The 57,671-nt window shown below is 28.0% G+C and carries 45 protein-coding genes (1 of these 45 running past the window's edge); 28 read left to right on the top strand and 17 right to left on the bottom strand.

All coding sequences use genetic code 11. The annotated features are described in order from the left end of the window. From NNC19_RS02640 to NNC19_RS02625, 4 genes are all read left to right on the top strand, one after another. A protein-coding gene (locus NNC19_RS02640) for a MarR family winged helix-turn-helix transcriptional regulator (protein WP_310937053.1) crosses the window boundary here: on the top strand, positions 1 to 438 show its 3' portion. 30 nt of this gene lie to the left of the window's left edge; 438 of the gene's 468 nt are visible here — the last part of the coding sequence; the start codon falls outside the window, past its left edge; the stop codon is at positions 436 to 438. After that, positions 428 to 1,876 carry an MFS transporter gene (locus tag NNC19_RS02635; RefSeq protein WP_310937052.1) on the top strand — a complete coding sequence of 483 codons (1,449 nt, stop codon included), beginning with the start codon at positions 428 to 430 and terminating at the stop codon, positions 1,874 to 1,876. The genes NNC19_RS02640 and NNC19_RS02635 overlap by 11 nt, the downstream gene beginning before the upstream one ends. 184 nt (positions 1,877 to 2,060) lie before the next feature. Then, positions 2,061 to 5,582: a pyruvate:ferredoxin (flavodoxin) oxidoreductase gene (gene nifJ, locus NNC19_RS02630; protein WP_310937051.1), complete on the top strand. Its 3,522-nt coding sequence runs from the start codon at positions 2,061 to 2,063 to the stop codon at positions 5,580 to 5,582. A gap of 138 nt (positions 5,583 to 5,720) precedes the next feature. Next, positions 5,721 to 6,170 (top strand): hypothetical protein, encoded by a 450-nt coding sequence (locus NNC19_RS02625; RefSeq protein WP_310937050.1) that lies wholly within the window; start codon positions 5,721 to 5,723, stop codon positions 6,168 to 6,170. 11 nt (positions 6,171 to 6,181) lie between these two features. Here NNC19_RS02625 and NNC19_RS02620 read toward each other — a convergent pair whose 3' ends face one another. Both NNC19_RS02620 and NNC19_RS02615 read right to left on the bottom strand, forming a co-directional pair. Continuing rightward, positions 6,182 to 7,903, bottom strand: coding sequence for a S8 family peptidase (locus NNC19_RS02620; protein ID WP_310937049.1), 1,722 nt, complete (start codon positions 7,901 to 7,903; stop codon positions 6,182 to 6,184). A gap of 13 nt (positions 7,904 to 7,916) precedes the next feature. After that, entirely contained in the window at positions 7,917 to 9,740 is a 1,824-nt protein-coding gene (locus tag NNC19_RS02615) for a S8 family peptidase (RefSeq protein WP_310937048.1), read from the bottom strand. A 187-nt stretch (positions 9,741 to 9,927) separates the two neighbouring features. Between NNC19_RS02615 and NNC19_RS02610 the strand changes: the two genes are divergently transcribed. Next, on the top strand, positions 9,928 to 11,040 hold the full coding sequence (locus NNC19_RS02610) for a GH25 family lysozyme (RefSeq protein WP_310937047.1): 1,113 nt from the start codon (positions 9,928 to 9,930) through the stop codon (positions 11,038 to 11,040). Positions 11,041 to 11,351: 311 nt separating this feature from the next. Further along, positions 11,352 to 12,020, top strand: a complete 669-nt coding sequence (locus NNC19_RS02605; protein WP_310937046.1) for a hypothetical protein — start codon at positions 11,352 to 11,354, stop codon at positions 12,018 to 12,020. Between the two features lie 55 nt (positions 12,021 to 12,075). Here the strand turns inward: NNC19_RS02605 and NNC19_RS02600 are convergent, their stop codons facing one another. Beyond that, positions 12,076 to 13,683, bottom strand: a complete 1,608-nt coding sequence (locus tag NNC19_RS02600) for a DEAD/DEAH box helicase (protein ID WP_310937045.1) — start codon at positions 13,681 to 13,683, stop codon at positions 12,076 to 12,078. A 134-nt stretch (positions 13,684 to 13,817) separates the two neighbouring features. Further along, positions 13,818 to 15,731, bottom strand: a complete 1,914-nt coding sequence (locus tag NNC19_RS02595; RefSeq protein WP_310937043.1) for an NAD(+) synthase — start codon at positions 15,729 to 15,731, stop codon at positions 13,818 to 13,820. 289 nt (positions 15,732 to 16,020) lie between these two features. On the opposite strand from NNC19_RS02595, the gene NNC19_RS02590 reads away from it, so the two are divergent. The 4 genes from NNC19_RS02590 to NNC19_RS02575 all read left to right on the top strand — a co-directional run bounded on the left by NNC19_RS02590 (position 16,021) and on the right by NNC19_RS02575 (position 18,642). Beyond that, positions 16,021 to 16,455 carry an NfeD family protein gene (locus tag NNC19_RS02590; RefSeq protein ID WP_310937218.1) on the top strand — a complete coding sequence of 145 codons (435 nt, stop codon included), beginning with the start codon at positions 16,021 to 16,023 and terminating at the stop codon, positions 16,453 to 16,455. Continuing rightward, the gene (locus NNC19_RS02585; RefSeq protein WP_310937042.1) at positions 16,448 to 17,395 is read left to right on the top strand and encodes an SPFH domain-containing protein; all 948 of its coding nucleotides are present in this window, start codon (positions 16,448 to 16,450) and stop codon (positions 17,393 to 17,395) included. Before NNC19_RS02590 ends, NNC19_RS02585 begins: the two co-directional genes overlap by 8 nt. 72 nt (positions 17,396 to 17,467) lie before the next feature. Continuing rightward, on the top strand, positions 17,468 to 17,800 hold the full coding sequence (locus NNC19_RS02580) for a hypothetical protein (RefSeq protein WP_310937041.1): 333 nt from the start codon (positions 17,468 to 17,470) through the stop codon (positions 17,798 to 17,800). 104 nt (positions 17,801 to 17,904) lie between these two features. Then, the gene (locus NNC19_RS02575) at positions 17,905 to 18,642 is read left to right on the top strand and encodes a heparan-alpha-glucosaminide N-acetyltransferase (RefSeq protein ID WP_310937040.1); all 738 of its coding nucleotides are present in this window, start codon (positions 17,905 to 17,907) and stop codon (positions 18,640 to 18,642) included. 156 nt (positions 18,643 to 18,798) lie between these two features. On the opposite strand, the gene NNC19_RS02570 is transcribed toward NNC19_RS02575, so the two are convergent. Further along, entirely contained in the window at positions 18,799 to 19,902 is a 1,104-nt protein-coding gene (locus NNC19_RS02570; RefSeq protein ID WP_310937039.1) for a DEAD/DEAH box helicase, read from the bottom strand. A gap of 129 nt (positions 19,903 to 20,031) precedes the next feature. On the opposite strand from NNC19_RS02570, the gene NNC19_RS02565 reads away from it, so the two are divergent. From NNC19_RS02565 to NNC19_RS02540, 6 genes are all read left to right on the top strand, one after another. Beyond that, positions 20,032 to 21,072 (top strand): pyruvate kinase, encoded by a 1,041-nt coding sequence (locus NNC19_RS02565; protein WP_310937038.1) that lies wholly within the window; start codon positions 20,032 to 20,034, stop codon positions 21,070 to 21,072. Between the two features lie 102 nt (positions 21,073 to 21,174). Beyond that, positions 21,175 to 22,104: an exonuclease domain-containing protein gene (locus tag NNC19_RS02560; protein ID WP_310937037.1), complete on the top strand. Its 930-nt coding sequence runs from the start codon at positions 21,175 to 21,177 to the stop codon at positions 22,102 to 22,104. An 86-nt stretch (positions 22,105 to 22,190) separates the two neighbouring features. Beyond that, positions 22,191 to 23,405, top strand: a complete 1,215-nt coding sequence (locus NNC19_RS02555) for an NAD(P)/FAD-dependent oxidoreductase (protein ID WP_310937036.1) — start codon at positions 22,191 to 22,193, stop codon at positions 23,403 to 23,405. A gap of 70 nt (positions 23,406 to 23,475) precedes the next feature. Next, positions 23,476 to 24,135, top strand: coding sequence for a (d)CMP kinase (cmk, locus tag NNC19_RS02550; protein WP_310937035.1), 660 nt, complete (start codon positions 23,476 to 23,478; stop codon positions 24,133 to 24,135). Between the two features lie 27 nt (positions 24,136 to 24,162). After that, positions 24,163 to 26,070: a bifunctional 4-hydroxy-3-methylbut-2-enyl diphosphate reductase/30S ribosomal protein S1 gene (locus tag NNC19_RS02545; protein ID WP_310937034.1), complete on the top strand. Its 1,908-nt coding sequence runs from the start codon at positions 24,163 to 24,165 to the stop codon at positions 26,068 to 26,070. Between the two features lie 77 nt (positions 26,071 to 26,147). Next, positions 26,148 to 27,014, top strand: a complete 867-nt coding sequence (locus tag NNC19_RS02540) for a GNAT family N-acetyltransferase (RefSeq protein WP_310937033.1) — start codon at positions 26,148 to 26,150, stop codon at positions 27,012 to 27,014. A gap of 35 nt (positions 27,015 to 27,049) precedes the next feature. Here NNC19_RS02540 and NNC19_RS02535 read toward each other — a convergent pair whose 3' ends face one another. Beyond that, complete coding sequence (locus NNC19_RS02535; protein ID WP_310937032.1) at positions 27,050 to 27,427, bottom strand: hypothetical protein; 378 nt, start codon at positions 27,425 to 27,427, stop codon at positions 27,050 to 27,052. A 623-nt stretch (positions 27,428 to 28,050) separates the two neighbouring features. Here NNC19_RS02535 and miaB point away from each other — a divergent pair. From miaB to NNC19_RS02515, 4 genes are all read left to right on the top strand, one after another. Further along, positions 28,051 to 29,382 carry a tRNA (N6-isopentenyl adenosine(37)-C2)-methylthiotransferase MiaB gene (gene miaB / locus NNC19_RS02530; RefSeq protein WP_310937031.1) on the top strand — a complete coding sequence of 444 codons (1,332 nt, stop codon included), beginning with the start codon at positions 28,051 to 28,053 and terminating at the stop codon, positions 29,380 to 29,382. Positions 29,383 to 29,563: 181 nt separating this feature from the next. Further along, positions 29,564 to 30,001: an Hsp20/alpha crystallin family protein gene (locus NNC19_RS02525; RefSeq protein ID WP_310937030.1), complete on the top strand. Its 438-nt coding sequence runs from the start codon at positions 29,564 to 29,566 to the stop codon at positions 29,999 to 30,001. Positions 30,002 to 30,164: 163 nt separating this feature from the next. Further along, the gene (locus NNC19_RS02520; protein ID WP_310937029.1) at positions 30,165 to 30,902 is read left to right on the top strand and encodes a SatD family protein; all 738 of its coding nucleotides are present in this window, start codon (positions 30,165 to 30,167) and stop codon (positions 30,900 to 30,902) included. A 12-nt stretch (positions 30,903 to 30,914) separates the two neighbouring features. After that, complete coding sequence (locus tag NNC19_RS02515) at positions 30,915 to 31,805, top strand: DUF3307 domain-containing protein (protein WP_310937028.1); 891 nt, start codon at positions 30,915 to 30,917, stop codon at positions 31,803 to 31,805. Here the strand turns inward: NNC19_RS02515 and NNC19_RS02510 are convergent. Beyond that, positions 31,773 to 32,174 carry a SatD family protein gene (locus NNC19_RS02510; protein WP_310937027.1) on the bottom strand — a complete coding sequence of 134 codons (402 nt, stop codon included), beginning with the start codon at positions 32,172 to 32,174 and terminating at the stop codon, positions 31,773 to 31,775. The genes NNC19_RS02515 and NNC19_RS02510 overlap by 33 nt on opposite strands. 237 nt (positions 32,175 to 32,411) lie before the next feature. Here NNC19_RS02510 and NNC19_RS02505 point away from each other — a divergent pair, with 237 nt between their 5' ends. Further along, complete coding sequence (locus NNC19_RS02505; protein ID WP_310937026.1) at positions 32,412 to 35,675, top strand: DEAD/DEAH box helicase; 3,264 nt, start codon at positions 32,412 to 32,414, stop codon at positions 35,673 to 35,675. A 217-nt stretch (positions 35,676 to 35,892) separates the two neighbouring features. Here NNC19_RS02505 and NNC19_RS02500 read toward each other — a convergent pair whose 3' ends face one another. Then, on the bottom strand, positions 35,893 to 36,237 hold the full coding sequence (locus NNC19_RS02500; RefSeq protein WP_310937025.1) for a phenylpyruvate tautomerase MIF-related protein: 345 nt from the start codon (positions 36,235 to 36,237) through the stop codon (positions 35,893 to 35,895). A 203-nt stretch (positions 36,238 to 36,440) separates the two neighbouring features. On the opposite strand from NNC19_RS02500, the gene mutS reads away from it, so the two are divergent. The 5 genes from mutS to NNC19_RS02475 all read left to right on the top strand — a co-directional run bounded on the left by mutS (position 36,441) and on the right by NNC19_RS02475 (position 43,594). Further along, positions 36,441 to 39,071, top strand: a complete 2,631-nt coding sequence (gene mutS / locus NNC19_RS02495) for a DNA mismatch repair protein MutS (protein ID WP_310937024.1) — start codon at positions 36,441 to 36,443, stop codon at positions 39,069 to 39,071. A gap of 13 nt (positions 39,072 to 39,084) precedes the next feature. Next, positions 39,085 to 41,016, top strand: a complete 1,932-nt coding sequence (gene mutL / locus NNC19_RS02490; RefSeq protein WP_310937023.1) for a DNA mismatch repair endonuclease MutL — start codon at positions 39,085 to 39,087, stop codon at positions 41,014 to 41,016. A 15-nt stretch (positions 41,017 to 41,031) separates the two neighbouring features. After that, positions 41,032 to 41,961: a tRNA (adenosine(37)-N6)-dimethylallyltransferase MiaA gene (gene miaA / locus NNC19_RS02485; RefSeq protein ID WP_310937022.1), complete on the top strand. Its 930-nt coding sequence runs from the start codon at positions 41,032 to 41,034 to the stop codon at positions 41,959 to 41,961. A 37-nt stretch (positions 41,962 to 41,998) separates the two neighbouring features. Further along, positions 41,999 to 42,238, top strand: coding sequence for an RNA chaperone Hfq (gene hfq / locus NNC19_RS02480; RefSeq protein WP_310937021.1), 240 nt, complete (start codon positions 41,999 to 42,001; stop codon positions 42,236 to 42,238). Between the two features lie 75 nt (positions 42,239 to 42,313). After that, the gene (locus NNC19_RS02475) at positions 42,314 to 43,594 is read left to right on the top strand and encodes a methionine gamma-lyase family protein (protein ID WP_310937020.1); all 1,281 of its coding nucleotides are present in this window, start codon (positions 42,314 to 42,316) and stop codon (positions 43,592 to 43,594) included. A 49-nt stretch (positions 43,595 to 43,643) separates the two neighbouring features. On the opposite strand, the gene NNC19_RS02470 is transcribed toward NNC19_RS02475, so the two are convergent. Both NNC19_RS02470 and lexA read right to left on the bottom strand, forming a co-directional pair. Beyond that, positions 43,644 to 44,264 carry a DUF3267 domain-containing protein gene (locus tag NNC19_RS02470; protein ID WP_310937019.1) on the bottom strand — a complete coding sequence of 207 codons (621 nt, stop codon included), beginning with the start codon at positions 44,262 to 44,264 and terminating at the stop codon, positions 43,644 to 43,646. A gap of 71 nt (positions 44,265 to 44,335) precedes the next feature. Then, positions 44,336 to 44,941 (bottom strand): transcriptional repressor LexA, encoded by a 606-nt coding sequence (gene lexA / locus NNC19_RS02465; protein ID WP_310937018.1) that lies wholly within the window; start codon positions 44,939 to 44,941, stop codon positions 44,336 to 44,338. Positions 44,942 to 45,088: 147 nt separating this feature from the next. Between lexA and NNC19_RS02460 the strand changes: the two genes are divergently transcribed. Together NNC19_RS02460 and NNC19_RS02455 are read left to right on the top strand one after the other, a co-directional pair. Further along, positions 45,089 to 45,499, top strand: a complete 411-nt coding sequence (locus tag NNC19_RS02460) for a hypothetical protein (protein ID WP_310937017.1) — start codon at positions 45,089 to 45,091, stop codon at positions 45,497 to 45,499. A 69-nt stretch (positions 45,500 to 45,568) separates the two neighbouring features. Further along, positions 45,569 to 46,084: a hypothetical protein gene (locus NNC19_RS02455; RefSeq protein ID WP_310937016.1), complete on the top strand. Its 516-nt coding sequence runs from the start codon at positions 45,569 to 45,571 to the stop codon at positions 46,082 to 46,084. 25 nt (positions 46,085 to 46,109) lie between these two features. Here the strand turns inward: NNC19_RS02455 and NNC19_RS02450 are convergent, their stop codons facing one another. From NNC19_RS02450 to NNC19_RS02420, 7 genes are all read right to left on the bottom strand, one after another. Next, positions 46,110 to 47,105, bottom strand: a complete 996-nt coding sequence (locus NNC19_RS02450) for a tyrosine recombinase XerC (protein WP_310937217.1) — start codon at positions 47,103 to 47,105, stop codon at positions 46,110 to 46,112. A gap of 1,081 nt (positions 47,106 to 48,186) precedes the next feature. Further along, entirely contained in the window at positions 48,187 to 48,480 is a 294-nt protein-coding gene (locus NNC19_RS02445) for a metalloregulator ArsR/SmtB family transcription factor (RefSeq protein WP_310937015.1), read from the bottom strand. A gap of 28 nt (positions 48,481 to 48,508) precedes the next feature. After that, positions 48,509 to 50,812, bottom strand: a complete 2,304-nt coding sequence (gene gshAB / locus NNC19_RS02440) for a bifunctional glutamate--cysteine ligase GshA/glutathione synthetase GshB (RefSeq protein ID WP_310937014.1) — start codon at positions 50,810 to 50,812, stop codon at positions 48,509 to 48,511. Then, complete coding sequence (locus tag NNC19_RS02435; RefSeq protein ID WP_310937013.1) at positions 50,802 to 52,124, bottom strand: MATE family efflux transporter; 1,323 nt, start codon at positions 52,122 to 52,124, stop codon at positions 50,802 to 50,804. The genes gshAB and NNC19_RS02435 overlap by 11 nt, the downstream gene beginning before the upstream one ends. Before the next feature lie 215 nt (positions 52,125 to 52,339). Beyond that, positions 52,340 to 53,821 carry a L,D-transpeptidase family protein gene (locus NNC19_RS02430; protein ID WP_310937012.1) on the bottom strand — a complete coding sequence of 494 codons (1,482 nt, stop codon included), beginning with the start codon at positions 53,819 to 53,821 and terminating at the stop codon, positions 52,340 to 52,342. Positions 53,822 to 54,098: 277 nt separating this feature from the next. Then, the gene (locus NNC19_RS02425; protein ID WP_310937011.1) at positions 54,099 to 55,520 is read right to left on the bottom strand and encodes a L,D-transpeptidase family protein; all 1,422 of its coding nucleotides are present in this window, start codon (positions 55,518 to 55,520) and stop codon (positions 54,099 to 54,101) included. Positions 55,521 to 55,872: 352 nt separating this feature from the next. Next, the gene (locus NNC19_RS02420; RefSeq protein WP_310937010.1) at positions 55,873 to 57,264 is read right to left on the bottom strand and encodes a L,D-transpeptidase family protein; all 1,392 of its coding nucleotides are present in this window, start codon (positions 57,262 to 57,264) and stop codon (positions 55,873 to 55,875) included. Positions 57,265 to 57,671: the final 407 nt, after the last annotated feature.

Below are 57,671 nucleotides of genomic sequence, written 5' to 3'. Positions count from 1 at the left end.
CTAACAAATAACATATATAGATGTACTCAAGTATATTTAGATAAAAGATTAGAAAAACTAAATCTTACTACAGGTACTTATCCGTATTTACTTGTGTTAAACAAAAATGAAGGGATAAGTCAAAATGAAATTAGTAGAGAACTTAATGTAGATAAGGCTATGTCTGCAAGAACAGTAAAAAAGTTGATTGAATTTGGTTATATAAGAAAAGAAGAAAATGAAAATGATATAAGAGCATACAAATTATTTTTAACTGATAAAGGGAAAGCGATTATACCTGAAATAATTACTATAATTGAAGGATGGACTAATCATATAATACAAGGAAATGAAGAAGAACAAATAGAAAACGCTTTAGAATTTCTCGGAAAAATTTTAGAAAATGCTAAAGAAATGAAGAAAAATTGCTGTGAAAGGGTGAAAAATATTGAAAGATAAAGATAATGAATTATATAAAAAGAGATGGATAATTTTATTTACAGTTTTATCAGCTACTTTTATGGCTACATTAGATGGGAGCATTGTTAATGTTGCATTGCCTGATATGTCTGATAAATTAAATGTTAGTTCCTCAAGCATTCAATGGGTAGTGACAAGTTTTTTAATTACAATTGTTGCTACAATTTTAATTTTTGGAAGACTTGGTGATATAAAAGGAAAAACGAAAATATTCAAATTTGGTGTAGTACTTTTTACATTAGGGTCATTATTATGTGGATTTACAAGTTCTTTATTAATATTAGTTATAGCAAGAATTATACAAGCTATTGGAGCTGCTGCTACAATGTCTACGAATCAAGGAATTATAACACAAGTTTTCCCAGCTAATGAAAGAGGAAGAGCATTAGGTGTACTTGGAACTTTTGTAGCACTAGGCGCTATGGCTGGTCCTCCATTAGGTGGAATTATTGTGTCTGCTATTAGTTGGGAATACATATTCTTAATAAATGTGCCAATAGGAATACTTGTTTTTATATCAACTATGAAGGTTTTTCCAAAATCAAACAAGGTAGTAGATGAAAAATTTGATGGCAAAGGTGCTTTGTTATTTGGTATATCTACCATTTTATTATTTGGTGCTTTAGTTCAAGGTCAAACCGTTGGATACAATAATATATATATCATATTATCATTTGCCATAGCTTTGATATCATTTATATCATTTATTTGGGTAGAGAGTAAAATAGATTTACCATTACTTTACTTGAAAATTTTTTCAAACAGTTTATTTTCGATAAGTATAGTTTGTGCATTTATTTCATTTATAGCAATTAGTGCATCAAATATTATTTTGCCATTCTATTTTCAAGATGCATTAAAGTTTTCACCAGCTACTACTGGATTTTTTATGATAGTTTCACCCATTGTTTTATCTATAGTAGCCCCATTTAGTGGATATTTATCAGATAAGATTGGATCAGAAATACTTACATTAATTGGATTAACTTTAACTAGTTTAGGATTAATACTTATATCAACTTTGAATGAAAGTTCTCCTGTTATAATGCTAATAATATTTATTATTATTATGACTATTGGGAATGGAATGTTTCAGTCTCCTAACAACTCTTTAGTAATGTCCACTGTAACAAAAGATAAGTTAGGAATTGCTGGTAGTGTTAATGCTCTTATCAGAAATCTAGGTATGGTATTTGGTACTTCATTGGCTACATCATTATTATTTAATAGAATGAGTACTAAGGCAGGTTATAGGGTTGTTGATTATATTGCTGGTAGAGATGATATATTCATATATGGGATGAAATATGTATATATATCAGCAGCTATTCTTTGCTTTATAGGTGCTATAATTACAGGAATAAGATTATACAATAGTAAAAAAGGACAAAGTATAAAAACAGAATATGAAAGCTAGAATGGAATTGAAAATTACAAAAAAGCCTAAGGGCTTTTTTTTTAGAAATAAAAAAAATTTATCTAAAATTCTCAATTGTCAATTAAATAAAATTTCTACATAAGACTTATTAATCTTGGATAAAATATTAAAAGTATATTATTACAAATGAAATAATAAGGATAAAGAACATGAGGTGGAAATGATGAAAAAAATGAAAACAATGGATGGAAATACTGCAGCTGCATATGTTTCGTATGCTTTTACAGAAGTATCTGTAATATTTCCAATCACTCCTTCGTCTCCAATGGCTGAAGTTGTAGATAGTTGGAGTGCACAAGGAAAGAAAAATATTTTTGGTAGGCCAGTTAAAGTTGTTGAGATGCAATCAGAAGCTGGAGCTGCAGGGGCAGTACATGGGTCTCTTCAATCTGGTGCTTTAACGACAACTTATACAGCCTCTCAAGGGTTATTACTTATGATACCAAATTTATATAAAATAGCTGGAGAAGGATTGCCTGGAGTTATACATGTAGCGGCTAGAGCTTTAACTACATCATCTCTTAATATCTTTGGAGATCATCAAGATGTAATGGCTGCAAGACAAACAGGAGTTGTAATACTTGCTGAAGGTTCAGTTCAAGAGGTTATGGATCTTTCACCAGTGGCTCATTTAGCAGCGTTAAAATGTAAAATGCCATTTTTAAATTTCTTTGATGGATTTAGAACATCACATGAAATTCAAAAAATAGAAGTACTAGAATATGAAGATTTAGCATCATTATTAGATAAAAAATCTCTTGATGAATTTAGAGAAAATGCAATGACACCTAATAATCCTGTTACTAGAGGAACAGCTCAAAATTCAGATGTTTACTTTCAAATGAGAGAAGCTGCAAACAGATTCTATGAAGATATTCCAGCAGTAGTAGAGGAATACATGAGTAAGATTACAAGCTTAACTGGAAGAGAGTATCATTGTTTTGATTACTACGGTGCCCAAGATGCAGATAGAATTATAATTGCAATGGGGTCTGTAACAGATGTATGTGAAGAAACAATAGATTATCTAAATAATAAAGGCGAAAAGGTTGGTTTAGTAAAAGTAAGATTATTTAGACCATTTTCAATTGAAAAGCTGTTAAAGGTTATACCTAAATCAGTTAAAAAAATAGCAGTTTTAGATAGAACTAAAGAACCTGGAGCTCCTGGTGAACCTTTATACTTAGATGTTGTTAGAGCATTTTCAGATGAAGAGAATAGACCTATTATAGTTGGCGGAAGATTTGGACTTGGCTCAAAGGATCCAAATCCAGAAAATATAGCATCTATATATGATAATTTATCTAAAGATAAACCTAAAAACAATTTTACAATTGGAATTAAAGATGATGTAACAAACACGTCATTAGATCCAATAATTGGTATAGATGCTACTCCAGAAGGAACAACAAGTTGTAAGTTCTGGGGACTTGGTTCAGATGGTACAGTTGGTGCTAATAAGAGTGCAATAAAGATTATTGGAGATTATACTGAAATGTATGCACAAGGATACTTTTTCTATGATTCCAAAAAATCAGGTGGTGTAACAGTATCTCATTTAAGATTTGGAAAGAAACCTATAAAATCACCATATTTAATAGATAAAGCTGATTTTGTAGCCTGCCATAATCAAGCATATGTTTATAAATTTAATGTTTTAGAAGGATTAAAAAAGAATTCTAAATTCCTATTAAATACAATTTGGAATCCTGAAGAGTTAGAAGAAAAGTTACCTGCTGCGATGAAAAAATTTATTGCAGAAAATAATATTGAATTTTATATAATAAATGCAATTAAGATAGCACAAGATATTGGTCTTGGTGGAAGGATAAATATGATAATGCAATCAGCATTCTTCAAATTAGCTAACATTATACCTGTAGAAGATGCTGTTAAATATCTTAAAGATGCTGTTGTTACGTCCTATAGCAAAAAAGGTGAAAAAGTAGTATCTATGAACCATGAAGCAATTGATAAGGGAGTTCAGTCAATAATAAAAATAGATGTTCCGACTTCATGGAAAGATTCAAAGGATGATAAGTTAGATATTAAAGAAAATCTTCCTGATTTTATAAAAGAAGTTGTAATTCCTATAAACAGATTAGAAGGTTATTCCCTTCCAGTATCTACATTTGTTAAAAATGATATGGATGATGGTACATTTATGCATGGTACTTCTGCATATTTAAAAAGGGGAATTGCAGTAAATGTTCCTGAATGGATACCTGAAAATTGTATTCAATGTAATCAATGCTCATATGTGTGTCCTCATGCAACAATAAGACCTTTCTTATTAAACGATGAAGAGAAAGAGAAAGCTCCTAAAGGAACTAAATTAGTTGAAGCAAAAGCATTAAAAACTAATGAAAAACTTTATTTCTCAATAGGAGTAACTCCTTTAGATTGCACTGGATGTTCTAATTGTGCAGAAGTGTGTCCAGCACCAGAAAAAGCATTAATTATGAAGCCACAAGACTCTCAAGCAGAACAAATTGATGTATGGAATTATACTATTGAAAAGGTTACTAAAAAAGATAATCCTATGAGTAAGTTTACAGTTAAGGGAAGCCAATTTGAAACACCGCTTCTAGAATTTAGTGGAGCATGTGCAGGTTGTGGAGAAACAGCATACCCTAAGCTTATAACTCAATTATTTGGTGATAGAATGATGATAGCTAATGCAACAGGTTGTTCATCAATATGGGCAGCTTCTGCTGAAATGAGTGCATATACAAAGGATAAAAATGGTCATGGTCCAGCTTGGGCAAATTCTTTATTTGAAGATAATGCTGAATTTGGATATGGTATGCATTTAGGTAATACTTATATAAGAGAAACTTTAGCCGAAAATATTAAAGAAGCTTTAAATTCAAGTATATCTGAAAATACAAAAGAAATACTAAAAGATTGGCTGGATAATATGAATGTTGGTGAAGGTTCAAGAATTAGAGCAAACAAAGTTATTGAAGTATTAGAAAAAGAAAATTCAGATATAGCTAAAAAGATACTTAAAGATAAAGATTATCTGGTAAAGAGAAGTCAATGGATATTTGGAGGAGATGGTTGGGCTTATGATATAGGCTATGGAGGCCTTGACCATGTATTGGCAGCTGGTGAAGATGTAAATGTACTTGTTATGGATACAGAAATTTATTCAAATACAGGTGGGCAATCATCTAAATCTACACCTACAGCAGCTATCGCAAAATTTGCAGCTAGCGGTAAAAGAACAAAAAAGAAAGATTTAGGAATGATGGCTATGACATATGGTTATGTATATGTAGCACAAATTTCATTGGGAGCAGATAAAAATCAAGCATTAAAAGCCATTGCAGAAGCAGAAAGTTATAATGGTCCATCACTTATTATTGCATATTCTCCATGTATATCTCATGGAATTCATGTTGGAATGGGTAATTCTGTAGAAGAAGAAAAAAGAGCAGTGCAATGTGGTTATTGGCAATTATATAGATATAATCCTGCTTTGAAGGGTGAAAAGAATCCATTTACTTTAGATTACAATAAAGAATTAAATGGTAAGTTTAAAGAATTCCTAATGGGGGAAGTAAGGTATTCATCTTTGGCTAAAGCTTTCCCAGAGCAAGCTGAAGCTTTATTTGAAAAAACTGAAAAAGATGCACTAGAAAGATTGGCAGGATATAAACGTTTAGCTAGCGAAAAATAGATATTAGTATTATTAAGAATCTTATAAAGGGGAGTATTATCACTTCCTTTTATAAGATTTTTAATAAGTTATAAACATCTATATATTTTAATCATATAATAAATTGAAATTAATAATTTTTATACATGGTGATTTAAAGTGGCAAATAAAAATAATAAAGACACTACTGTTGTAAATAAAGATATAAATCAACTCTCTGTAGAACTTGGCTGGATAAGTAGGGAATTGGTATCATCATATTTTGCTTTTATAGGAACATTTCTTACTGTTACACTAAGAACTTCCCGTTATATTTCAAAATTAGATGAAATAAATAATACTAATTATGCTGATAGTATGGTACTAGCTTTTGGTATGGTTCCAAGTGAAATAATTAAAACTTTTCCTAGAATAATTGATGAACTATTTCTTTCATTAGCAATAAATTCAACTGAAATAAGCTTTGAAAGTTTAGTAAATGCAAATAATATAAGTGATATATCCCAAGATGAAATTGATAATATTAAAAAGGGACTAATAGGTTCATATTTGGCATATATAGCAACAAAAATTGGTTATGATATTGATGTTGCATCTTTGGTTTTCTAGGGATTTGTATATCATCTCATATTCTGAAACATTGAAAATATATTCAAAATTCCATATCCCCAATGAGCATTAGGATAAATATCCCCAGCTCGCTTATTTGTTCCACGTGCAAGGTATGTTTTTATTGTTTGTGAATACATGGAAGAATCATTTCCATCAACTATTCCCCATTGAAATAGCAAAGCAACAGCACCAGTAACTATTGCAGCTGAAACACTTGTTCCATTAATAATAGTTGTAGTGTTATTAGGCGCAACTGTAACTGCATTTACACCACCAGCTGCTACTGTTACTCCGTTAAGTGTGTTGTCACTAAAACCGACTCCTGAATAATTTACAATATTATTATTGTTTTGATTATATGCAGCAGCAGTAATTATAAAGGCTGTATTACTTGGATTAGTTAAAGTTCCATAGATATCTGATGGCATAAATCTTGTTCCGCCAACAGTTAATCCTCTTTGAGGCATCCAAGCATTAAAAATTCCACTAAGAATATATTCACCTGTTATTCTTATTCTCCATATACCAGGTTGAAGCTTATAAATTCTAATTCTAATTAATTGATCTCCACTATTTTCTTCAGGCATATAAAAATTTATTTTCATTTTTGTTTTTTCAAATAGAAAATTATATGTTTCAGTAACATTAATAGCAGGACGAATCGGACCAGTATTTTCACCAGATGGAGATATAACATCTATTGAGAGTATATTAGGTGCATCACTCCAAATTTCAATTGCCCACAAATCTTTTTGTTCAGGAGAAACATCTATCTCAATTTCTTTATTTATACCTGCTTCAGGAATAATTCCAGAAGTATGTTCCCCTTCAGAACGCTCATTGCCAGAGCCTGTAATCAAAGCAACCCCTGTTTTTGAACAAATGGAATCTATATATTGATCAATAATATCAGTTCCATCATGATTCCCTAAATTTGTTCCAAGTGGAAAGCATATAGCAAGAGGTTTATAGAACCTTAATGAATATCTATTTAGGAATTCTAATGCTGCAAATATAACTGTTACATTGAACACTGGTACTTCTATATTAAATTGAGCTTCAAAAGAGAAATCTTCAATTAACTTTATTACTATAAAATTACATTCTGGAGCAATTCCTTTTAAAGTAGGATTTTTACCTGAAGCACCAACTATACCAGCCATACTAGTACCATGACCAAGTATATCTCTAGTTGGAACTATGTCATAAGGGGACTTTCCTTCATTTGAAGCATTTATTGCTTCTTGTATTTTATCTTTAGTATATATTGAGCCTAAAGGCACATTAATATCACTATTAATATTCCCAGTAGTAATTGTCATATCCCAAATTAGTTCAATTCTTGTTTGCCCATTAGAATCTATAAATTCTTGACTTAAATAATCTATCCCAGAATCTATTATTGCAACATTAACACCTCTTCCAGTAAGACTTAATGGTAAATTAAGTTGCAAAAAATCTACCTGAGTAGCTTCTATTGGAGATATCTCTTGCAATGTATACATTTCTGCTGGCTTAACATAAACAATAGTAGGAAAAAATGGACTTGTTATATTAATTTCTATATCTTTTTTAACACTAATTATAGCATATCTTTCATTAATGATAGTTGCATAATAATCAGGGAATCTAGATAGATCTTCTAGAATATTTCCTTGATATTGTACTACATAATGATCAAAATTTATATCATAAAAAATATTTGGAGGAGTTTCATTAAGTCTGTTCATTCAATGCCTCCTTCTATTTAGGAATTCTAATAAATAAATTATTTATATTATATTCGATAAATTTAGTTTTTCTATTTGACATTTCATTTGAATTTTTTTCACTTCTATTTACTTCACCATAAGAACCACTAATAATATTAAATGTATCTAATAAATCAAAATCCCCATATCCAGTTTCTCTATTTGGAAATTTATACAAAGCATTTCTATATGCACCATAATAAAAATAACTTCTGATTTTTTTTGAATGCATTGTTCTATCATTATTTTTAACTATGCCCCATTCTAATAAAAGAGCAGAAGCTCCAGCTATAACAGCACTTGCAGCAGAACTACCGGAAAGTGTGATATTTCCTCCACCTGGCTTTGTTGTCAAAATATTAGAACCTAGTGTAGCTATATCAGGATTTATAAATCCATCTGAATTAAATCCTCTTCCTGAAGATGGGATTCTTGAATTATTTTCGCCAAAATATCCTACTGTAACAACATTCAAAGCAGTACTTGGTACTGTTAATGTGATATATGGATCAGGTTCAAGAAATATTGTCCCTTCAGGTAAAGTTATTTTTGGCGGAAGCCAAATATCAAATCTACCATTAACAACATATTCACCTGTAAGCTGAAATCTCCAAATGCCTGGTTTGATATTCTCAAAATTAACTTCAATTACTTCATGTCCAGTAAAATGCTCTGGAGTCAAGTACCTAATATTCATAACTGTATTTGTATAAACAAATAAATGTTGTTCTCTTTTATCGATTTTAGATTCATAGAGACTAGATGATTCTCCAGTTGGAGAAGTTACCATTAGAGAAACACGGCTCGGCTTTTGAATTATTATTCTAAAAGCAAGATGTTTAATTTCTCTAGGGATTCTTAATTCAACAACTTTTAAATCTCCTTGAGAAACAATGACTCCAGAAGCATGTCCTTGTGAATCGCCTTCATTCCCAACCCCCATTACCATACACAGTCCTCTTATTCCTCCTAAATTTGATATATATCTAGCTATAAGACTTAAGGTATCATGACTCAAGTCAGTTGTCCCCACATTTGAATTGATCACCATGGGTTTTTGTAATATTAGACTAATATTTTTTAAATATTCTATAGCAGCAACGATTTCAGAAGCATTATAAGTTGGCACATTAAAAATTCCATTATCAGATAAAACTTGTTTAAAATAAGTTGATTGAAAAAGTTTTACAATTACAAACTCACAGTCATGTGCAACACCTTGAAATTCACTATTATATCCTCTTGCACCTATTATTCCAGCAATTTTAGTTCCATGACCAATTTCATCTTTTGAAGGAACTATTTGATAAGGGTCTTGATTATTTTTAGCTGCTACAATAGCATTATTAATTTGTTCATTTGAATATATTTCACCCATATATACAGAAGGATTAGTACTATTTTCTATTGATTGATCCCATATATTAATAATTCTAGATGTACCATCTTCTTTTATAAACTCCTCATTAAGATAATCTATTCCAGTATCAAGGATACCAACTAAAACACCATTCCCAGTTAAGTTTAGATAGGGGCTAATTTTTATTGTATTTATGTTGTCTACATTAGAAGGAGAGGTTTCCTCTAAAACAAACATCGGCCTGTATCCTATGTAAATAATTGAAGGTACATCTATTAATACACGAGATAGATTTTTATATTCTATAGCTAAAACTCCAATACTTTCTGTAATTATATCACCACAAGCATATGAAACTTTATCTATCTGCTCTTTATAATTTCCCCTATATTCAATAACAAAGTTTGCAAACTTAGAATCATGATACATATTTCTGCATATACGTGTGTTTATCATGTTTAACTCCATTTTAAATAAGCTTTAATACTATTGTATTTATGTTTATAAATATTAATGATAACATTATTATAATAAGGATTAAGTAAAAAATAACAAATATTCAAATTATAGCACTTCATTAAACACACTTATTATCAAGGATACATATTTATATAAGTATATAATAAATCCTTGGAGGGCAAAAATGAAGGGAATAGATATATCAAATCATAATGGAAACATTGATTTTAACAAAGTAAAAGATAGTGGGGTAGAATTAGTATATATTAAAGCTACAGAAGGGACTACCTATAAAGATCCTTATAGAGATGTTCATTACAATGGAGCCACAAGTGTAGGATTGCCTGTAGGATTTTATCATTATTTAGTTGGAAGTAGTTCCCCAGAAACTCAAGCAGAAAATTTTTATAATGCTATAAAAGATAAAAATAATATTTTGAAACCAGCTTTGGATATAGAAGCAACTGGTTTTAATGTAATGGAGTATGCTTTAACATTTATAAGTAAGTTCAACACATTATCTGATTTGCCTATAGTAATATATTCATCTCCATATTATATTAATAATAATTTAGATAGCAGACTTACAAGTTATCCTTTATGGGTTGCTCATTATGGGGTTGATACACCTATGAGAAATAATGTTTGGGGGTCAAACTATGTTGGACACCAATACACAGAGAAAGGTAATGTTCCTGGAATAAGTGGAAATGTAGACTTAAATAATTTTTATGATGGAATTTTTATATCAAGTAGAGGTAATTCATCACAAGGACAAGAATATACTTTACTTGAAAAGGCTAGAAATTATATTGGTTCAAGAACTAAAGAATTACAAGAAAAGCTGATATCTAGAGGATATGATTGTGGTGGGTATGGTGCCGATGGAATTTTTGGACAAGGAACATTAAATTCATTGTTGCAATTTCAAAGAGACAATGGCCTTGTTGCCGATGGATTAGCTGGAACACAAACTTTTTCAAAACTGAATAGTGAGGAAGATAGTATAATAGCTAAATTACAAACTGAAATAAATTCTCAAGGATTTGGTAAAATTTCAGTTGATGGAATTGCTGGAAATGAAACAATAAATTATTCACCAACACTTAAACTTGGTACTAAAGGAGAAATAACAAAGGTTCTACAAATTTTATTAAATAGAAAAGGATATAGTTTAGCCATAGATGGGATATTTGGAACAGCAACACAAAATGCAGTTAAATCATTCCAGCGTAGTAAGGGCCTTTCTGAAGATGGAGTAGTTGGTAGTAATACTTGGCGTAATATATTAAAGTAATAATTAGGTATAAATAGTTATTTGTCGTAATCAAATTTATGGGAAGAATATAATTATTTTAAAGAGGAAAAAGAATATTTTTATAGATAACACAAATAACATTTATACCTTTAACAACATATTATAAAAAAGTATGAAATAGACTTTTTTATAATATTTTTTCTCTTAAAATTATAAAATTTCGTAGTATTACACATTGTAAAATTTTAATAAGACCATATAAATGTATTTTGCGATGTTTCAATTGATTTTAATAAAACATAATTATAAACTTAGGCTAACAAGTGTTTCAATAGACTAGGGGGAGAAAAATGAAAAGAAAAACAAAAAAAATAATAACTATTTTATGCTTGCTATTTTTAGCCACACCTTTAATTTCTTGTGGTAAAGAAGAGAGTAAAGCTCCAGAAGAAGTTGTAAAAGCATATATAGGTACATATTTAAAATCAAAAGATGTTGATTTTGAAAAAGCTGGAATAGATAGAGATAAGGTAGAGGAGATAGCTAATAAAAGAGATTATAACTTAATCAATATGTTTGATTTTACTAAAGAAACTAACGAAGGTGACTTTTTAAAAGCTTTGTATTCAGCATTAAGTAAAGTAGAGTATACTATAGCATCGTCAAGTATTGAGGATAATACAGCTAAAGTTGCTATAGGTATTAAAGGAATAAACTTAGATTCTATTAAAAATGATAGTTATAAATTTATGTTAGAAGAAAAGAAAAAGAAAGTCATGAAACCTGATGAAAGGGAAGCAGTTTATATAAATTCTGTAATTGATAAGCTTAATAATATAAAATTGGATGAAAGTAAAACTATAGAAATTGAACTTAATAAAGCTTCAGATAATTTATGGGAATTAACAGATGATAGTTTAACTAAATTAGAATCTGCAATTACTGAAAAAGAGGCTTATACTAGATCAACAGATGAAGTACCTGATACTTTTAAAGGAATGATTAAACAATCATCCTAGAAGTTTACATCAAAAATAAAAAACTATCCAAAATGATTGGATAGTTTTTATTTTATTACTTTCTTTTTGTAGCAACTTCAACATTAACTTTTCTTTTGTTAATTCTATTACCAGTACATAAAGAAAGAACTTTATCAGATACATCTTTATCAACTGTTACAAATGAAAAACTTTCTAATATATCAATTCTATTTACTTTCTTGCCTGTTATATTAGCTTTTTCTGTTATAAATTTTACTAATGTTTTTGGTGTTAAATCATCTCTTTTTCCTATAGAGAAGAATAATCTAACATCATTATGATTTTTAGACCTTTCTCCACCTTCAAATGATTCTCTTTTAGGGGTTTCCATAACATTACCAGTATAGTTAAAGCTCATTTCTTTATCAAATTGCATTTTCATAATTGTAGCAACCACATCAGCAGGTTTGTAGTTTTCACAAAGATTAGTAGCTAATTTAATGTATTTAGAATAATCTCCATCAGCTAAAACTTTTTCTATTTCCATTTGTTTAGTGTTAAATTTAGATTCTAATATTTCATCAACTGTTGGAACAGACATTTTTGTAATTGTTCCTTTTGTTACTCTCTTAATTTGATTAAGCATTGAAAATTCTCTTGGGGTAATGAAAGAGTAGGCAGTACCTTCTCTATTAGCTCTACCAGTTCTTCCTATTCTATGTACATAACTTTCAACATCTTGAGTTAAGTCATAGTTTATAACATGAGTTATTCCTTCAACATCAATTCCTCTTGCAGCTACATCAGTTGCAATTAGATAATTTAATGAACCTTCCTTAAATCTTTTAAGGGTTCTCATTCTATGAAGTTGTGACATATCTCCATGCATTCCTTCAACAACGAAATTTCTGGCTTGAAGCCCTTCAACTAAATCATCAACACCTTTTTTAGTTTTACAGAAAATAATTGCAGCGTTTGGGGTATCAAAATCTAAAACTCTACAAAGTGCTTCAAATTTATTTTTTTGATTAACTTCAAAATATCCTTGTTTAATTTTAGAAACTGTCATAGCAACCTTTTTGATATTAACTATTTTAGCATCTTTTTTCATATACTTCTTAGCTAATTTTTCAATTTGAGGTGGCATTGTAGCAGAAAATAATAGAGTCTGTCTTTCTTCAGGCAATTCTTTTATAACATCTTCAATATCTTCAATGAATCCCATGTTTAACATTTCATCAGCTTCATCTAATACTAAGAATTGAGCATCTTTTAAGTTAAGCGATTTTCTTCTAATAAGATCTAATACTCTTCCTGGAGTACCAACAACTACATCAACGCCTCTTTTTAACTCTCTCATTTGTTTTTGTATTGAATCTCCACCGTAAATTGGTAACACAGTTATTTTTTCATATTTTGATAATTTATTTAATTCTTCGTAAACTTGAATAGCAAGTTCTCTAGTTGGAGCTAAAACAATTGCACCAACATTTCCAGTTTTAATAAGATTATTTAATAAAGAACAACCAAAAGCAGCTGTTTTACCAGTTCCTGTTTGTGCTTGACCTATTAGATCATTTCCTTCTAATGCTATAGGAATAGCTTCTGCTTGGATTTGTGATGGATTCTCATATCCTAAATCCTCTATAGCTCTTAATAAATCTGGTTTTAAATTTAAATCTTTGAACGTAATTTTTTCCATGTAATGTTCCCTTCATTTTATATTTGCTTCATATATTGTTAAATTTTTAAAATTGCACATTTAATCTTTATATATATTTGCACTAACTTTCTAAGTATAGCTTACTTGAGACAATAATGCAAAGAATTTTAATTTTAATTCCAAGGAGATGCATCAGAAGGCATTCTTAAATCACCTCTAGGTGATAGTGAAATTGAACCAACTTTGGGTCCATCTGGAAGAGCACTTCTTTTAAATTGCTGTGTAAAGAATCTCCACATAAACTTATCAAGCCATTTTTGGATTTCTTCATCACTATAATCTTCCTTAAAAGCATTTTTAGCTAAAAAGAAAATTCTTTCTTTAGATGAACCATGTTTAATAAAATGATATAAGAAGAAATCATGCAATTCATATGGCCCTACAATATCTTCAGTTTTTTGCGATATTTTTCCTTCACTATCTTTAGGAAGAAGTTCTGGACTTACTGGAGTATCTAAAATATCTATTAATGTAGCTGCGACAGAAGGAGTAGATTCTCTATCAGCAACATATTTAACAAGATACCTAACAAGAGTCTTAGGAATAGATGGGTTAACAGAGTACATTGACATATGATCACCATTATAAGTACACCATCCTAAAGCTAGCTCTGATAAATCTCCTGTACCAATAAGAAGTCCACCTTCTTTATTAGCTAAGTCCATAAGAATTTGAGTTCTCTCTCTTGCTTGAACATTTTCATAAGTAACATCATGAATCTCTTTATTATGCCCAATATCTTCAAAATGCTGAAGAGATGCCTTAACAATATTAATTTCTCTTAAATCACAATCAAGTTCTCTACATAAATTTAATGCATTATTATAAGTTCTATCAGTTGTTCCAAACCCAGGCATAGTAATTGCAACTATATTTTTCATAGGATACTTTAATAATTCAAATGTTTTTACAATTACAAGCAATGCAAGAGTAGAATCTAGTCCCCCTGATATTCCTATAACCGCTTTTTTAAGCCCAGTATGCTCAAATCTCTTTGCAAGGGCAGATGATTGAATGTTAAAAATCTCTTTAGAACGAAGTTCTCTTTCAATTTCATTTGAAGGAACAAATGGATATTTATGAACATATCTATCAAATTCTTTTATTTCAACATTTTCATAAGAAAATTTAATTACTTTAGGTTCTGTATTTAACATTTTTGTAGAATCTCTAAAACTTAAATTTTTCATTCTTTCTGAATTAAGTTTAAAAATATCTACAATTGAATAAATCACTTCATTATCTCTTTGGAATCGTTCATTTTCTTTTAGTATCCCACCATTTTCGCTTATTAATAAATGTCCACTAAACAATAAGTCAGTAGTAGATTCATGAACTCCTGCAGAGGCATAAATGTAAGAGCATATACAACGTGCACTTTGATTTTTTATAAGATCACGTCTGTAATCCATTTTGCTAACAAGTTCATTTGAGGCAGATAAATTACCTATTATGTTTGCTCCCATAAGTGCTAAATATGAACTTGGAGGAATTGTAACCCAAAGGTCTTCACAAATTTCAACTCCAAAATTAAAATCTTTACATGAAAAAATTAGGTTTGTACCAAAATCTATATCTTTTTGAAATGGAAGATCTATGATTTTATTTGTAATACCAATTCCTTCTGTAAACCAACGTTTTTCATAAAACTCACTATAATTAGGTATGTATGATTTTGGAACTATACCAAGAATTTTGCCTTTAAATAGTATGTAAGCTGCATTATATAGTGTGTTTTTATGTAATAATGGTGCTCCAACAGCTATAAGAATATCAAGATTTTTAGTTTTTTCAAGTAATTCACTTATTCCATCCATAGATTTATTTAATAAAGTGCTTTGCAAGAATAAATCTGAACAAGTATAAGAAGTTATCGATAGTTCTGGAAAAACTATGATTTTTGATTCATTTTCTATAGCTTCTTTTATGCATTCAACAATATTTGAAAGATTAAATTCTACATCTCCTACTTTTGTTTTAGGACAAGCAGAAGCTACTTTTATAAACTCCATATTTTTCAACTCCATTATGTAATTATTTTCACTACATCACTAGTAGTATTGCATTTATTTTTATTCTATAAACATAATAAAATGAAAATATTAGAAAAGCAATGAAAAACGGAGAAAAAGAAACAGCAAACTCATTAAGAGTTAATTAATAACCTTTAACAAAGAAAAACAAACCTTGTGCAGAAAAGAGATAGCAAATACAATATATACATAGACGAAATAACTATCAGTTAATTGTCTTTAGATGTTATAATTATAATATATATATACTAGTACTAAAAGGAAAGGGGATAATAGTGTGGAGATGCTTATATTTTGGCTAGTTTTCTCCATTGGAATGGTAATTGTTGATATTTTTACAAGTACATTTTTATTTGTGTGGTTTGCTTTTGGAGGAGGAGCAGCTATAGTAGCTAATCTTTTAGGGGCTAATATTACGATTCAAATTATTGTATTTGGATTAATAGGTATTTTAGCTGTTGCAATTGGTTATCCATGGGCAAAGAAAAAATTTAAAACTTCAATCAAACATACACCTCTTATGGAAGAAACTTATGTGGGGAAACAATTTACTGCTGAAGAAGATATAGAAAAAACTACAAGATTTAAAGTTTCAGGTATTTATTGGACAGGTTCTAATGTGGGTAACATAATTAAAAAAGGACAAAAATTCGAAGTAGTTGGAATTGATGGAAACAAATTAATGATTAAGGGAATCAAGGAGGAAAATAATGAATAGTGCAGGATTATTTATTTTAGGAGTAATAGTGGTTTTATTACTAATACTTTTAACAGCATCTATAAAAATTGTAAATACAGGATATGTTTATGTAGTAGAACGTTTAGGACAGTTTCATAAGGTATTAGAACCAGGTTGGCATTTTATGATTCCATTTGTAGATTTTGTTAGAAAAAAAGTATCTACAAAGCAACAAATTTTAGATGTAGAACCTCAATCAGTTATAACAAAAGATAATGTTAAAATTTCAGTTGATAATGTTATATTCTATAAACTCTTAAATGCTAAAGATGCAGTATATAATATTGAAAATTATCAAGCAGGTATAGTTTATTCATCAACTACTAATATGAGAAATATAATAGGTAATATGACACTAGATGAAGTATTATCAGGAAGAGATAAGATAAATCAAGATCTTTTAAGTATAATTGATGAAGTAACAGATGCTTATGGTATCAAAATTCTTTCAGTAGAAATTAAAAACATAGTACCTCCAGGAGAAATACAACAAGCTATGGAAAAGCAAATGAAAGCTGAAAGAGATAAGAGAGCTGCAATACTTGTAGCAGAAGGACAAAGACAATCTCAAATAGAAAAAGCTGAAGGTGAAAAGAGAGCTAAGATATTAGAAGCAGAAGCTGCAAAAGAAGCTCAAATAAGAAGAGCAGAAGGTTTAAAAGAATCTCAACTTCTTGAAGCAGAAGGTAAAGCAAAAGCTATAGAAGCAATAGCACAAGCTGAAGCTGAAGCAATTATGAAAGTCAATAAAGCAATAATTGAATCTGGTACAGATGAAAAAGTTATAGCTTTAAAACAAGTTGAAGCATTAAAAGAAATGGCAACAAATCCAGCAAATAAGCTTATTTTACCAAATGAAACTTTATCATCATTAGGAAGTATAGCTGCTATTGGAGAAATGCTTAAAGGAAAAGAATAATTTATTTACATTGAATGTTTCACAGCTTATATAGCTGTGAAACATTCTTAAAGAGATAGGGGTGTTACTTCTATGGTTATTTTTATAATTTCCATAGTAATTACGATTTTAGGCTTTACTATTTATACAAAAAAAATGTATAAACTAGGATATATGTTTTTTTACTATAAATCTATTGATAAAAAATACAAGATTAAAAATATTAAAGATAAAGAAGAGATTGCAGAAATTACAGGAACTTACATGATAGTTATTGGATTGATTATGGGAATGGTTTATTTACTATCTATGGTTTTTGATATAAGAATTTTGATATTATTAGCTTTGATAACTTTACCAATATTTCATTATAAGTTATACAAAAGCCTTAATGAATATAGAGGTGAAAAGATAGAAGAACAATAAATTTTTCAAGAAGTACATGAACAATGTATTTCTTTTTTTGCTTTAGAATAAAAATTCCACTTTTGTTAATAATTAAAACGAGATATTTATTTTGGGGGTTGTTAATGTATAAACGTATAGATTTAATAGATGAATTTAGAGGAGCAGCCATAATTCTTATGATAACATATCATTTCTTTTATCAGGGAGTCTTATGGGGAACTTTAGATAGTAAATTATTAGATAATCAAATAATTGAAGCTGTTAGACTTAGTTCTGAGGTTTTATTTATATCAATAGCTGGAATAAGTAGTTCTTTTAGCAAAAATAATTATAAAAGAGGATTAATATGTCTATATTGTGGAATTTTAATTACCTTTACTACATATTTTTTCATTCCTGATGAGTTAATTTCTTTTGGAATATTACATTTTCTTGGTATCTCAATGATTTTATATGAACTTTTCAAAAATAAATTAAAAAAAATTAAACCTCTCAATGGAATTGTTATATCTTTAATGTTTTTTACATTAACTTATTTAATTTTTTATAAGGAAGTTTATTTAAATGATTTACTAAGTGTGTATTGGATTAATTATTTGAGAAATAACGGATATTTGAATATTATTGGTCTTACATCAAACACCTTTATTAGTTCAGATTATTTTCCTATGATACCATGGATTTTTCTATTTTTCACTGGAGTATTTGCTGGTAAAATAATAAAGAGTGTATATAAGATTAAAGAAAATCTCACTACAAAACTTAATATTTTAGCATATTTAGGTCGACATTCACTTATGATTTATATGACACATATTCCTATAATAATAGGTATTGTACTATTATTACAATATATATAATAAATGATTCAGAAAAGAAAATTGAGAATGAAGGATTGGAAGAAATTCTGCTAGAATTTTATCCATCATTCTTAATTTTTAAACTGACCATAGTTTCCTATAATATTCTTCTCCATATATATGGTAAAACGCCAAAATGTCAAGGAATTGATTGAATTAGATTTCTCTCCTAGGTATTCTCATTTCAATATGCTCTTCAATTTTTTTTACCATTTCTATATCCTTATCAGCAACAAACATGCAAGTATAACCTTTTTCATTAGCTCTACCAGTTCGTCCTATTCTATGTATATAAGCTTCAACAGATTCTGGAACATCATAATTATAAATATGTGTAACTCCAGTAATATCTAGTCCTCTGGATGCAACATCAGTAGCTATTAGATATTGAATTTTAGCATCTCTAAAACTTTTCATTATTCGTTCACGCTTATTTTGAGGGACATCACTATGAATTTTTTCTGTGTTATAGCCTCCTTGAGCAAGTGCTAGTTCTAAATTATCAGCTCTTCTTTTAGTTCTACAAAATATTACAGCCATAAAAGGGTTATCCTTATCTAGAACCTTTTTTAAAGAGTCTTGTTTCCATCTATCAGTAGTTTCTATAACTTCTTGTTTTATGCTATCTAGAGTTATTCGATCTTTCTTTACGGAAACAACAGTTGGTTCATTCATATATCTATATGCAAGTTTTTTCACTGCAGAATCCATTGTAGCAGAAAAGCAAAGAGTTTGATGTTTTTTTGAACATACTTTTTTTATTGCTTCAACTTCATTTTTAAATCCCATAAATAGCATTTGATCTGCCTCATCCAATACAAATGTTTTAAGTTTAGATAAATTAATTGTTCCTCTCTTAATATGATCTAGTAATCTTCCAGGAGTTGCAATTATAAGTTGAATATTTCCTTTAATCTTTTTAATTTGGGAACCAATATCTTTACCACCATAAGCAGCTAGAATATTAATATCCTTTGCTTCTTTTAATTTGTTAGCCTCATCATAAATTTGAATTGCAAGCTCTCTTGTAGGGGTAAGTACTAAAACTTCTGTAAAATTTGATTTTGAATTCATATTTTCAAAAAGTGGAAGTAGGAAAGCTAATGTCTTACCAGTTCCAGTGTCCGCTTCAGCTATAACATCTTTTTTATCCTTTATTATAGAAATACATTCACATTGAATAGGAGTAGGAGTTTTTATACCATTTTCCTTTAATTTATTTATTATATCTTTAGATATACCTAATTCACTAAAATTCATTATTATCTACCTTTCATGTTTTTATTTTAGGAGCTCTTATATAATACCATAATCATTAATATACTAACATAATCAAATAAAAACTTTCATAAATATAAGTTGAAAAAGAATAAATAGGAGAATAGCTCTATGGATTTAATTTGTTCTATTGGGCCAACTGTTAACACATTAGAGGATATTCATAAATACTATAAAGCTGGAATGACCATACCTAGGTTTAACTTTTCACATGTTGATTATGATAAATTTGACAGATTAATTTTAGGAATAAAGACATGCTATCCAGAAATGAAAATTCTTCAAGATCTTCAAGGTAACAAGCTAAGAGTATCAAGGATATATAGAAAAGAAACTAGGGTTTACAATGGAGATAGAGTTATATTTTGTTTAGAAAAAAATTTTTTTAATTTAGTTAAAAAAGAAAAATTAGAGAAGATTAAAATAATACCTATTTCTTATGAAGGCAGTTTATCTGATTTAAATAATGCCCATATTATTTTTATGAAAGATGCTACTATGAGTTTTAAAATAGTCGAACATAATAAAGAATATATAGGTACTATTACAGAAAGGGGCGGCATGATACGAGCAGAAAAAGGTATAAATGCACCAGGAATGATACGAGATAATCTAAAACTAACTAATAAAGATAAAAAAGATATACTTTGGGGAATAAAAAGAGGAGTAAATATTATATGTCTTTCATATGCAACCTCATCAAAAGATATTATTGAAGTTAAGGAATACATAAAAAAATGTAAAATAAATAATAATAAATCTAATCTAATTAAGGTGTGGGCAAAAATTGAATGTTTAGAGGGATTAAATAATTTTGAAGAGATTTTAAAAATTAGCGATGGAATAATTCTTGGAAGAGGCGACTTAAAATCCGAAGCACCTATTGATGATATTCCTTTGATACAAGAAAATTTATTAATTAGAATGAGAAAAAGTAAAAAACCATTTGTAATAGCAACATATATTCTAGATTCAATGAAAAAAAGTATAATTCCATCTTTAGCTGAGATTAATGATATATATAACTTTACAAAGCACAAGGTAGATGGTCTTATGTTAAGTACTGAAATAACAATGGCTAAGGATCCTATAGGTCTTATAAATTATCTAAACAATTTACTTAATAAGTATGATGAAAAAATTAAAAATTAATTTAAATCTTATGAACTGATTAAATATTATGTTAAGTAATTTTTGAAAAAATATATAATTCATGCTATCTTTATTTTATAAATTTATAAGAGGATTGATAGAATGGATTTTGTTGCAATAGATTTTGAAACTGCAAACGAAAAAAGAAATAGTGCATGTTCTTTAGGATTATGTAAGGTTGAGGATGATATTATAGTAGAAGAAAGATATTGGCTTATTAAACCTCCTGAACTGAGATTTGTTCCTCAAAACACGTGGATTCATGGGATTTATCCTGAAGATGTTGAAAATGAAAAAAATTTTAAAGAACTTTGGGAAGAAATTAAGCCTTACCTAGAAGGAAATCTTTTAATAGCTCATAATGCTTCTTTTGATATGAGTGTACTAAGAAGCCTTTTTGATTATTATGGTATTGATGTTCCATATATAAAATATGCTTGTACTGTCATACTTTCAAAAAATCATATAGATGAGGTTAAAAATCATAAGCTTAATACTTTAGCTGATTTTGTTGGTTATAAATTTAAACATCATCATGCATTAGAGGATGCTAACGCTTGTGCAAATGTTATGATTTATATTAAAAAATTACTTAATATAAATGATTTATTGTCCTTGAATTTGAAAGGGGGTATTACATTAGGTGAAATTCATTCAGATGGATATACACCTTGTTCATCACTAATAAAAAATAAATTTAAAGTAACTAAAAGTGAGGCATTAAGTTTTGCGTCTATAAATCAAGAAATAGATTATTTTACAGACAAGGTAGTTGTATTTACTGGGCCTTTAAATTCAATGAAAAGGTATGAAGCTTCATCAATTATTACCAGGTTAGGTGGAAGAGTAGGCAGTAGTGTAACTAAAAAAACTGACATATTGATTACAGGAATTAAAAATAGAGAAAAAATAGATAATATTTATAAAAGTACAAAGCTTAGAAAAACAGAATCATTGATTAAAGTAGGACAAGAAATTGATATTTTAACTGAAGACGAATTTTTATCTTTAATATCAAATGAGAACAATTAGTTAATATTATTACAGTTTAATGCCTTCATTGTACATTAACAAAAATTATAGTAAAATAGTTAAGATTAATGTAAGGAGGCTTTTACATGAGCAAAGTAATCGTTATTGGTGCTGGACCAGCAGGCATGATGGCAGCTATAACAGCAGGTAAAAATCATGAAGTTATTCTTTTAGATGGAAATGAGAGGATAGGTAAAAAATTATATATTACAGGTAAGGGTCGCTGTAATGTAACTAATGCAAAAGATATTTCAGAATTTTTTGATTTTATTCCAGGAAATCCACATTTTTTATACAGTTCTTTGTATACTTTTACTAACGAAGACACCATGAGTTTTTTTGAAAATGAAGGTATAAAGTTAAAAATAGAAAGAGGTGGAAGAGTATTTCCTGTTTCAGATAAATCATCAGATATAATACATGGATTGTCAAATGGGCTTAGTAAATCAAATGTAAAAATTTTATTAAATCATAAGGTAACTGATATAAAATTTCAAAACAATAATATTAAAGAGATAGTAGTTAATGATTCACTAAAGATTAATGGAGATTATTTCATTATAGCTACTGGTGGGGCATCTTATCCTTTAACTGGTTCTAGAGGGGATGGGCAAAGACTTTCCAAAAAACTTGGTCATAAAATTATAGATTTAAAACCATCTTTGGTTCCTATAGAAATAATAGATAATTGGGTTAAAGAACTAATGGGGTTATCACTAAAAAATGTAAATGTAACCATAAAAGCTGGTAAAAAAAATGTATATAGTGATCAAGGAGAAATGCTTTTCACCCATTTTGGAGTTTCAGGTCCATTAATTTTAAGTGGAAGTAGATTTATTAAAGGTGGCAAAGAGTATTCTTTGATAATTGACTTAAAGCCAGCATTATCTATTTCTGATTTAGACAAAAGAGTTCAAAAAGATTTTCAAAAATATATAAATAAAGATTTTAAAAATTCTCTTGATGAACTTTTGCCTAAAAAAATAATACCAGTAATAATTAGTCTTACAGAAATTCCTGAATCAAAAAAAGTAAATGAAATTACTAAGGAAGAGCGAAAAAATCTAGTCAATATAATTAAAAATTTAGAAATGAAAGTAAAAGGACTTAGAAATCTTGATGAAGCAATTGTAACTGCAGGTGGAATAGATACTAAAGAAATTGATCCTTCAACAATGAAATCTAAAATTATTAATAATTTATCTTTTGCAGGAGAAGTTATTGATGTAGATGCCTTTACTGGAGGGTATAATGTTCAAATTGCTCTTTCAACAGGATATATTGCTGGACTAAATATTTGACTTGTAGAAAATAGTAAAAAATTATATAATTTAAAATAGAGTTCTAGAATAAGAAAGGTGGAAATACACTTTGAAAATATCAGTTGCTATAGATGGCCCTGCTGGAGCAGGTAAAAGCACTATTGCTAAGTTAGTAGCCAAAAATTTTGATTTAATGTACATAAATACAGGAGCTATGTATAGAGCAGTTGCTTTAAAAGCACAAGAAAAAGGCTTAGAATCAGAAGATGTAACAGAAATTTGCAGCTTAATAGAAAATATGAAAATGAGATTTGAAAAGGATGACCTAATCTTAAATGATGAAAATATCCAAAGTAAAATAACACTGCCAGAAATCAGTTCAATAGTTTCTGCATATGCTTCAATACCTGAAGTTAGAAAAATGTTAGTTAAACTTCAAAGAGAAATGTCAAAAGAATTTGATGTAATAATGGATGGTAGAGATATTGGCACTGTAGTACTTAAAGAATCACCTTTTAAGTTCTTTTTAACAGCAACGCCTGAAGAAAGAGCTACTAGAAGATATAAAGAATTAAAGGAAAGAAATATTGAGTGTTCTTATGATACTATCTTGAAGGATATTATAGAAAGAGATTATAAGGATTCTCACAGAGAAGTAGATCCTTTGAAAAAAGCTGATGATGCAATTGAGGTTGACACAACAGGTCTCAATATAGAACAGGTTACTGATAAAATTATTGAATTTATAAATCTTAAGATTAATGATTAACTTATTGAATTTAGGGGAGTTAATAAAATGAGAATAGTAAAATTAGCTGATAATGCTGGATTTTGTTTTGGAGTACAACGTGCAGTTGAAGAAGCATTAAAAATACAAAAAGAATATAACAGAAAAATTTATACTTTAGGACCATTGATTCATAATAATGATGTGGTTAATTTTTTAGAAGAAAATAATATTTATGCTATAGGACTTGATAATTTAGATAATTTAATTAAAGAAGATGTAATAGTAATTAGATCACATGGAGTAGGGAAAGATACAATTAAAGAACTTGAAAATAGAGAACTAATTGTTATTAATGCTACATGTCCATTTGTAACTAATATCCAAAGAAAAGTACAAAAATTTTCTGAACAAGGTTATGGTATTGTTATACTTGGTGATGAAAAACACCCTGAAGTTATAGGTATTAATGGATGGTGCAACAATGACGCAATAATAACAAAAGATGGATCACTTCCTACAGATTTACCTAAAAAAATTTGTGCAGTGTCTCAAACTACTGAAAAGAAAGAAAATTGGGATAAAACTGTATCAAATCTTAATGGAAAAAGTGAAGACATATTAACTTACAATACAATTTGCTTAGCCACTGAAGAAAGACAAAGAAGTGCAGAAAAAATTTCTAAAGAAGTTGATGCTATGATAGTAGTTGGTGGTAAAAATAGTTCAAATACCACTAAACTTTATCAAATAGCAAAAGCGAATTGTTCAAATACTATTCATGTTGAAAACTCTTCTGAAATACCAGAAGAATATATAAAAAATAACAAATTTAAAAAGATTGGAATTACTGCTGGTGCATCTACACCAGACTGGATAATTAGGGAGGTAATTAATATTATGCAAGATACAACAAACAACAATGATGAACAACTACAATTAATGGATGAAATGGACAAGAGATTTAGAATAGGTGATGAAGTTGAAGGTGAAATCCTTTCAAAAACTAGAGATGAAATAATAGTTTCTTTAGTTGGATATAAGTCAGATGGTGTTATACCTTTTAGAGAATTAACTGCTATGTGTGAGCCTCAAGAAATGGCTGAAAAATTAAATATAGGTGAGAATATTAAAGCAAAGGTTATTAAACTTCAAAATAATGATGGTTATGTTGTGCTTTCGAGATTAGAATATGAGAAGAAGGAAGCTTACGATGAACTAGAAAAATTATTTAATGAGAGTACAATTTTTGATGTAAAAATTGATGAAGTTAAAGAAAAGGGATTAGTTTCTTATTTTAAAGGAGCTAGAATATTCATTCCAGCATCTCAAATTGATGTTAAATTTATAAATAATAAAGAAGAATTAAAAGGTCAAACTTTACAAGTAAAATTAATTGAATTATCTTTAGGCAGAAATTCTAAGATTATAGCTTCAAGAAGAGTTATTTTAGAAAAAGAAATAGCAGAAAAAGAAGAAAAAGCTTGGTCTAGCTTTAATGTTGGAGATATTGTAAAAGGTGAAGTTAAGAGATTTGCTAAATTTGGTGCTTTTGTAGATGTAAATGGAGTTGATGGTTTACTACATCTTTCTCAAATTTCATGGAAGCATATAAACAAAGCTGAAGATGCATTAAATGTTGGTGACATAATTGATGTTAAAATAATAGAATTAGACAAAGAATCAAAGAAATTATCTTTAAGTGTAAAACAATTAACTCAAGAACCTTGGGCTAATGCAACAGAAAAATATCCTGAAGGATCTGTAGTTTTAGGAAAAGTTGCTAGAATAAATGATTTTGGTGCTTTTGTAGAATTAGAACCAGGTTTAGATGGGTTAGTTCACATATCAAAAATAAGTCATGACAGGGTAGAACATCCTTCACAAGTTTTAACTGTAGGAGAAGAAATTAAAGCTGTTATTTTATCTGTAGATCAAGAAAATAAAAGAATTAGCCTTAGCATGAAAGACGTTTAAAATAGGAATTAAATAATAGGACTCCCATATTATAATATAGGGAGTTCTTTTTCCTATTTGAAATGAGGTAATAATGTATGATAAAAATTGAAAAGCTTAGTAATAGCAATTTTAGTGAATTTAATACTTTGATAAGTGAATCAAAAGCTAAAACAAACTACACGATGGATTTTTATAAATACTATGATAACAAAAGCTTTATCTATAAGTATATAATACGAAAAATGGTACATCTAATTAAAGTGGATAAAACATTTGTGGGATATTTTTGGGTAGATTCAATATCTGAAAAATCCACACGAATCTCAGATATGTTTATTAAGGAAGAATATATTAATCATTTTAATTCAAAGTTACCTTTGATTTTAAAAAGCACTGTGCTAACGTATGAATGTTTTGAAAATAATTATTCATTAAAGTTACTTAAAACTTTTAGAATGGATAGGATTAGATTGACTTACTTAATGAAGCTTAAAGAGTTATCTAAAAATTATATTATTAAAGATAGGAATATATCATTTAGTGTATATAATTCTAGAAATGATGCTCAAATTAGATGTTTTATACAAAATTCAATCTTTAAAGATGATAGTAGAATTCCTCTAACTATTGAAGATATACATTTTGATGAAAAACAGGATTATTACTTAAAGGATTTTTGTGTCTTTGTTAAATATGCTAATAAGACAATAGGATATGGTCAAATTATTTATACAAGAGGTATGTATTTAATCGTTAACTTCGGAATTTTAGAAGCTTATAGAGGAAAAGGGTATGGAGCTGCACTTATTTGTAATCTTATACAACTGGCAAAGAGAAAAGGTATAGAGGATATATATATACGTGTGGATTTTAATAATAAACCTGCAATAGCCCTTTATAAAAATGTTGGATTTGAAGATATAGGGAATTTTTCTACTTGGATATGGTCTAAAAACGTTTAAAAACTGGATTTACAATTGATAAATCCAGTTTTTATCTAATTTAAGCTGCTTTTAAATTTTTCTATATTTATAGGAGAAAAACCAATTATATCAGTACAATGAATTGTTATTTCCTCTATATCGACCTTTGTATTATTCCCATAAATAATAGTGACCTCTTCCATAACAATTAGGCTACCATCTCCAATTATCTCTATGTCTTTGTTAGAACTTACATATTCTTCTTTATAATCATATACAAGTTCAGCTGCATGAGGAACTTCCGTTTCAGAATATAAAGGTACTAGTTTACCTACTATCATACCTAAGCTAGTAATAATTAAAGCACCATCAAATTCAGAAGTATTTTTTGACGACTCAATTAAAGTTTGTAAACCTTCTACATTTAGATACTTAGATGAAATTTTTAACATATAAACACCTCTTTAACACATATATTATCATAATAATTTAAGTAAATACTTTTTTAAGTTGTTACCTCCTTTCTTATCAGTAATGTTATTATAACAAAGCATATGTTTTTATGGAATCCTAAAAATATTTAGTTATTATACAGCTTCCTCCGTTTTCATAATTTTTCATAAAACTATACAATTGAAATTTAATACATAAAATACACTATAAGTAATAAAATGAATTTTTTTAAACTAAATATATTTATTTATTTTAAATCAATATATTGTATTTTATTCAATAAAAATGAATTTAAATTGTGTCGAAAAATAAATTTTATAAATAGTGTAATTGTGCTTTTGTATCATATTGAAAAAAGTTGAAACTTATATTTGGTTACAATGTATTTTGGAGTCAAAAATGCTTTTTTTGCTAAATTTATACAAAATAAAATTATATAAATGTTCCTAGAGTTTTATTGCTCCCTCTGTTTTGTTTTACTAATTTGTATTGTAGGTAATTTTTAACTTGATAATACATGAAGTGAGTAAGATTATTCCTGGTCTTTATTTTATTTAATATTTTTGTTATAATTATACGGCTAATTAAATAATTAAAGGATTTATAAAACAGGAGGTTAGTTATGACTAATAATATAGAATTGAAATATTTTATTGAAACATGGGGATGTCAGATGAATGAGGAGGACTCTGAAAAGCTTTCTGGTATGCTTAAAAATATTGGATATACAAGAACTGATGATATGAATGAGTCTAGTATTATTATTTTTAATACTTGTTGTGTAAGAGAAAATGCCGAAAATAAGGTCTATGGTAATTTAGGCAGATTAAGAAAACTAAAAGAAAAAAATCCAGACCTTATAATAGGAATATGTGGATGTATGATGCAACAGAAAGGTATGGCAGATAATATATTAAAGCGTTTCCCATATGTTGACATAATATTTGGGACTCATAATTCTTATAAATTTCCAGAATATTTACATAGAGTTAAGACTGAAGGAGTTCAAGTTAAAGAGATTTTTGACAAAGAAACTCAAATAGTTGAAGGTATTCCAATAGATAGAGAAAGTTCTGTGAAAGGGTTTGTTACTATTATGTATGGATGTAACAATTTCTGTACATACTGTGTAGTCCCTTATGTAAGAGGAAGAGAAAGAAGCAGAAAACCTGAAGAAATAGAAAATGAAATTAAAGATTTAGTAGCTAGTGGTTATAAAGAAATAACTTTATTAGGGCAAAATGTTAACTCTTATGGTAAGGGATTAGAAGAAGATATTAACTTTGCTGGACTTCTTAGAAGAATCAATAATATTGAAGGCTTAGAGAGGGTAAGATTTATGACTTCTCATCCAAAGGATTTAACTGAAGAAGTTGTAATGACAGTAAAAGAATGTGACAAGCTATGTGAACAAATTCATTTACCTGTACAAAGTGGTTCTGATAGAATATTAAAAGAAATGAATAGACACTATGATAGAAATAAGTATATGAGTCTTATTAATAAGATTAAAGAAGAAATGCCTGATTGTACTATTACAACAGATATAATTGTAGGATTCCCTGGAGAAACAGATGAGGACTTTGAGGATACTTTAAGCTTAGTAAAAGAAGTTGGATATGATTCTGCATTTACTTTTATCTATTCAAGAAGAAATAATACTCCAGCAGATCAAATGGAGGATCAAGTACCAGATGATGTAAAGCATGAAAGATTTAATAGGCTTGTATCAGCTGTTAATGAGAATATTATAACTTCAAATAAATTATATGAAGGAAAAACTGTAGAAGTACTTGTAGAAGGTCCTAGCAAGAATGATGAAACAAAACTTATGGGAAGAACAAGAAATGGAAAACTTGTAAACTTTGAAGGTGATATAAGCTTGACTGGTAAGTTAGTAAACATAAAAATTAATAGAGCTCAACCTTTCTCTCTTATTGGGGAAGTAATTTAGTTTTTTGGCAGTCTTTTGACTGCCTTTTTGCTTTTATAAATAAAATATTTTTATAAATCTTCTATTTTCTCACTTAATCTTTAGTTTTCTCATCGATACGCACTTTGACTTTCTCTGACCTTAAACTTATAATAATAGTGTAAACAAAATATAAATTAAAAATTGTAAGGAGGTCTTTAATATGATTGGATTAGTACCTTTTAGAAGTAATGGAGTTAACTCAACAAAAAATTCATTTGATGATTTCTTTTCAGGATTTTTTAATGATGATTTTCTCTCTCCTTTGAACATGGAGGGGAACTTCAAAGCAGATATTAAAGAAACACCAAATGAATATATAATGGAGGCTGAACTTCCAGGAGTTAAAAAGGAAGATATCAATTTAGAATACAAAGGAAATTCCTTGATTGTATCAGGTAAACGAGACGAGGTAATTGAAGAAAATAAAAATAATTATATTAGAAAAGAAAGACATTTTGGCCAATTTGTAAGAAGTTTTTATGTAAACAATGTTGATAAAGAAAAAATCTCTGCTACTTTTGAGAACGGGGTATTGCATGTAAATTTGCCAAAATTTCAACAAGATATAGATAATTCAAATAGAATAGAAATTCAATAGTTTAAATTTCTATTTATTCAGATGTTATTATATTTCTTATTAGAAATATAATAACATCTATTTTTATATGTATATTTTTCCCATAATGTTATATAATTATAGATATGAAACTTAAAAATATAATATAATTTATTTTAATAATACTTGAAATGAGGAATATAGAGTGATTTACAGTGTAATAAATATGGATATTATAGGTTCTAGAAAAATTGAAGATAGATCCATATTACAGGATAAGTTAAAAAAATACTTTGATTATTTAAATAGTTTATATAAGGATATATTAGCTACTAGTATATCTTTCACTTTGGGTGATGAATGGCAAATAATACTAAAAAAGCCTGAAGAAAGCTATAATATTATAAATAGAATTAAAGTATTTCTATCTGAAATTGAAATAAAAACTTATGCTGGTATAGGAATTGGAACTATTAGCACCAATATTTATGAAAGCACTTCATTGATGGATGGCGAAGCTTTTATTTATGCTAGGGAAGCAATAAATATGGTGAAAAATAAAAATCAAGTAATTAAATCAAAACTAAATAAAGTATATTTAAAAGGAAGACCTTGTTATTTATTTAATGAGTTTGATGGATTAAGAGAAGTAGCTTTAACTACATCAAATGATACTTTTGTATATAATAAGTCTTTAGTGGATGTTATTAATGTGCTTATAGAAAATACTGAAATTATTTTTAATAAAATAACACCTAAACAACTTAGCATAATTAAATTATATGAGGAGTTTGGTTCTTATAATAAAATGGTAGAAGAAAATGTTGCAAAATCTAAATCAGATATATCTCAAAAACTTAACTCTGCTGAATACTTTGTACTTAAAAATAATAAAGAACTTATAAAAAAATTACTTGTTTTATATATTTTAACTATAAAATAAGGAGTATTTAAAATGATTACTTTACTTTTAATAACACTAATTTCACATCTTATAGGAGATTTTGTATTTCAAACTGATAGTATAGCTAGAGGAAGGAATTCTTGTGATTATAAAGGTTTTACAAGAATGAAAAGATCAAGTTTCTTTAATTTAATTCATGGAGGTATTCATGGAATAACACTTTATATATTGATTATTTTCTTTGATTTTATCTCTTTTACAGATTTAAAACCTTCATTTGGCTTAATACTGCCTATTACTTTAACTCATTTTCTAATAGATTTATTAAAGCCTATATTTATAAGCATACCTCATATATACTCTTTATTAATTAATAAGCTATTTAAACTTATAAACATTGGTTCATATAACATCAAATATAACAGATATAAAATTAATTTTGTTATCTTTATTATAGATCAACTTTTACACATTAGTGCTATTTTTATTATCTTTAAGATAACACTAGGTCTTACAATAGATTGCATATATAATTTTATAAACTCCCTGCCTTTTACAACTAATATTCATGATAAAATCCTAGTGATAATTCTAATTATTATTTTTTCTACCTATGCAGCAGCATATTTTTCCAAAGCCTTATTAGATAGTTTAAAAAATGATTATGAGTTCACTATAAATAATATATTAAATAATGAAAAAACATTGAAAGAAGAGGCTAGAAATGGAGGTTTTACAATAGGAATTTTAGAAAGATTATTTATTATACTTGGTATAGTAATGAATCATCCAACCATTATTCCTATTGTACTTACTGTTAAATCTATAGCAAGATATAAAAAGTTTAGTAATGACAGTTTTGTAGAATATTATATTATTGGCACCTTTTTTAGTTTTGTTATTGCAATTTTATGTGGAGCTGCTATAGCTAAAATCATTTGAATCTATTGTAATATTATTACTTTTAGCATGTTTTAAAGATTCTCTTGCATGTACAAAAACTTCTCCATCAAGAAAGTTTACTGGAAGCTTTAAATTGTTTATTGATAGTTTTCCTTCACCTATGCCAACATAAAAAGTTATATCATTAGGTAAATTATCTTTAAAAGAATTTAAAATTTTATCTATTGGTGCATTAATAGATAATAATCCTTCCCACTCATCTCCAGCAGTGATTCTAAAAGGAGATACTATGAATTCACTAAAGTTTTCATTGCATTTTTCAAGAGCATTAATTAATAAAAATTGAACTTCTTCTCTATTGGTTAATATCCTAGAGTTCTTTATATCACAAATTATTGCTTTATACATCTTATTCACCCCATAAGTTAAGTTTTTTCACTTAACCTTTGTAAAGTTAAGGTTTTAATCTTAACTCGAAAAAGGTTAAGATTAAAATCTAATCTTTGTTTAATTTATAATTAATATATGAATTTTATTATATTTTGTCCATTTTACTAATAACTTATTGAAAAATGATTTTAATCTAAATAAAAATAGCTATTATGATATAATAAATATAATTATTATAGAGCAGGTGAAGAATAGATGATTAAACAAGCCTTAATGGAAGGTTTCAGGAAAAGTACATATGGGAAAAATGAAGCAGATGGTGAAAGAGTATTTAAAAATGATTTGATTTCAGATGTTTCTTTTAATAGTGATGATGAATTCATAAATATAAAAGCTACTGTTATATCTGAAAATCTTTTTAGTGAATATTTATGTAAATTTGATATAAACAAGAAAAATAAAGAAACTACATTAACTCATTGCACATGTAATGACTTTGAGAAAAAAGGTTATAAAAAGAAAGGATATGCATGTAAGCATATTGTAGCTAGCTTTTATAAGCTTTTACGTTCTCTAGAAGAGGATTCTAGCCTTAAAGATGACCTAGGTCTTCATAATAATAAAGAGGAGCTCATTAAGGCCACAGAGAGTTCTATACTTGATCTTCTACTTGGAGAAAATGAAATAAAGCATGAACTAAAATTTGAAGTAGTAATAAATAAAATACAATGGACAGGAAAGATAGCGGCTGAATTTAAAATAGGGCTACAAGGTATGAAGTCAACTAAGCTATATTCTTTGAAAGATATAGATGGATTTTTAGTTGCTTTGTATAACAGAATTCCTATAAATTATGGAAAAGATTTTACATTTGATATAAAAACACAAAAATTAAATTCAAAAGATAAAAAACTTATAAAATTTATAGAATTACTTAAAGATATTGACTTATCAGGAACTTCTTTCAAAAAGGTGGAGCAAAAGTTGGTATCTGGAAAGCAAATTACTATTCCTAAAGCTTTAGTTAGGCAATTTATGAGTATAATAAAAGCTCATAGAGTATATTTAGGTTCAGGATTTTATTCAAGACAACTAGAAACTGAAATTATTGAAAACAGCATTCCTATTCCATTAAATTTAAAAGAAGTAGGAAATATGATTAAATTAGAGGCGCCAAGGGGAGTTCCTGAAGCTCTAACAGATAGTGATGATGTATATTTATATGATTCAATAATATATCTTCCTCCAGATAAGCAGGTCGAAAAATTAACACCATATATAGAGGCTTTTAATCATGGAAATGCTATTTTCTTTACAAAAGCAGAAGAAGAGAGGGTTCTGAGAGAACTTATTCCTTCTATGCAAAAAATCACTAATGACATAGGACTTTCTAATTCTATAAATAATAAAGTTGTAATAGCTCCAGTTAAATTTAAGTTCTATTTTGATAAAGATGATGAAATTTATTTAACTCTTAAGGTAGCATACAATGACTATGAATTTGATTATTTTGATACATTCACTGAAAAAGTTATATATAGGGATAGTATTAAGGAAGGTAAAGTAATTGAAAAACTTAGAGCTTTAGGATTTGAAGAAGTTAATAATAAATTTCTGTTTTTTAAAGATGAAGAGTATATATTTAACTTTTTTAAAGAAGATGTTACTGAGCTTCAAGATATAGGAGAAGTTTATTACTCTGATAGATTTACAGGTATAAAATCAATTACCAAAGGAAGTTTTAGTGGTGATGTAAAAAAAGGAAAATATGATTATTTTGAGTTTAAGTTTAAAATTTCTGATATTTCTCCAGATGAAAGTGCACTTATATTAAGAGCATTTAGAGATAATAAAAAGTACTATAGACTAAAATCAGGAGAATTTTTAGATCTTGAAGAAATTGAAACGAAAAAATTTCTAAGACTTTTAGATTCACTAGAAAATGATTCTGACTTAACTGATAATACTATTTCCATTCATAAAAGTAAGGGAATGTACCTAGAAGACTATCTAGAAGATGAAGATATTAAATATGTAAAAGGTAGAAGAGGACTTAAATCTTTGAAAAATTCATTAAAAAATCTGAAAAATAAAGATTTCCCTATACCAAATAATATTCAAGCAGAACTTAGAAATTATCAAAAAGAGGGATATACTTGGTTAAAAACTTTAGATTATTTAGGTTTTGGCGGAATATTAGGTGATGAAATGGGTCTAGGTAAAACCCTGCAAACTATAACGTTTTTGTGTTCAAATCCTAAAAGCAAGTCTTTAATAATAGCTCCAACTTCTTTGATTTATAACTGGTATAGCGAATTTAAGAAGTTTACACCTCATATTAAAGTTGCTATGCTTATTGGTAATCGAAATGATAGGGAACATTTAATAGAGAGTTTGGGTAAATATGATGTTTTACTTACAACATACAACTTAATAAAAAGAGATTTAGATTTATATGAAAAACTTGAATTCAATTACTGCATTTTAGATGAAGCTCAAAATATTAAAAATTCCCATTCTCAAAGTGCAAAAGCTTGTAAATCTATAAAGGCCAATACAAAATTTGCCCTTACAGGAACACCACTTGAAAACTCCCTTATGGAGCTTTGGTCTATTTTTGACTTTATAATGCCTGGATATCTTTATGACGAAAAGAAATTTACTACAAGGTATCATAGAAGACTAGAAGAGGATGAAGTAATAATTAAGGAATTAACTAAACTTATTAATCCATTTATACTAAGGAGATATAAAAAGGATGTTATAAAAGAACTTCCTGACAAAATCGAAAAAAAACTTGTAATACCAATGGACGAAGAGCAAGCAGTAGTATATGGAACATATTCAAAGTATGCACAAGAACTAATTGAACAAAAAGTAAAAGATGATGAATTTAACAATAGTAAAATTGAAATATTATCTTATATAACAAAACTTAGACAAATATGTTTAGATCCATCTATAGTTATGGATGACTATAGAGGTGGAAGTGGAAAAATAGAAGCACTTTTAGAAACAGTTACTCAAAGTATAGATGAGGGACATAAGATACTTGTGTTTTCACAATTTACATCTGTTCTAAAAAACATTTCTATTTCATTTAAACGAAATAACATAAGTTTCAGTTATCTAGATGGTTCTACACCTTCTAAAGCAAGAGGGAAATTAGTAGAAGATTTTAATAATGATACTACATCAGTATTTTTAATCTCTTTAAAAGCAGGGGGGACTGGTCTAAATTTAACTAGTGCAGATGTAGTTATTCATTTTGATCCTTGGTGGAACCCAGCTGTAGAAGAACAAGCAACTGATAGAGCTCACAGAATAGGGCAGAAGAAAGTTGTAGAAGTAATTAAAATGATTTCAGAAGGAACAATAGAAGAAAAAATTATTGATTTGCAACAAGAAAAGAAAAAGCTTATCAATAAAGTTGTTGGAGAAGAGGTTGAATTAGGAGAAACTTTTAATAATCTTAAAGAAGAAGAGATTTTATCATTATTTTCCAAAAATTCTCAATAATCTATTTACAAATATAATTTCAAGTTATATAATGATATCAAACAAAGGAGTTTGGAAGTGATTAGAATTCACTAACCAAGCTCCTTTTTATTTTAAATATATATAAATCGAGCTTACTTCACTTTATAACAATGAAGTTTGAATAAATAATTGCATTTGTAAAAGATATTAATCACAAAAGACATATTGCCCCCCCGGCTTTATGTCTTTTACCCGTTTATAGATTACTTCCATTCCACCCCCAAGTATCTACCTCTTCAAACTTCACATAAATGGATTTGGGTGGAATATTCAACTTATCATTATATAGCTCACAGATTTCTTTAGTTACTTTCTTTAAAGAATCCTCTGTAACTCTTCCAAAAAGTTTTACTTCTACAAAAGCTCCAAAATCTAATTTTTGTCCTTTAAAGTATAGTGAATAATTATCTTGAAAACCCAGCATTAAAAATTTCTCTGATTTTCCTGGTATGTCATTAACTATTTTCCCTAGTTCTTTTTTTAGGTACTCCTTTTCTCCATCAGAAAGAGGCACCGTAACTTTTGAGTCAATGTAAGGCATAAGTAAAGTCTCCTCTCATTTATTTAAATTTCCTTTTATTTACTATAATATTATAAATACTGGTTTTTAATTACAAGTTTTTATAAAAATTTATTATTTATTAATCTTCAAAATTCTTCTTTCTTTGATATTACTTAAAGCTTATAGTATAATTTCAATGAAGATAGGTTTACTATCTAGATTAGATTTTGAGGTGATTATACATGGCATTGACTCCTATGATGAGACAATATTTTGATGTAAAAGAAAAGTACCAAGACTGTATATTATTTTATAGATTAGGAGACTTTTATGAAATGTTCTTTGATGATGCAAAAACTGCATCAAGAGAACTTGAACTAGTTTTAACTGGAAGAGACTGTGGGCTTGAAGAGAGAGCCCCTATGTGTGGAATTCCATTTCATGCAGCAGCTACATATATACCTAGACTTATAGCTAAGGGATATAAAGTAGCAATAGCTGAACAAGTAGAAGATCCAGCACAAGCCAAGGGAATAGTTAAAAGAGATGTAATAAAGGTTATTACTCCTGGTACATATGTAGATGCTAATGCTACATTAGAAAACTTAAATACATATTTAGTTACTATATATGAAGATGGAAATAAAATTGGGATAGCTTCAACAGACATTAGTACTGGCGAATTTAAGACAACATCATTTACTAATTTAAAGAGTACATTACTAGATGAATTATCTAAAATTAGTCCTAAAGAGATACTTGTAGCAGAAGGCACATCTAAAGAACTGATTAATGAAATTCATACTACTACAAACGCATTAATAACTGAAAAACCTTTCAATGATTTTATAGTTAGTGATAAAGAGTTGTTAGAACAATTTTCTGAAGCAGAAGTAGAGGGGTTAGATGAAACTTCTAAGAAGGCATCTAAAGTTTTATTAAAGTATATATTTGAAACACAAAAGATGAGTTTAACAAATATAAATTTCTTAGAAAGATATGAAATAGTAAACTTTATGACTATAGATGGTAATTCTCGTAGAAATCTTGAACTTACTGAAAGTATTAGGGAAAAGGGGAAGAAAGGTTCTCTTTTATGGGTAATGGATAAAACAGCAACTTCTATGGGGGGGAGAGCTTTAAGACGATGGATAGATGAACCTTTAATTATAAAAAAAGAAATAGAAAAAAGACTTGATGGAGTGGATGAGCTTTATAATAATATATCTCTAAATGAAGATTTAAGATCAGCACTAAAAGAAATATATGATATTGAAAGAATAGTCGGTAAAATTTCTAGCGGAAATGTAAATGGGAAAGACATGATTTCTTTAAAGTCTTCTCTTGAAAAGATACCAAATCTAAAAATATCATTAAGCACAGCAAACTCTCCTCTTTTAAAGGAATATTATAATGAATTAGACGAACTTACTGATATTAAAGACCTATTAGAATCAGGGATATTAAAAGACCCATCTATTAATCTAAAAGAAGGAAATATTATAAATGATGGATATAGTGAAGATGTGGATGAGCTTAGAAAAGCAAAGCTACATGGTAAAGAATGGATTGCCGCTCTTGAAAATAGTGAGAGAGAATTTACTGGTATCAGATCTTTAAAAGTAGGTTACAATAAAGTATTTGGATACTATATCGAAATATCCAAAGCTAATTATTCATCTATTCCAGAAGGAAGATATATAAGAAAACAAACATTGGCTAATGCCGAAAGATATATAACATCAGAACTTAAGGAAATGGAAGATAAAATCCTAGGTGCAGAAGAAAAACTTATAAACTTAGAATATGAACTATTTATTTCTATAAGAAATTCAGTAGAAAAAGAAATAGGAAGACTTAAAAAGAGTGCTAGGATTATTGGTAATCTGGATTCATTATCTACACTATCTTTAATTGCCTTGGAAAATGATTACGTTAAACCATCTATTAATGAAGAGGGAATTATAGAAATTACAGAAGGAAGACATCCTGTTGTTGAAAAGGTAATAGGACGTGGAGAATTCGTTTCTAACGATTCTTTATTAAATAGTGGTGATAATGAACTTCTACTAATTACAGGGCCTAATATGGCCGGAAAATCCACTTATATGAGACAAGTAGCGTTAATAACTTTAATGGCTCAAGTAGGGTCCTTTGTACCTGCTAAAAAAGCTAATATTTCAGTTTGTGATAAGATATTTACAAGAATAGGGGCTTCGGATGATTTAGCTGGAGGAAAATCAACTTTCATGGTGGAGATGTGGGAAGTATCTAATATACTAAGAAATGCAACTAATAAGAGTTTAGTACTTTTAGACGAAGTTGGGCGTGGGACTTCAACCTATGATGGATTAAGTATAGCTTGGGCAGTTATAGAGCATATAACAAAGACTAGTAATCTAAAATGTAAAACATTATTTGCAACCCATTATCATGAACTTACAAAACTTGAAGGTATTTTACCAGGTGTTAAAAACTACTCAGTAGCTGTTAAGGAAGTAGAAGACAATGTAATTTTCTTAAGAAAGATTATAGAAGGTGGAGCAGACCAATCCTATGGTATAGAAGTTGCAAAACTTGCCGGACTTCCAGAAGATGTAATTAATAGAGCTAAAGAAATATTGGAGTCTTTAGAAGGAAAATCAAAAATTAATTTAGAACCTAAAGAAACTATAAAAGAAGAAGTAGCTATAACTAATATAGAAAAGCCAAAAGAAGCTAAAAAGAATGAACCTATGCAACTTGATTTTGAATATTTAGAGAAAGAATCTCTAATTAAAGAACTTGCAAATTGCGATGTTTTAAATATGACTCCTATGGATGCAATGAATACTTTATTTAAACTAATAGGAGAAGCAAAGAAATTACAATAAGGAGGTTAAAATCATGAAAAGAATAAATTTACTTGATGAAAATACCTCTAATAAGATTGCAGCTGGAGAAGTGGTTGAAAGGCCATCTTCAGTTGTTAAGGAACTTATTGAGAATAGTATTGATGCAGGCTCTAAAAATATTACTATTGAAATAGAAGAGGGGGGAGCTGTTTTAATTCGGATTATAGACGACGGTGATGGTATTCATCCTGATGATATAAAGAAAGCTTTCTTGCCTCATGCTACAAGTAAGATAAGAAACTCTGATGATATATATACAATAAGTACTCTAGGCTTTAGAGGAGAAGCTCTACCATCTATTGCTGCAGTAGGAAAAGTTAATATAAAGTCTCGTATAGAAGATGAGGATTTTGGACGCGAACTTATTGTAGAAGGTGGAGAAATAAAAGATTTTAAAGAATGTGGTATAAATATAGGAACAACTTTAGAAGTAAGAGATTTATTTTATAATGTACCTGCTAGAAAGAAGTTTTTAAAAAGTATATCAAGAGAAGGTTCACTTATAACGGATATAATAAATAGAACTTCATTAGCAAATCCATCTATAAGCTTTAAGTTATATAACAATGGGAAGAAAGTACTTCATACATATGGTAGTGGAAATTTAAAGGATGTATTGAGAACTGTATATGGAAAGTCTATAACTGATAATCTTCTATACTTTGAAAGTAGTGATGATATTCTAACTGTATATGGGTATATAGGTAAAGAAGAAATAGCTAGAGGTTCTAGAAACAATCAAAGTATATTTGTTAATGGAAGATATATAAAACATAAAACAATAGTAGCCGCTGTAGAAAATGCGTTTAAATCATTTAGTACAGTAAATAAATTTCCGTTCTTCACTTTATTTATAGAAGTGTATCCTGAATTTGTAGATGTAAACATACATCCAACAAAAGCAGAAATTAAATTTACAGATGATAGAATGATTTTTAAAAAAGTATTTGATACAGTACATGAAACTTTAAAAAAAGATGTATTTGATACTTTTAAGATACCTGAAGAAGAGGCTAGAGCTGAGAAATCCTATACTCCTAAATTTGAAGAGATAAAATTAGATATAAAGCCTTTAACAGAAGAAAAGGTATCTTTTAATTCATTTGAAACACGTGAGAAAATACATTTAGATATACCCGTTGACCTTAAATCTCCTACCATTATAGAAGAAAATGTTATGATTAAAGAACCCACACTACCTATACATAAAGTAGAACCCAATACTTCACAAAACCCAATTAAAGAAGAGTGTATGAATATCATGACGAAAAAGGAGCAAGAAATTACTCCTGTTAAAAAAGAAGTGAAATCAAATGATAATATTCAAGTAGAGGTTCAAGCTAAATTTCCACCTTTAAGAATAATTGGTCAGTTTAACAAAACTTATATTTTAGCAGAGTATGAAGAGGTTCTATACATGATAGATCAACATGCTGCTCATGAAAAAATACTATTTGAAAAATACTTAAAGCAAATAGAAAATGGTTCATTAATAGTTCAACCACTTCTTTTACCTACTATAATAGATTTAACAATAGATGATTATGCAAGTTATGAGGAAAATGTTGATATATTTAAAAATGCTGGATTCACTCTAGAGGAATTCGGAGGTAATTCATTAACATTAAAAGAAGTTCCTTATTTTTTAGGGAAATTAAATCCTAAATCATTATTTTTAAACATACTTGATAACATTAAGGCTATGGGCTCTGGTAAGACGACAGAAGTTAAATATAATAAGATAGCTACCATGGCATGTAAGGCAGCTGTGAAAGGCAATGATAGGTTGTCAGAAATAGAAATGATAAAACTAGTTGAGGAGCTTAGATATATAGCTGATCCTTTTCACTGTCCACACGGAAGGCCAACTATAATTAAGTTTAGCAACTATGATTTAGAAAAGAAATTTAGAAGAATAGTATAAGAAATGGTGAAATATATGAAAAAGAAGGTTTTAATTCTAGCAGGACCAACTGGAGTTGGAAAGACAGAATTATCAATTGAAATAGCTAAAAATTTAGATGGAGAGATTATATCAGCAGATTCTATGCAAATATATAAGTATATGGATATAGGCTCTGCAAAAATAAGCAAAGAAGAAATGAATGGAATTCCTCATCATATGATTGATGTTGTTAATCCTTCAGAAAGTTTTTCTGTATCTGAATATAAAGATAAAGGTAGTTCTATATTAGAACAAATATTAAACAAAAAGAAATTACCAATGATAGTTGGCGGTACAGGGCTTTATATAAATTCCTTGACTTGTAATATGAATTTTTCAGAAACTGATAAAGATGATCAGTATAGAAGGCATTTAGAAAATATGGCTAAAGACAAAGGTAATGAATATATCCATGAAATGCTAAAAGAAATTGATCCCATTAGTTATAAAGAAATTCATTATAACAATTTAAAAAGAGTCATAAGAGCATTAGAGGTGTATAAACTAACAGGAAAGGCCTTTAGTTCATATAATTCTGGAGAAGATTTTTATAATTCAAACTATGATGTTAAACTCTATGTTTTAACCATGAATAGAGAAAATCTATATGAAAGAATAAATAGAAGAGTGGATATAATGATTCAAAAAGGTCTATTAAATGAGTGTATAATGCTTAAGGAAAGAGGGCATACTTCCTCTATGCAATCAATGCAAGGTATCGGATATAAGGAGATGCTTTTTCATTTAGAAGGCAAGGTATCATTTGAAGAGGCAGTAAATATGATAAAACAAGGTTCGAGAAATTATGCTAAAAGACAATTAACATGGTTTAGACGAGATCCTAGAGCTATCTTTTTAGATAAAGATTTATTAAGTGATGCAATGATTGTTGCCAAAATTCAAGATGACATCAACATAAAATAACTGTATAATTATTTTAATAGCAATTGGAGGTGTTTATATGACTAAACAACAAAATAATTTACAAGATATATTTTTAAATAGTGCTAGGAAAGATAAAATTCAAGTTACTATCTATTTAACAAATGGATTTCAATTAAGAGGTTTGGTAACCGGCTTTGATTCCTTTACAGTTGTATTAAATCAAGATGGAAAGCAGGTTCTTATATATAAGCATGCAATAACAACAGTAACTCCAAATAAACCAATTTTATTTACAAATTCAGATAATAATATATAAATTAAAGATGAAAGTTTGGCTTTCATCTTTTTTATTGTTATAATACAATAGGAATAAATTTTTTGGAGGAATATAATGTTACAAGTTACTAAAAACTTATTAAAAGATTCATATAACTTTAAGGACAGAACTTTAGAGCTATATGAAATAGCCTTAAATGATGTAGAAGATCAGTTTAAGATTTATGATGAAATAAGAGAATACAACCAAATTAAAGTTTTAAAAGCTTTTCAAGAAGAAAGAATAAGTGATACTCATTTTACTAATTCTTCTGGATATGGCTATGATGATATAGGAAGAGATTCTTTAGATAAGGTATATGCTAGAATATTTAATGCAGAAGCTGCAATAGTAAGACCTCATTTCGTAAATGGGACTCATGCAATAGGGGCTGCACTTTTTGGAAATCTTAGGCCAGGGGATACATTGCTAGCTGTATCAGGCAAACCTTATGATACACTTCATAATATTATAGGAATTAGCGGAGAAGAGAGAATAGGGTCTTTAAAAGAGTATGGAGTAAAATATAAGCAAATAGATTTAAATGAAGCTGGAAAATTTGACTTAGTATCTATAAAAGACGCTTTAAAGGATGAAACTATTAAAGTAATACATATTCAAAGAAGTACAGGTTATGGATGGAGAAATTCATTTTTAGTTTCTGAAATAGGCGAAGTTATAACATATATAAAGAATATAAGAGAAGATGTAAATATATTTGTAGACAATTGTTATGGTGAATTTATTGATGTTATAGAACCAACTGATGTTGGGGCTGATTTAATAGCAGGATCTCTTATAAAGAACATAGGAGGCGGTTTAGCACCTTCTGGAGGTTATATAGTAGGTAAGAATGATTTAGTAGAACAAGCTGCTTATAGACTTACTATACCAGGAATAGGAGGAGAGTGTGGTGCAACTTTTGGTCTTATGAGAACTTTATTCCAAGGATTATTTTTAGCTCCTCATGTAGCTATTGAAGCTGTAAAAGGAGCAGTATTCTGTTCAAGAATAATGGAACTTGCTGGATTTGATGTTTTACCAAAGTATACTGATAAAAGAAGCGATATAATTCAAGCTATTAAATTTGGGAACCCAGAAAAGGTTATTAACTTCTGTAAGGGAATACAATATGGCTCACCAATTGATTCATATGTAGAATGCGAACCATGGGCTATGCCTGGATATAAGGACGAAGTTATTATGGCTGCTGGAGCTTTCATACAAGGTTCATCCATTGAATTATCAGCAGATGCCCCTATAAGAGAACCTTATATAGCATACCTTCAAGGGGGCTTAACGTTCGATCATGCTAAAATTGGAATACTTATTGCTTTGGACAAGGTATTATATTAAATAGAAGTTTTAAAAGCCATATCATAAAGTGAGATGGCTTTTAAAACACTTAGGCTATAATATCTTGAGTCTCTTTAACTTCTTTTTTTAAAACAGTAAAATATCTATTGGCAGATTTTAATATAGGATTTTTCCAACCAGGAACTTTTCTTAATAATACATATATATCATAAAAATCAAAAGCTGATAAAATAGCATTTCCATAAGCTACTGAATATAGAAATATATCAAGGATTTCTCTATCAGAAATTAAAACTAATGGAACTATTGTTAATATGATAAATGGAAAAAAAGCAGCCCAAATAAGCCTCAATTTGTTTAATTCCTTTTTGCAATAACAGTAAGGAATTAATTTATAAAAACCTATATAGCAATGATTTTTCCAAGTATCTATTGGGTAGAATAAGCAATGTAAAAAATGATGAACTAAAAACACAATTGAAAATGTTATCATTAAGTATACTAAAAAACAAAACAAAGCTCTAATGAATTCATTAGGAAGAGAGCACATTCTATAACTAAATCCAAAACACAAAATATAATGAAGAATTATCATTATCCTACATGCATATTTTCTTTGTTTCTTTATTGAGTTATGATCTGCAACTACTAATTTATATTCTTTAGAAATCTCAGGTTTGAAATTAGGAAAAGGAATATTAATAAACACAAATTAATCCTCCTTAAGTAAAATAAAAAGAGCTATATTTAAATATATAACTCTTTACATAATAGTATTACTTAATATTGTCTAAACAATCCAACAAGTTTTCCAAGAATACTGCATGAATCAACAATTATAGGATCCATAGTATCATTCTCAGGTTGCAATCTTATATGAGTCTTTTCTTTGAAAAATCTCTTTATCGTAGCTTCTTCATCTATAAGAGCAACTACAATATCTCCATTGGATGCATTTTCAGCCTTTTCAATTATGGCAAAATCTCCATCATGAATACCTGCATTTATCATACTTTCACCAGTAACCTTAAGTACAAACAACTCTCTATCATGCTTAATAAAATCTAATGGAATAGAAAAGGTATCCTCAATATTTTCAGTAGCTAATATAGGTTTGCCAGCTGTAACTTTTCCAACTATGGGGATATTAAGCATTTCTCTTTTAGCTGAATTTAGTTCAATTATTTCCAAAGCTCTAGGTTTAGTAGGATCTCTCTTAATCAAACCTTTCTTTTCTAAACGTTTTAAGTGGCCATGAACAGTTGAAGTAGACCTTAAAGAAACAGCTTCACAAATCTCTCTAACTGATGGTGGATATCCTTTTGTTTCTGTATAAGTTTTTAGAAAATTATATATATCAGATTGTTTATCTTTGCTTTCAATCATATTAACACCTCTTTTTTTTCATTATAGCATAACATTTATTCTTTATCAAACTTATGTTCTCAAAACTAATGTTCTGAATAAAAATTTGATTATGGGGTAATAATTTGATATAATGAAGTTTGATTATTTTAATGGGTGGTGTATCGAATGACTAAATTTACTGAAGATGATTACTGTGATATTTATAAAAAAAAGATTTGTGATAACTGTGGCAAATGTCTAGAGATGGATGGAGTAGATATAAAAGCAATAAAGATCGAAGATATAGCTAAAACTGTAGAAGAAAATAAAGTTTTAGAAGAAGAGTATAAGAATGAACTTGAAGATGAAGAAAATGTTGAAGAAGAATTAAACGAAACATCATTTGAGGATTACGATAAATTAAAAGATGCATATAAAGAATTTGCTAAAGAAAATAATTTAGGAGAAGAATATGAAGATGCATTTGAGCATATAGATCATTCTACCGAAGAAGCTTTATTCGAAGATGGAAACCTTGAAGAAATGACTGACGAAGTGTTTCCTGGAGTTAGACGAATTAAAAATACAATTAAATAACTTAGAATAAAATCACCTTATAATACAAATAATAAATTAAAAATATTTGCTTATTAGAGGTGATTTTTTATGGTCAAAAAAAGAATTTTCTCTTTTCTTATTACACTAATAGTGTTAATTAGTTTTTGTGGATGTAATGCCAAAAACGCTATAGAAGATGCAAGTGAAAATATCAAACAAGGGTCTGAAAATACAAAAAGTAATTCAACAGATTTAATTGAAAAAATCAAAGATACTCCAATGGATTATAGTAAAGATGAATTTAAAAAAGATTTAGACAACAAAGGTCTTAAAGCAGAGAAGTTGGATAGCACAAAACCTTTTTTTTCTGTAAAAAGTGAAGATTATAAAATAGTAGGAGGAAGTCTTTCTGTTTACGAATACGAAACAAGTGATAAAGATAAAATTATCAGTGATATGAAAACAATTAGTGATAACGGAACTGTTATAAATGGTACAAAAATAAGTTGGTCAAAAGCACCTCATATATATAAAAAGGGGAGGGTAGTTGTAATTTATGATGGAGATAACGAATCAACATTAACTAGCCTAAAAGAAATATTAGGAGAGCCTTTAATTGGATAAAAGAAGAGAATTCTCTCTTCTTTTTTTAAATTTTTGATAAAGGATTAGATTTAACAGCTTCTCTTAAAGAATCATCATCTACATGAGTATATATCTGTGTTGTAGAAATACTCTCATGACCTAAAATATTTTGCAAGCTTCTAATATCTACATTTCCGTACTTATACATTAAGGTGGCAGCAGTATGCCTTAATTTGTGAGGAGTGTATTTACCATCAATTATTCCTGCATTTCCAATATGTTTTTTTACTAAAATTTCAACAGTTCTTTTATTTATCACCTTATTTCTTCCTGAAATAAATAGATATTTTCTATCTTCTTCAGACGTTTTTGAAATATCTCTAACATTTAGGTAGTTTTCTATGGCTTTTAAGCATGCCTCATTTAGATATACAGTTCTTTCTTTATTTCCTTTACCTATAATAGTTAAAGTATCTCCTTTAAGTTTATCAACATTAATAGAGCAGAGTTCTGATAATCTCAACCCACAATTAAGAAATAACGTTAATATGCAATAATCTCTATAATAATTCTTATTAGTTTCATCCAAAGAACTTAATAATTCAAGACTTTGATCTAAAGTTAAATAAACTGGTTGTCTTTTGTCAAGTTTAGGAGATTCTAATTCTAATGTTGGATTTTCATCAATAAGTTTTGCTTTATTATACAGAAATTTAAAGTAAGATTTTAAGGCTGCAACTTTTCTCGCTCTAGCATATGTTCCATTTTCTCTGCTTTTTTCAACATAGGATAGATAAGCATATATATCTGTTAGCTTTATTCCTTTTATAAAGTCATTTTGAATATCATTTATAGGTATTTCTTCAAATTCTAGCGTAGCGTCCTTTATTAAGCCTTTATATACCTTTAAAAACCTAAAGAACAGAGTTAAATCAACGGTATAACCTTTGATTGTATTTTTTGATTTACCTTTAATTGTTTCTAAATAATTCAAAAAATCACTTAATGCCTCAGGATAATCATTTGATTTAGCTAATTGAATTCCAAAATTATCTGATATATCAGATTTGATAGCTTGTCCATTTTCACTTGTAGTTAAGATTACATTTGTACCTTTAGTCTTTATTTTGGATGCGGTCTTCAAATCTCTGTTAAGACCTAATTCTTTAAGCCATATTTGAATATTTCTAATACCAACATTATAAATTTTAGCTAATTCACTAGTTGCTAATTTATGTTTATAAGCAAGAATATATATATCTTCAATTATATATTCATAGTCACGTTCAGATTTTAAATCATAATAATTTGAGTAGATTTTATGGATTCTTTTACGATCTGCATTATTTAAATTCACTTCAAAAAGTGAAAGTATTTCTTCAGGATATTCAAAATTTTTATATTTATATGTTTTATTTCGTATTTTTCTCATTTTTTCACCTCTAAAAAGTATCTTAAACCATTGATATCATTATATCACAGCTGTTTTTTAAAAACAATAACACGAAATGCGCTAAATGTGTATTTAGCGAAATAAATTATAGCGTTTATTTATAATCTTTATATGAATTATACATAAGATTATAAATAAACGCTATAATTTATCTGTTTTTTATTTCTAAAATACAGATAAAATGATACTTTCTCTTTAATTTAAGTTCATATATTATTTCTCATTTAAACAGAGGGAGGAAGAAAACTCTCTAAAGACTTTTTTTAATTTATTAATTACAAATTAAGTTTTGAAAATCATTCACACAAAGCAAATCCATTGTGACACTTTTTGCGTTTCAAGTTTTCTGCTCATCAGACAACTTCTGTGTTTTTGCAAAAGTTAAAATTTATTTTTCGTAAAAATAGTTATGTATTTATTTGGTTTTTATTTAATAATACTTAATAAATTATATATATTTCTTTTAATATTATTTTTATCTAATTATTTTATTATATGTAATTAATATAATAAAATTGAAATTATTCAATAATATTCAAATTGAATAATTTATGAAAATTTATGAAAACAGAGGGAGCAAAAATATGTATGAATTAAAAATCTCCAAATACATAAAATGTAGAGGGAGCAAAATTAAAGAGAGTAAAATTACTCTCTTTAATACCTTTTATTCAATTAAATTTAATTTTTATTTAAAACTTGAATTTTCCATTACTATATCATTAAAAAATCCACATATTCTTTGTACGTTGGAACAATTTAATTTATAATAATTCCAAGTCCCCTCTTTCCTACTCACAACTAAACCACATTCCATCAAGACTTTCATGTGATGTGATAATGTTGGTTGTGTAAAATCGAATTGATTTAGTATCTCACAAGCACATTTTTCTTCACAAGTTAATATTTCTATAATTTTCAATCTATTAGGATCACTTAGAGCTTTAAATATTTTAGCATTTACCTCTAACTCTTTTTCCATGTTCTATCCACACCTTCTTTTGAAAACTTTATATCATTTCAAGCATCTTAAGTACATGAGTAGCTATTTTTCTTTCTTTTCCCTTGTACGGAAAGCAATGAATATGAATAGCTGGATTAAAGTTTAACTCTATTATTCCATACTTAGAATCTTCTTTACTATAATCTTCAAGCATGATATCAACTCCACAAACTCTTGCTTTTACAGCTTTTGCACATTCAACCGCTATCTTTTTAAACCTTTCAGGTATTAAATCTGTATAATCAATACTATCTCCACCTGTACTTATATTTGAATTTTCTCTTAAACAAACAACTTCATCCTTGCTTGGTACATAGTCAAAATCCTTGTTTTGATTATTTAAAAATAAAGCAGCATTTTCATCTAATTTAATTTTTTCTAAGGGAGTTACATATCCATAGCCTCTTAACGGATCTTGATTTTTAATATCCACCAATTTCTTAATTGAATTTTTTCCATCACCTATTACATTTGCTGGAACTCGATGTAATATTCCTACTACCCTATCATCTATAACTAAGAATCGATACTCTTTTCCTTCAATAAATTCTTCTATCAAAACTGTTTTATCATGTTTAAATGCAATTTTAAAAGCTTCAAGTAGTTCTTCTATAGTTCCACCATTTTTAAATATACTAATCCCTATTCCAAAGTTTGTTGATTTTGGTTTTATAACTATAGGCTGATTTATATATTTTTTCATTCTCGTTTTAGCTTCTTCTAAAGAATTATATTCTTCTCCTTTTGGAACCCTAATGTCATTTCCATAAAGTATCTTTTTGGTTACTGTCTTATTCTCCATCATTAAAACTGTAGCATAATTATCTTTTGATGTTTTAGTAGCTTGTTTTACATACTCTACTCTATCTTTCAATTTTAATGATATAAAGTTATCACTTCTGTCTAGAAATTCAACTTTTACTCCTCTTTTTATGGCTTCTTTAATCAAAATCTGTGTTGAAAGCTCTAAATCTTCATAGCCTTCAAATTTGTATCTATTATTATAAGAATCCTTTTTATATTCTTTAGCCAAATTTAAATGAGCTGAAATATAACCTTTTTCTTTTACTTCATTATAAATCCTGTAGGCATATGTTAATTTCTCATTATTAATTTTACTTATCATCTCATTTAAAATTTCAACTTTTCCTAAATTCAACTCATTATTGATTTTCATAACTTCATTTAAAATTTCTAAGGCCCACTCTTTTTTGTAAATAGATTCACCATCTTTAATTAAAATAACATTATTAAGCCCTTCTTTAGCTATAGCATGTTGATTTTTAAGAGCTTCTTCTTGCCATTTTTCATAGCTACTCTCCTCTTTTATGAGCATATAAATATTGAATATTTGAAGAAAATATAAATCATTTAAACTAATACCACATTTTTCAAAAGGATTAACATCTATGCTCCTATACTCTAAATAATCAATACCATCCTTTAGTAATGAACTTATTAAATCCGACTTGTTTTTAGGTTTCAATCTAACTTGACTATAAAGTTCTTTAGATGACTCAATAACTTTATCCTCAATAAACTTATTTAAGCTATTTGAATATTCTTTAATTGTTTTATAACTCGGAAATAAGTCGATTTCATTCTTGTAACCACATTCTCCATTTCTATAAGAAAGTGCTCCATCACTAGAAAAACTACATTCTGATATTTCTTCTAAACACTTTTTGCAATCATTAAAATAAGTTTTATGGACTGTAGAAGTTGCACCAAGCAAGTAGATAATAAGCCATCTATATCTTAAATAATTTCTTGCAACCTTCAAGTAAATCCCGTTTCTAAATTCTTTGTAATCTTCCTTTCTATCACTTTCATTATATAAACCAATAATTATTTCTTCATTAAAAGAAAAATTAAAATGTATTCCTGATATAAGTTGTTTCCTACCACCATATTTTTCTATAAGTTTTTCTCTATAACTTCTAGCTTCAGTTCCTTCTGGAGAATCATCATAAATAGCAATGGGTATATCCTTATCTTTTGGAACTACAGATGGCATCGATTGAGGCCAAAGATATTCATCTCCTATTTCCATAGCTACAATATCATATAATGAATTTAAATAACTATATGTTTCTTCTATAGTTTCTAATGGTGGTGTAATCATTTCGATTTGACTTTCTGAAAAATCAGTAGTTATATAAGGATTAGTCACTTTGTTTCCAAAAACCTCTGGATGAGGTGTTCTTGATAAATTACCATCATCATCAACTCTTAAAGTTTCTCTTTCTATACCATAGTTTCCTTTTAATAACTCATTAGGAGTAAAAATCTTTTTTATTTTATTTAACATAACTATATTCCTTTCTTATTTTCACTATATAAAATAAATATGAAACACTACCCTTCATCACACTTGATAAAGCAATACTAAGCCATATACCATCAAGTCCAATAACCTTTGTAAAAATTATGGCCATAGGTATTCTTAAAGCTGTAAAAATTATACTTATAACAGCTGGAATTTTAGGCTTACCTAATCCAGTAAAAAGACCATTGGATACCATTTCTAAAGCACTAAATATTTCTGAAAAAGCAATTACAAATAAATATCTTTTAGCAATAGTTATAGTTTCCACATCACTAATAAATAATTTTATTAAATTCTCCCCTAAAAATATAAACAATAAAGTCATTACTACTGAATATATTATTCCTATTTTTAGTGCAGTATTATAACCTTCTGTTATTCTTTTATATTCTTTAGCCCCAAAATTTTGTCCAGTAAAACTTGAAACAGCACCATTAAGTCCCCCTATAACCATATACATTACAGATTCAATTTCAAGGCCTAATTTTTGTGCTGCTATTGCATCTGAACCATAAACTGCTGTTATTTTAGCTAATAATATATTGATTATTGTAAATAAAATTCTTTGACACGCCATAGGGAACCCAAGTTTTATTATATGTAATACCCTTTCAATATTTAACCCTATTTCAAAATTAAATTTCAGTAAATTGTTAAATTTAATTTTATATACTATAAACATTATAATATTGGCAACAAGTGTAGCAAGTGCAGCCCCTGCTACTCCAAAGTTTAAAAAATATATAAATATTGGATCTAATATAACATTTGCTATTAATCCTATTCCATTAATCTTTAAAGCTTCATGGTTATTACCAAAACTACCAAGTATTCTTGCATACAAAAAATTAAAAAATGCAAAAAATAAAATAGGACCATTAATAGCTAAGTATACATAGGAATCTTTCTCTACTATATAATTATTAAGATTTAAAAAATCTATAAAACTCCGTCCACAAAAAATTAATATTAAACAATATAATATCCCCATTATAAGGTTAATGATTAATCCAGCATTTATATAACTTTTTATTTCTTCAGTGTTTTTTCTTCCTACTGCATGTGCTACTTTAATTCCTGCACCTATAATAACTAAAGAATTTATTGAATATCCTAGTCCAATGTAAAAACTTGAAGACCCAACACTTGCAACAGCATCACTACCAATCCCCCCAACCCAGAACATATCTACCAAATTGTAGGTAAACTGTAACAAAGAGCTTCCCATTATAGGTAAAGCTAAAGTGGTTAATACAGACATTACGTTTCCTTTAGTTAGATCAATTTTCTTCATTTTTCCTCCATACATAGATATTTATCTATATATAATATAGATAAATATCTATGTATTGTCAATATGTTCTTTACAAAATAAACACTTTTAGCATTCTATAAAGATAAAGTCTTAATACTAAAAATAAAATTCTAGATGTTAAGATTTTATAATAAAAAGCATATTCCATATATTTTACTATATAGAATATGCTTTTTATTATTTGAAAACTTGTACTAATAAACAACTACAGGAGTACCTGCTTCAATGTTCTCGTACACCTTTTGCGCTAAATTTAGTGGTGAATTTACACAACCATGTGATCCATTTGTTAAATATATATTTCCACCAAATGCATTTCTCTTTGTTAGATCATGAATTCCAATACCACTATTAAAAGGCATCCAATACTCTACTGGTTCAGCATACTTAGTACCATCTGCATTATTACCTTTCAAGGTTGAAGGACTTTCCTTGTATTTTATTTTATAAACTCCAGGTGGTGTTTCTGTACTACCAGCTACATTTCCTGTTACAACATTTCCATCAACAACAAGAGAACCATTTTTGTAAAACCATAAATGTTGTTTTGATAAGCTTATTTCTACATAGGTATTACCGATATCGTTAGCTCCATGTGATTTTGCTTGTTTTGCATATTTGGGCTCTTTTGTCACAGATTGTCCATTTTTTATATTTTCAATTAAATCCTTTGTTTCTTTTGAAGTGCTAATACTCCAACCATAAAATTCATCAGGGTCAGCCTTATTCGCGCCATTCATTTGAACATAAGCTCCAACTTTTTTTGTTTCTCCAGATGATGTTTTAAAATCTCTTGCTTTTCCAACAGTTCCATACTTATCATCTAATGTATTAATATAGTCTTTAATCTTTGATTCATTAAGGACAATTTCGAAATTATCATTAACCGAAATCCAATTATGTATTGTAGCTTTATCCAACACTTCATTTTTATCCCCAAAGGTATATGTTATTTGGGAAACTAAATATTTATTAGCTGTTTCTTTAGCATCTACAACTTGCTGAGAATTTGTAGTAAACTTGGGATTTTCATAGCAATTAGCTTTATCTAAATCTATTTCAGGTTCTTCATTAAGTATGGTTTTCTTTACCAAGCTATAAAAAGAATCTTTATTGATTTTATTTCCATATACTTCATCAACTATTTTATATCCTTCTTCTGTATAACTTAACTTAGCATTTTGAGGACTAACTATATTCTTACTTATAAGACAATTAAGTTTATCTAAAGTACTATTTAATTTAGTTTCATCCAGTGACACTATACCTGTTAATTCTGCATCTTGATTTATAAAAGGAGCTACTATCCAAGCAAAAGGTTTTTGACTATCCTTTAATTCTTGAATTTTATCAGTAGAATCACTTTTTAACCCTACATCAGCTGCATTTATTTGTTCTTCTTTGTCACCTCTTTCTTTTATATTTAATGAATAGGATTCAGTCTGAGATGTTATTAAGTCATCTGCTTGCTTTACTGTTTTTCCAGAAATATTCACACCATTAACTTTAGAACCAAAATAAAAATGGTTAATAAAATATAGTGACATCCCCAAATATATGACAAGTAAAGTACTAAATGAAATTATAATACCTTTTTTTACTGTATTGTTTGCTAATTTACTACCTATAACTCTGTTTATTGCAAACCTACTACCCTCGCTTTTTTCACTTTCCATTGACATTTGACATTTACTCCCTTCCAATAAATATTATACTAAAATTTTAATAATTTGTCCCACATTAAAATACATAATTAATATTTTTTATTTAAAGTATATATATTGGGATATAAAAAGCTAATATAGCAATATAAATTATATACTATTTTTTTTTACAATACAAAGAATATTTAAGAATTATTTTACATGTTTTTTATAAAGTAAAACGTAATAAAAAGGTTCTTGAAAAAACATTTCAAGAACCTTTTTATAGTTACTCTTTTCTATATACAAACTATTCATAATAACAAACAACAGGAGTGCCTACATCAATATTACTAAATATTGTACTTGCTAGATAACTTGGCGAATTTACACACCCATGTGATCCACTTGACAAATATATACTGCCACCAAACACTGATCTCCAACTTGCATCATGAATTCCTATACCTTCATTAAATGGCATCCAGTAAGTAACTGGTGAATTATATTCAGTACCATCTGCATTTTTACCTTTTAAAACTGCATCTTTTTCCTTGTCTTTAAGACTATAAACTCCTGGTGGTGTTACTGTGTTATTGGCTATATTTCCAGTAACAACATCCCCTTCAACAACAAGTGACCCATTTCTATAAAACCATAAATGTTGTCTACTTAAGTTTATTTCCACATAAGTATTACCAATATCATTAAGTCCATTTGTGAAAGCTTTCTGTTTATATTTAGGCTCTTTTTCAATAGACTGTCCGCTTTTAATTTGTGAAATTAAATCTTTGGTTTCAACTGATTTATTGATTTGCCAACCATAGTCTCCCCCATCAATTTTCACCTTATTTCCAGTAGATGTAGTAAAATCTCTTGTTTTTCCTAATGTATTATATTTTTTAGCTAAATTATCAACATAATTTTTAACTTTTTCCTCATTAAGATTAACTATATAACCATCACTAATATCAATCAAGTCCTTTAATGACTTTCCATCTAAAACCTCTTTAATATCTCCAAACTTATAAGTTATTTTAACATTAGAATATTTCCCTAATTCATCTTTAGCAGCTAAAACTTCAGGTGATTCTTTAGTGTACTTTGGATTTTCATAGCACCCTTGTTCTTCTAAATTTATTGTCTTATTCATGTTGTTAATTGCAGTACTTATTTTATCTAATAAAATATCTTTAATTATTTTATTTCCATATACCTCATCAACTATTGAATAGCTATTATTAATATACTCAAAAGTTGGATTTTTAGGTGTTATAAGATTTCCTTCATCAAAACAAGCTAATGTATTAATATGTTCTTTTAACTTATCATTATCATAAGAACTAATATCTGATAAAATATAATTATTATTTTTAAAAATTTCTATAAACCATAGATATGAAGTTTGGTTATTTATAATCTTCTCAGTTTCTTCATTTTTATTATATTTTAATCCTACGTCAGAAGCTTTAATTTCTTCCTTTATATTATTTCTTTCCTCTATTTGTAGAGAATAAGAGCTTATTTCATCAGAAATTAATTCATCTGCAGTTTCCACAGATTTTCCCGAAACATTAATTTCATTTATAGTTGTTCCAAAATAGAAATGATTACCAAAATAAATAGCAAAACCTATATATATAAAAATCAAAACACAAAGGCAAATAACTACACCTTTCATTGTATTGCTTATTTTACTTACTTTAACCAATAAACTATTATTTTCTTCCATCAACGATTCCCCCTTACAAATTATGCCACCTAGCTTCATACCATATTATAATAAATCTATAATTTTCTTCATCACTTACTAATACCAATATGTGATATTTATGTATTATATATTTTCAAACATACTTTATGAATTCTAAATAATATATATTTTTCATTATTAATTATAGCTGCTTGCTTAAATAAAAATAGATATCTAAAGTCCTTTTATTTTAAGGACTTTTGTCCTTTTTTGTCGTCTGTTTTAGTTTTCCCAAAATTAAAACCCACTATTTTAAATAAATAAAAGTTTTGTTACTTTTATTTATTAAAAAATAGTGGGTCCATTATGATAATTTTTTTCTCATTAATTATTAATAGTAGCAAATTACAGGAGTACCTGAGTCAATATTATTATAAATTGTATCAGCAAGATTATAAGGGCAATTTACACAACCATGAGATCCACTTGACATATATATACTTCCCCCAAAATCAGATCTCCATGTTGCATCATGCATTCCTATACCTTCATCAAGAATAAAAGGCATCCAAAAACTAACTGGTTGAGCATAATTAGCACCTTTTAAAACTGCATTTCTTTCTTTATATTCTACCTTATAAGTTCCAGCTGGAGTTGCTTTGTTATCACTAAGACTTCCTGTAACTATATCTCCTTGAACTACAAGGGAACCATTTTTATAAAACCATAGATGTTGTTGACTTAAACTAATTTCTACATAAGTATTTCCTATATCATTGGCATTATGATTTATGGCAGTTTGAGCATATTTAGGCTCCTTATTAATTGTTTGTCCTTCTTTAATTTCAACTACTAAATCTTGAGTTTCTTTAGACTTGTCTATTTCCCAACCATAATCACCGCCACTTACTTTAACCACATTTCCACCTGTAGTAGTAAAATCCCTTGTTTTTCCTATAGTATCATGTTTACCTGCCAAAGTATTAACATATTTTTTTACTTTTCCTTCATCAATTATAACATCAAAATTATCATTAACACTTAAGAAATCTTGAATTGTTTGACCATCTAACACTTCATTACTATCTCCAAAAGTGTAAGTAATTTTAGAATTAACATATTTGCCTAAAGTATCTTTTGCTGCTAAAACTTCTTTTGATTCTTTTGTATACTTAGGCTTTTCATAACAATCCTTATCTTCAAGATTTATTGAATTATCCATATTTTTAAGAGCTTCACAAATCTTATCATTTAAGGAATCTTTATTTACTTTATTTCCATTAACTTCATCAACTATAGAATATCCATTGTTATCATATTTAAAAGTTGGACTTTTTGGTTCAACAACATTCTTCTTATCAAAACAAGATAAAGTATTAATATAATTTTTTAACTTTTCATCATTATATGAAATTATATCAGAACTACTTGAATCTTTATTAGCGAATATTCCTATAAACCATGTGTATGGATTTTGATTCTCCTTAATCTTTTGAGTATTTCCATTTGAATTATAATTTAGACCTATATCGGATGCTTTAATATTTTCCTTTACATCCCCTCTCTCCTCTAACTCTAATGTGTAAGATTCTATTTGAGATGAAATTTTTTCATCTGCAGCCTCTACAGATTTTCCTGAAACATTAATACCATTAATTGTTGAACCAAAATAAAAATGATTCCTAAAATAAACAGAAAATCCTATATATATAACCAGCAAAATGCAGAGGCCAATAATTATACCTTTCATCTTTTTACTGAGTTTACCCTTTACTTCATCCACTTAACTAATCCCCCTTTTATATTATTTTCCGAAAGGTAACAAAAATACTACCACATAGTATACTTATGTCACATAAATTATATACCATTTTTTGGTAAATTAAAAGTGTTTTATTAACATTTTTGCAAACTATTATATTAATCTTATATCACTAAAATAACAAATTTTTTTCACGAAATTATAAATAAATGTCACAAATTTGCAAACTTGTTTTCTTAAATAGGGTATGTTAAAACAACTTATATAGTTCCAACATACCCTAAAAATATTAAATTATCTTTATATATCAGAAATAGTAAGAGAGGAATTATTTATTCAAATAATTCCTCTCAGAGTGTCGACAAAGTCGACACTCTTTCGTTTTTATAATAAAATATTCTTGGGTGATAAAAATGTTAACAAAGAAA

Origin of the sequence: Clostridium sp. SHJSY1 (assembly GCF_031626875.1) — a bacterium.
In the GTDB taxonomy this organism is placed as follows: Bacteria; Bacillota; Clostridia; order Clostridiales; family Clostridiaceae; genus Clostridium.
The sequence above is the reverse complement of the archived record's forward strand: the minus strand, read 5'-3'. Positions and strand labels throughout refer to the sequence as shown.

Bases quoted from the DNA above. Each gene is read 5' to 3' on its own strand.
- mutL (WP_310937023.1), top strand. From the start codon at position 39,085: ATGAAAAGAATAAATTTACTTGATGAAAATACCTCTAATAAGATTGCA.
- NNC19_RS02565 (WP_310937038.1), top strand. From the start codon at position 20,032: ATGGATTTAATTTGTTCTATTGGGCCAACTGTTAACACATTAGAGGAT.
- NNC19_RS02570 (WP_310937039.1), bottom strand. From the start codon at position 19,902: ATGAATTTTAGTGAATTAGGTATATCTAAAGATATAATAAATAAATTA.
- NNC19_RS02610 (WP_310937047.1), top strand. From the start codon at position 9,928: ATGAAGGGAATAGATATATCAAATCATAATGGAAACATTGATTTTAAC.
- NNC19_RS02435 (WP_310937013.1), bottom strand. From the start codon at position 52,124: ATGAAGAAAATTGATCTAACTAAAGGAAACGTAATGTCTGTATTAACC.
- NNC19_RS02430 (WP_310937012.1), bottom strand. From the start codon at position 53,821: ATGGAAAGTGAAAAAAGCGAGGGTAGTAGGTTTGCAATAAACAGAGTT.
- NNC19_RS02525 (WP_310937030.1), top strand. From the start codon at position 29,564: ATGATTGGATTAGTACCTTTTAGAAGTAATGGAGTTAACTCAACAAAA.
- NNC19_RS02515 (WP_310937028.1), top strand. From the start codon at position 30,915: ATGATTACTTTACTTTTAATAACACTAATTTCACATCTTATAGGAGAT.
- gshAB (WP_310937014.1), bottom strand. From the start codon at position 50,812: ATGTTAAATAAAATAAAAAAGATTTTTACTCCTAATGAGTTATTAAAA.
- miaA (WP_310937022.1), top strand. From the start codon at position 41,032: ATGAAAAAGAAGGTTTTAATTCTAGCAGGACCAACTGGAGTTGGAAAG.
- NNC19_RS02585 (WP_310937042.1), top strand. From the start codon at position 16,448: ATGAATAGTGCAGGATTATTTATTTTAGGAGTAATAGTGGTTTTATTA.
- lexA (WP_310937018.1), bottom strand. From the start codon at position 44,941: ATGATTGAAAGCAAAGATAAACAATCTGATATATATAATTTTCTAAAA.
- NNC19_RS02580 (WP_310937041.1), top strand. From the start codon at position 17,468: ATGGTTATTTTTATAATTTCCATAGTAATTACGATTTTAGGCTTTACT.
- NNC19_RS02615 (WP_310937048.1), bottom strand. From the start codon at position 9,740: ATGATAAACACACGTATATGCAGAAATATGTATCATGATTCTAAGTTT.
- NNC19_RS02575 (WP_310937040.1), top strand. From the start codon at position 17,905: ATGTATAAACGTATAGATTTAATAGATGAATTTAGAGGAGCAGCCATA.
- NNC19_RS02560 (WP_310937037.1), top strand. From the start codon at position 21,175: ATGGATTTTGTTGCAATAGATTTTGAAACTGCAAACGAAAAAAGAAAT.
- NNC19_RS02540 (WP_310937033.1), top strand. From the start codon at position 26,148: ATGATAAAAATTGAAAAGCTTAGTAATAGCAATTTTAGTGAATTTAAT.
- NNC19_RS02545 (WP_310937034.1), top strand. From the start codon at position 24,163: ATGAGAATAGTAAAATTAGCTGATAATGCTGGATTTTGTTTTGGAGTA.
- NNC19_RS02555 (WP_310937036.1), top strand. From the start codon at position 22,191: ATGAGCAAAGTAATCGTTATTGGTGCTGGACCAGCAGGCATGATGGCA.
- NNC19_RS02500 (WP_310937025.1), bottom strand. From the start codon at position 36,237: ATGCCTTACATTGACTCAAAAGTTACGGTGCCTCTTTCTGATGGAGAA.
- NNC19_RS02510 (WP_310937027.1), bottom strand. From the start codon at position 32,174: ATGTATAAAGCAATAATTTGTGATATAAAGAACTCTAGGATATTAACC.
- miaB (WP_310937031.1), top strand. From the start codon at position 28,051: ATGACTAATAATATAGAATTGAAATATTTTATTGAAACATGGGGATGT.
- NNC19_RS02505 (WP_310937026.1), top strand. From the start codon at position 32,412: ATGATTAAACAAGCCTTAATGGAAGGTTTCAGGAAAAGTACATATGGG.
- NNC19_RS02600 (WP_310937045.1), bottom strand. From the start codon at position 13,683: ATGGAAAAAATTACGTTCAAAGATTTAAATTTAAAACCAGATTTATTA.
- NNC19_RS02620 (WP_310937049.1), bottom strand. From the start codon at position 7,903: ATGAACAGACTTAATGAAACTCCTCCAAATATTTTTTATGATATAAAT.
- NNC19_RS02605 (WP_310937046.1), top strand. From the start codon at position 11,352: ATGAAAAGAAAAACAAAAAAAATAATAACTATTTTATGCTTGCTATTT.
- NNC19_RS02455 (WP_310937016.1), top strand. From the start codon at position 45,569: ATGGTCAAAAAAAGAATTTTCTCTTTTCTTATTACACTAATAGTGTTA.
- NNC19_RS02460 (WP_310937017.1), top strand. From the start codon at position 45,089: ATGACTAAATTTACTGAAGATGATTACTGTGATATTTATAAAAAAAAG.
- NNC19_RS02425 (WP_310937011.1), bottom strand. From the start codon at position 55,520: ATGGAAGAAAATAATAGTTTATTGGTTAAAGTAAGTAAAATAAGCAAT.
- hfq (WP_310937021.1), top strand. From the start codon at position 41,999: ATGACTAAACAACAAAATAATTTACAAGATATATTTTTAAATAGTGCT.
- NNC19_RS02445 (WP_310937015.1), bottom strand. From the start codon at position 48,480: ATGGAAAAAGAGTTAGAGGTAAATGCTAAAATATTTAAAGCTCTAAGT.
- nifJ (WP_310937051.1), top strand. From the start codon at position 2,061: ATGAAAAAAATGAAAACAATGGATGGAAATACTGCAGCTGCATATGTT.
- NNC19_RS02475 (WP_310937020.1), top strand. From the start codon at position 42,314: ATGTTACAAGTTACTAAAAACTTATTAAAAGATTCATATAACTTTAAG.
- mutS (WP_310937024.1), top strand. From the start codon at position 36,441: ATGGCATTGACTCCTATGATGAGACAATATTTTGATGTAAAAGAAAAG.
- NNC19_RS02590 (WP_310937218.1), top strand. From the start codon at position 16,021: ATGCTTATATTTTGGCTAGTTTTCTCCATTGGAATGGTAATTGTTGAT.
- NNC19_RS02535 (WP_310937032.1), bottom strand. From the start codon at position 27,427: ATGTTAAAAATTTCATCTAAGTATCTAAATGTAGAAGGTTTACAAACT.
- NNC19_RS02595 (WP_310937043.1), bottom strand. From the start codon at position 15,731: ATGGAGTTGAAAAATATGGAGTTTATAAAAGTAGCTTCTGCTTGTCCT.